Raw genomic sequence first — 55,463 nt, 5'->3', positions numbered from 1 at the left:
CCCGCCCCCCGGGTGACCGACACGCCCTCGACCGTGGGCCGGGCCGGAGAGCCGCGGGGAGCGTCAGCGGGGGACCGAGGAGGGGCCGCGGACCTCGGCGCCCAGGGCGGTGACCCGGGCACGGAGTCCACGGTCGGCGGTCACGACGACGGTGCGCCTGGTGGCGGCGCTCACCCGTACCAGATCAACGATCTTGTCGTCGCCGGAGCCGGCGGCGCGCTCGACGCGCACGCCGCCCGGGGCCCGCGCGATGTCCCTGGCCCGGCCCTCGACCACCAGGACCACCTCGACGGGGGCCGGGACGTCCGGAAGGCCGGCGGCGGGCACCGCGGCCAGGCGGTCACGGAGCCGCTCGGCCGCGCCCGCCCGGTCGCGCCACCAGCCGTCCGGAACCGAGCCGACGACGTTCGCGCCGTCGACGACCACCAGAGGAACATCGGGGTCGCGAGAATCGGGCGCCAAGAACTCCGGGGTCAGGGAGGGTGGATCGGAGGGGGCAGCCATGAAGTTGAGCCTACTGGAGTCAAGTTTTCGCGTGATCCGGGAATCGCCGGGGCGGTTCACGCGGTTCCAACCCCCCGGACGGTGCGAGTTTGCCGCCCGGGCGGCCGGGTAGCCCCTGCGGGGGACCAGGGCCCGAGGTACCAGGAGAAGAGAGACAGATGAGCATCGGATCGTTCGGGCCGGCTGGGCCCGGCCAGTGGGACGACCTGTTCGCGCGCTTCTTCGGTGCGGCGGAGCCGCGCCGGGCGGCGCAGCGTTTCGACATCGCGCGTTACATGAGCAACGACGCCCGGCAGGTGCTCGCCGATGCGGCACGCCGGGCCGCCGAGCTGGCCGGTGGCGGCCGCCCGGCCGACCTGGACACCGATCACCTGCTCTGGGCGGTGCTCCAGCAGGAGCCGATGAGGCAGACCGTACGGCGGGCCGGCGCCGACCCGGACCGGCTCCTCGCCGAGATGGGCCGCCCGGCTGAGACGGCCGGCGACCCGCCGGAGAGCATCGCGCTGACCCCGGCCGCCAAACGGGCGCTGCAGGACAGCCTGCAGATCTCCCGGGCGGTCGGCGCCTCCTACATCGGCCCGGAGCACATCCTGATGGCGCTCGGGCTGAACACCGACTCCGCGGCCGGCCGGCTGCTGGCCGGGCGCATCGTCGACCCGCGCACCATCCCGCACCACAGCGAGCTGCCGAAGCCGTCCGGCGTCAGCCACACCCCGGCCGCCCCCACGCCCACGCTGGAGCAGTTCGGCGTGGACCTGACCGAGTCGGCGCGGCGCGGCGAGATCGACCCGGTGGTCGGGCGGGCCGATGAGATCGAGCAGGCCGTCGAGATCCTGTCCCGGCGTACCAAGAACAACCCGGTGCTGATCGGGGAGGCCGGCGTCGGCAAGACCGCGATCGTCGAGGGCCTGGCCCAGCGGATCGTCGACGGCGAGGTGCCGCTCACCCTCCAGGACAAGCGGGTCGTCCAGCTCGACCTGGCCGGGCTGGTGGCGGGCACCAAGTACCGCGGTGACTTCGAGGAGCGCCTGAAGAAGGTCATCGACGAGATCCAGGCCTCCGGCGACAACCTGATCGTCTTCCTGGACGAGATCCACACCCTGGTCGGGGTGGGTGGTGGCGGCGAGGGCGGCGGCATGGACGCCAGCAACATGCTCAAGCCGGCGCTGGCCCGCGGTCGGCTGCACGTGATCGGCGCGACCACGCTCGACGAGTACCGCAAGAACATCGAGAAGGACGCGGCCCTGGCCCGCCGCTTTCAGCCGGTCCTGGTGGGTGAGCCCAGCGTCGGGGACACCGTGGCGATCCTGCGCGGCCTGCGGGACAACTACGAGGCCCACCACCAGGTCCGGATCACCGACGAGGCGCTGGACGCCGCGGCCGTGCTCTCCGACCGGTACATCACCGACCGGTTCCTGCCGGACAAGGCGATCGACCTGATCGACCAGGCCGGCGCGCGGGTCCGGCTGCGCACCAAGACGCCGGACGCCGACCGCCGTGAGCTGGAGCGCCGGCTGGAACAGCTGTCCCGGGACCGGGACCAGGCGGTCGCCGCCGAGCACTACGAGCAGGCCTCCGGGCTGCGCGACCAGATCAACTCGCTGAAGGCGAAGCTGGCCGGCGGTGGCGCGGGCGCCGCCGCGGTGCCGCAGGTGACGCCGGACGAGATCGCCGAGGTGGTGTCGCGGTCCACCGGCATCCCGGTGGCCCAGCTCACCGAGGCCGAGCGGGACCGGCTGCTCCGCCTCGAACAGCACCTGCACGGGCACGTCATCGGCCAGGAGGAGGCGGTCGGCGCGGTCGCCGAGGCGGTCCGCCGGTCGCGGGCCGGGCTGGGCGACCCGAACCGTCCGGTCGGCAGCTTCCTGTTCCTCGGCCCGACCGGCGTCGGCAAGACCGAGCTGGCCCGGTCGCTGGCCGAGGCGCTGTTCGGCGAGCCGGACCGGATGATCCGGCTGGACATGAGCGAGTTCCAGGAGCGGCACACGGTGTCGCGGCTGGTCGGGGCGCCGCCCGGGTACGTCGGCTACGGCGAGGCGGGACAGCTCACCGAGGCGGTCCGGCGGCGGCCGTACAGCGTGGTGCTGCTGGACGAGATCGAGAAGGCGCACCCGGACGTCTTCAACATCCTGCTCCAGGTGCTCGACGACGGGCGGCTCACCGACAGCCAGGGGCGGACGGTCAGCTTCAAGAACACCGTCCTGATCATGACCAGCAACCTGGGCGCCGACCTGATCAACGGCAGCACCCGCAGCGTCGGCTTCGGCGGCGCGGAGACCGGCCGTTCCGTCGCCGAGGAACTGCGCGACCGGCTCGACCGGCGGCTCAAGGAGCAGCTGCGGCCCGAGTTCATCAACCGGATCGACGAGATCATCATCTTCCGGCAGCTGGACAACGACCAGCTGCGCCGGATCACCGAGATGCTGCTCGAGGAGACCCGGCGGCGCCTGCACACCCAGGACGTCGCCATGGACATCACGCCGGCGGCGGTGGACTGGCTGGCCGAGCGGGGCTTCCAGCCCGAGTTCGGAGCCCGGCCGCTGCGCCGGACCATCCAGCGCGAGCTGGACAACCGGCTGTCGAAGATGCTGCTCGCGGCGGATCTCGCCCCCGGCCGGACGGTCCGGGTGGACGCCCGCGACGGTTCGCTCACCTTCGATGTCGCGCTGACGGCCGCGCTCTGATCCCGGTGGCGACGGGCGCCCTCACACCAGGGCGCCCGTCCGCGTCACGCCGCGGCCAGCTGACTGCTGCCGCCGCCCAGATGGGTCTGGGTGCGGATCCATTCCATGTAGTTCTCGTTGCGGGCCAGGATCTCCTGGTACGCCTCCTGCGCGTGGCCCATCAGGTTGGGCGCGCTGCGGGCGGCCTGCGAGTCCGGGTGCCAGCCGAGGATCATCCGCCAGCGCAGCGGCGCCCCCATCAACGGCCGGCTGACCAGCCCGGCCGGCGCGCGGAAGGTGGGCTGGCAGAGCCCGATCGCGGAGCCCAGCTCCACCATGTCGACACAGTTGCGGACGTCCGACTCCAGCACCCGGCGCGGGGCGAAGCCGGCCCGGGCGCAGGCCGCGGCGAAACAGTCGGCGAAGCAGCCGTCCCCGGCGCTGGCCACCCAGTGCTCATCGGCCAGGTCGGCCAGGTCGACCTCCATGTTCTTGGCCTGTGGGTGGTCCTCCGGCATCAGCACGCAGACCGCGTCGATGCCGATCGTCTCCCAGACCAGCCCGTACTCCGCCGAGGGGATGGCGTCGCCGCAGACACCCACCTGCGCGTAGTCCAGCTTGCCGGCGAGCACCATGCTCGACAGGTCGGAGATGTAGTAGGACGCGTGGGTGGAGATCTGCGACTCCGGCTGGGTCGCCGACAGGCGGTGCACCAGGTGTGCCACGACCGGGCCGCTGATGGCGCCGATGCGGTACCTGCTCATCGTGTCGTGCCCTCCGCCGGCGGCCAGCCGGGCCGCCTCGTCCTGCAGGCCCTTCATCGCTGGCAGCAACACCCTGGCGCGGGACAGCACCAGCTCTCCCAGTGCCGTGGGGCGTGCGCCCCGGCGGTCACGATCGAACAGCGGGCCACCCAGAGTGCGCTCGATCCGCTGGAGTTGGGCGGTGAGTGCAGGCTGGGCAAGGCCGAGTTGTGACGCGGCCTTGGTCACGCTGCCGGTCTCCGCGATGGCGCAGACCACCTTCAGATGCCGCAGCTCGAGGTTCATAGCGTGACGTTAGGACTAGAACGGGAGGGAATGCTAGTCCGGGAAGCGTGGAATGATCGGCGACCTGTGACAAACGTATGAACGAACAGGACAGACCGTCCTTACCGCCTGTAATCCATTTATCGTCACAGATCGCTCATGTACGTGGCACGTGCGGTGACCGCGTCCCGCAATTTGTCCACCACGCCCACGATCGGGTCGACCACCTTGTTCCACGGCGGTGACGACGGCGTGGCCGGATGCGGGCGGGTCGGCGCCGCCTCCACGGCCGTCTCGAACCGGTTGCCGAGCCGGATCAGATCCTCGGCCGAGACCATCTGCTCCAGCAGCGGCAGCAGCTCCCCGGCGTCGGCCGCCACGTGCCGCTCGATCGCGGGGCCGAACTCGCCCACGTCGCCCTCGCTCAGCAACCGCAGCAGCTGTTCGTCCTCGGCCAGTTCCCGGTCGGCGATCTGGTCACCGCCGGGCACCGCGGTCCGGACCGCCGGGTAGAGGTACTGCTCCTCGGCGCTCAGGTGCCGGGACACGGTGGCGATCAGCACGTCGGCGACCCGCCGGTCGGCGGGCGCCGTCCTCAGCCGCTCGGTCAGGGCGAGGATCCGCCGGTGCTGCTCGCCGACCACGTCGACGATGCTGCGGCCGGTCGTCTCGCCGCCGGTCGGCGGCAGCGGGGGAAGATTCACGTCAGACACGGCCGTCCGATACCCTTCCCGGCTCTCCGCCCAAACCCCTGTTACAACCGGCTGGTAAGAAGGGCGGATGGACACCACCGCCGAGAGCGAGGTCACCGGGCTCTGCCGTGACCTGCTGCGCATCGACACGACCAACACCGGCGACCAGCGGACCACCGTGGGCGAGCGGGCCGCCGCCGAGTACGTCGCGGAGAGGCTGGGCGAGGTCGGGATCGGGTCGCGGCTGCTGGAGTCCGCGCCGAAACGGGCCAACCTGATCGCCCGGATACCCGGCGCCGACCCGTCCCGGGGCGCGCTGCTCGTCCACGGGCACCTCGACGTCGTCCCGGCCGACGCGAGCGAGTGGTCGGTCCCGCCGTTCTCCGGCGAGGAGAAGGACGGCTACCTGTGGGGCCGCGGGGCGGTCGACATGAAGGACTTCGACGCCATGGTGCTGTCCGTCGTCCGCGAGTGGAAGCGCACCGGCTACGTCCCGCCGCGCGACATCGTCCTGGCGTACACCGCCGACGAGGAGGCCGGCATGGAGTACGGCTCCCAGTGGCTGGTCCGCAACCACCCGGACGAGTTCGAAGGCTGCACCGAGGCGATCGGTGAGGTCGGCGGGTACTCGTACACCGTCAACGACGACCTCCGTCTCTATCTCGTGCAGACCGCCGAGAAAGGACTCGACTGGCTGCGGCTGCACGCCACCGGGCGGCCCGGCCACGGCTCCTTCATCCACGATGACAACGCGGTCACCGCGCTGGCCGAGGCCGTCGCGCGGGTCGGCCGGCACCGGTTCCCGACCATCGTCACCCCGACCGTACGGGCCTTCCTGGAGCAGGTCAGCGACGCCTTGGAGATCGAGCTGGACCCGGACGAGCCGGAGCTCGCGGTCGCCAAGCTCGGCCCGATCGCCAACCTGATCGGCGCCACCCTGCGCAACACCGCCAACCCGACCCGCCTGGAAGCCGGCTACAAGGACAACGTCATCCCGGGCCGGGCGTCGGCCACCATCGACTGCCGGACCCTGCCGGGCCACGCCGACGCGTTCCTGCGCGAACTGCGTGACGTGATCGGGCCGGACCTGGAGATCGAGCACGTGCACCAGCAGCCGGCCGTGGAGACCTCCTTCGACGGCGCCCTGGTCGACGCCATGGGGGCCGCGCTGCGCGCCGAGGACCCGGGAGCGCGTACCGTGCCGTACCTGATGTCCGGCGGCACCGACGCCAAGGCCTTCGCCACGCTCGGCATCCGCTGCTTCGGCTTCGCGCCGCTCCGGCTGCCTCCGGATCTCAACTTCAGTGCCCTCTTCCACGGCATCGACGAGCGAGTCCCGGTGGAGGGACTAAAGTTCGGCGTGCGTGTGCTCGACCGTTTGCTCCGAAACAGCTGAAATCGGAAGGACCCCCAATTCCATGACTGACCAGAACGCCGGGCTCGACGAGGCTCTCGAGCGGGTGGTCGAGGCGGCGCGGGCGCATCTCGCGGCCGTCAAGACGGCCGCCGGCCGCATCGACGACGACGACGTCTGGCAGGCGTATGTCGATCTCAACAACGCCTCCTTCGCGTACGACGAGAAGCTGCTGGACGCCTTCGGTGAGGTCACGCCGTGGGACGTCGAGTCCATCGACCCGGACGAGGCGGACCGCCGGTTCGGTCAGCTGGCCGACTCCGCGGGCGGGCCGGGCGCCGACCCGTACCCGCAGGTCGTCTCGGTCCGGCAGCGCCGCGACTACCGGGTGCCCAGCGTCACCGCCCTGCTGCGGGTCGCCGAGGCGGCCCGGCGCAGCTCCGTCCCCGAGGACGAGGACGCGGGCCCGGTCGAGTCGGTCGGCGAGGCGGTGCTCGAGCTGCTGCAGGCCGGCGACGGGTCGCTCGCCTCGCTGGACGTGCCCGAGCTGGAGCCGCTCGACGGCCTGCTCACCGTCACCGAGGTGACCGAGCCGCTCGACCTGGAGGCCTTCGACGACGCGGACGGCAGCGGCCCGTTCGCCCCGGTCGAGGGCGACCTGCTGGTCGGCCGTCTCGACGAGCACCCGTTCCTGCCCGACGAGGACGACCACGATCACGACCACGCCGGTCACAAGCACTGAGTCTGATTGCTTCGCCTCCGGCTCGCTGCGTCACGCCCTTCAAGTCGGTGTCGAGTGCACCGAGAACGACCACGCTTCGCCAGTCGTTTTCGGCACCCTCGACACCGACGGGCGCGCCGCGATTCTGGTCGCGGTTCCCGCCGGTCCGGCATCGTCATGAAGAAACCCGTTCGGCGTCTGCCGAACGGGTTTCAGTAACTGAGGCCGGGCTGCGGGGTGGGCTGGAGGCGACGGCGGAGCATCACCTTGCGGCTGCCGTCGGCGAAGAGCTGAACCCTGGCCAGCTCCCAGCCGGAGAACTCGGCCTGGATGGCGAGCTGCGCCGCCGCGGTCAGACGATCGACATTCGAAGGCAACCGTAGCGGCGCGTATTCGTAGTCCATGGCGTCTAATATGCTCCGCACCCTGACGGACGACAAGCGCTGACCAGCGCTTATCCTCCAGAACAGCGACCGCCCTGACCGGGCCGCGCCGGCTGGATCAGGGTGCGGGCCCAGGCGACGCCCACCGTCCCAGCCTCGCCCAGGGAATGTCATCGAGCTCACGGTCCAGAGCGGCTGGTTGTACAACCCGTTGAAGCTGGGCGGGTCGGCGTACAGGTCAGCCCTGATCTCCCCGTCCTGGCTTCGGCTATGGGTGGACGTCGCTGTCGAGTGCAGCGCGCCGGGCCTCCCGGTTCAGCCGTAGTAGCTGTGGGGGTGGCTGGCGCCGTCGCGTTCGGGGTAGCCGACCTCGATCGCGGAGACGTCGTCGAGGGCGAAGGCGATCTCGGCCGGGAGGGTGAGGTGCTCGCTGCGCAGGGCGCCCTCCAACTGACCCGCGGTACGGGCGCCGAGGACCGGGGCGGCCACGCCCGGGCGGTCGCGGATCCAGGCCAGGGCCACCTCCAGCGGGGACACTCCCAGGCCGCTCGCCGCGGTGACCACCGCCTCGACGATGCTGGAGCTGCGGGGCTCCAGGTAGGTCCGTACGAACGGGGCCATGTGCTCGGAGGCGGCCCGCGAGTCGAGCGGGCGGCCGTTGCGGTACTTGCCGGTGAGCACCCCGCGGCCCAGCGGCGACCAGGCCAGCACGCCGAATCCGAGGGCGGCGGCGGACGGCAGGATCTCGCGTTCGATGCCGCGTTCCAACAGCGAGTACTCCATCTGGGCGGCCACGATCGGGGCCCGGCCGGGGTGGGCGGTCTGCCAGGTGGCGGCGCGGGCGGTCTGCCAGGCGGCGAAGTTGGACACGCCGACGTAGCGGACCCGGCCGCTGGCCACCGCGTGGTCCAGCGCGGCCAGGGTCTCCTCGAACGGGGTCTGGGCGTCGTACCCGTGCACCTGCCACAGGTCGACGTAGTCGGTGCCGAGCCGGCGCAGCGACGCGTCCAGCGAGCGCAGCAGGTTGCCGCGGGAGCCGTCGCGCGGGCGGTAGCGGTGCGGGGTGAGGCCCGCCTTGGTGGCGATCACCACCTCGTCGCGGGGGACCAGGTGGTCGAGCAGCGAGCCGATCACCGACTCGGCGTCGCCGTCGCCGTACACGTCGGCGGTGTCCAGAAGCGTGCCGCCCGCCTCCAGGAAGATCTTCAGCTGATCCGCCGCGTCGTCGGGGTCGGTGTCCCGGCCCCAGGTCATGGTGCCGAGCGCGAGCCGCGAAACCGCTAGCCCGCTTCGGCCGAGCGGTCGCTGATGCATGAGTGAACCTTATTCAGACCAGCCCTTTCGCGAAATGCTCGAGCCTCAGCCGGGTGGGTCGGTTACCGGACCGAAACGGGTCGGTCTTCGGTCAGTACGCTTGCCCGAGACCCATCAAGATCTCGGGAGGGCAGCTCGGTGCGGCTCGGACTCAGCCTCGGCTATCAGACGGCGTGGAGCACTCCCGCCGATCATCTCGCCATGGCGCGGGAGGCGGACCGGCTCGGCTACTCGGTGGTCTGGGCCGCCGAGGCGTACGGTTCGGACACGGTGAGCATGCTCGCCTGGATCGCCGGCCAGACCGAGCGGATCGACCTGGGCGCGGCTGTCATGCAGATCCCGGCGCGGACCCCGGCGATGACCGCGATGACCGCCGCCACCCTGGACACCCTGTCCGGCAAGCGGTTCCGGCTGGGCCTGGGCGTCTCCGGCCCGCAGGTGTCCGAGGGCTGGCACGGTGTGCGGTTCGCCAAGCCGCTGGCCCGCACCCGGGAGTACGTGGCCATCGTCAGGCAGGCGCTGTCCCGTCAGGCGGTGTCCTACCAGGGCGAGCACTACACGCTGCCGCTGCCCGGCGGCGCCGGCAAGCCGCTGAGGCTGGGTTTCCACCCGGCGCGTACCGATATCCCGGTCTATCTGGCCGCGGTCGGCCCGAAGAACCTGGAGCTGGCCGGTGAGATCGCCGACGGCTGGCTGGGGATCTTCCTGGCCCCGGACGCGTCCGGCGACCAGATGCGGCACATCGCGGCCGGGCGGGCCAGGCGGGGCCTCGGGCTGTCCGGTTTCGACGTGGTGGCCAGCGTGCCGGTGGCGATCGGCGACGACCTGGACGCCTGCGCCGACGTGATCCGGCCGTACGCGGCGCTCTACGTCGGGGGGATGGGCAGCCGTGAGCAGAACTTCTACAACGCGCTCGCGGTCCGGCTCGGCTACGCCGACGAGGCGAAGACGGTGCAGGACCTCTACCTGAGCCGGAAGCCGGTCGAGGCGGCGGCCGCGGTGCCCCGCGAGTTCATCGAGCGCACCTCGATCATCGGCACCCGCGAGCAGGTCCGGAAACGGATCGAGGAGTACGCGGCGGCCGGTGTCGGCACGCTGTCGATCAGCCCCTACGTGGGCGATCTGGAGAGCGGGCTGCGGACGCTGCGGATCGTGGCCGAGGCCTTCGACGAATCCGGCGTGGGCCGCTAGTGGCCACCGTGCTCCTGCTCCGGCACGGCCGGACCACCGCGAACGCCTCCGGGGAACTGGCCGGGCGCCGGCCGGTCGAGCTGGACGACACCGGCCGTGCCCAGGCGTCCCGGGTGGCCGCCCGCCTGGACGGGCTGCCGCTGGCCGCGGTCGTCTCCAGCCCGCTCGTCCGGTGCCGGCAGACGGTCGGGCTGGCGGTGCCGGGCGCCGAGCCGGCGCTGGACGAACGCCTGACCGAGTGCGGGTACGGCGACTGGGAGGGCCGGCCGCTGAAGGAGCTGGCCCAGGAGCCGCTCTGGCAGGTCGTCCAGCACCACCCCAGCGCGGTCGTCTTCCCGAACGGCGAGTCGATGGCCGCGATGTCGGCACGGGCGGTCGAGGCGATCCGCTCCTGGGACGCGAAGATCACCGCCGAGCACGGCGCGGACTCGGTCTGGCTGGCGTGCGGCCACGGTGATGTGATCAAGGCGATCGTGGCCGATGCGCTGGGCCTGCACCTCGACCAGTTCCAGCGGATCGTGGCCGACCCGGCGTCGATCACCGCGATCCGGTACACCGCCGGGCGGCCGTTCGTGGTTCGCCTCAACGAGACCGGTGAACTGGGCTCGCTCGTACCCCCGAAGATCGATGGGCGGGAGCGGGCCGCGGAGAGTGACGCGGCCGTGGGTGGTGGCGCCGGTGGCGGTGTCTGACGACGCTGCGTGATCGCTGTATCGTCGCAGCGTGGGCCGGTTTGCGCCCTCGGCGAACCGGGGACCTTGGCCCGCGCGGTTACCGGCGCGGATGGCTAGGGTTGTCCGCATGACCCACCAAGTGCATGCCTTCGAGCCGCCGGAGCGGTTCGTCGCCGGGACGGTGGGCGAGCCGGGGGACCGCACTTTCTATCTCCAGGCCCGCGGTGGCGGCCGGGTGATCAGCGTCGCGCTGGAGAAGGTCCAGGTGTCGCTGCTCGCCGAGAAGCTGGAGGAGCTGCTCCTCGAGGCGAACAAGCGGTTCGGCGTCACGCTGCCGGAGGTCGCGCTGACGGCCGGGCACGACAACGAGCCGCTCGACACCCCGGTCGACGAGGAGTTCCGCGTCGGCACGCTGGGCCTGGCCTTCGACGTCGACACCAGCACCGTCGTGATCGAGGCGATAGAGGCCGGTGAGCCGGATGCCGATCTCTCCGGCAGCCCGCTCGACGACGAGGACGACGAGGAAGCCGACGACGACGAGCCGGACGACGATCTGGACCGGCTCCGGGTGCGGCTCACCCCCGAGGCGACCCGCGCGTTCATCGACCGGGCCCGCCGTGTCGTGGCCGCCGGCCGGCCGCCGTGCCCGCTCTGCGGCCAGCCGCTCGACCCGGCCGGTCACCTCTGTCCCCGGCACAACGGCTACCACCGGTGACGGCGGAGCCGACGTCGGTGCTGGCCGAGGCCGACGCGCTCGAGTTGCTCGGGCGCGGGCGGATCGAGATCGAGGGGCGTCTCGTGGACGCCTCCAACACCACCCTGCGCGCCGAGATCAGCCTGGACGGGCTGACCCGGCGCTGCGTCTACAAGCCGGTGCGCGGCGAGCGCCCGCTGTGGGACTTCCCGGACGGCACGCTGGCCGGCCGTGAGGTGTCGGCCTACCTGGTCTCCCGGGCCACCGGGTGGGATCTGGTGCCGCCCACCGTCCTGCGGGACGGGCCGCTCGGCCCCGGGGCGCTGCAACTCTGGATCGACGAGCCGGAGGAGGTGCCCGCGCTGATCGGGTTCGTCCCGGCGTACGACGTGCCGCCCGGCTGGATCCCGGTGGCCGCGGCGCGCGACGACGACGGCGACGCGTTCGCGCTGGCCCACGCCGACGACCCGCGCCTGGCCCGGCTGGCCCTCTTCGACGCGGTGATCAACAATGCCGACCGCAAGGGTGGGCACGTGCTCTACCCGGCGACCGGCGGCCTGCACGGGGTGGACCACGGGGTCAGCTTCCACGTGGAGAACAAGTTGCGCACGGTGCTCTGGGGCTGGACCGGCCGGCCGCTGCCGGGCGAGGGCACGGCGGTGCTCACCCGGCTCGGCGAGCAGCTGACCGGCCCGCTCGGCGCGGCGCTGGAGGAGCATCTGACGGTGACCGAGGTGCAGCATGCCGCGCTGCGGGTGAAGCGGCTGCTGAGGGCGGAGCGGTTCCCCCAGCCGCCGACCGACTGGCCGGCTATTCCCTGGCCGCCGATCTAGAGGTTTAGCTCACGCCCTAGGGCCCCTTCCGGGGCCGCTGGTTAGGCTCCTTTCATGGATGCATGGACCGGCCACGACGTTCCCACCCTGCCGGACTCGCCCGCGCGGTCCCCGCTGCGGCTGTACGACACGGCGCGGGCGTCGGCGCAGCCCAGCACGCCGGCCGGCAGCGCCACGATGTACGTCTGCGGGATCACGCCGTACGACGCCACCCACCTCGGGCACGCCGCCACGATGATCACCTTCGATCTGGTGAATCGTATGTGGCGGGACCTCGGAAACGATGTCCGATATGTGCAGAATGTGACTGACATCGACGACCCGTTGCTGGAACGCGCCGAGCGCGACGGCGAGGACTGGATCGTTCTGGCGATGCGGGAGACGGCCCTCTTCCGGGAGGACATGGAGGCGCTGCGGATCATTCCACCCGCCCACTACGTCGGCGCCGTCGAGTCCATTCCGGGAATCGTCGAGCACGTCGTCGAACTGGTCGGGAAAGGGGCCGCGTACCAGCTCGGCGACGGCACCGGCGACGTCTACTTCGACATCTCCGCCGCGCCCCGGTTCGGCTACGAGTCGCACCTGTCGCGCGACGAGATGACGGTGCTCTCCGCTGAGCGCGGCGGCGACCCGGACCGGGCCGGCAAGCGGGACCCGCTCGACCCGCTGCTGTGGCGCGGCGCCCGCGACGGTGAGCCGGTGTGGGACGGCGGCGAGCTCGGCCCCGGCCGCCCGGGCTGGCACATCGAGTGCGCCACCATCGCGCTCCGCCTGCTCGGCGACACCATCGACGTGCAGGGCGGCGGCAGCGACCTGCTCTACCCCCACCACGAGTGCTCGGCGGCGCACGCCGAGGTGCTGACCGGGGCGGAGCCGTTCGCCGCGCACTACGTGCACGCCGGGATGATCGGCCTGGACGGCGAGAAGATGTCGAAGTCGCGCGGCAATCTGGTCTTCGTGTCCCGGCTGCGCGGTGACGGGGTGGACCCGATGGCGGTCCGGCTCGGCCTGCTCTCCGGGCACTACCGCGCCGACCGGGACTGGACCGACGACGTGCTCAAGCAGGGCCAGTCGCGGCTGGCCCGGTGGCGGGAGGCGGCCGCCGCGCCGTCCGGGCCGTCCGGGGCCGGCCTCCTGGCGGCGGTCCGTGAGGCGCTCGCCGACGATCTGGACGCGCCCGCCGCGCTGTCTCTCGTGGACGCCTGGGCGGAGGCGGCGCTGGCCGGCGTGGGCGACGACTCCGGCGCGCCGGAGCTGATGACACGAACGGTGGACGCTCTTCTCGGTGTGCGCCTGTAAGGCCATTCAGAAAAGGCCCCCGTCCACGCTTGGGCGGGGGCCTTTCACGTATCCGGGGGCCGTTCGGGAAGAGGGACGCCCCGCGTGACCCTAGCCAGATTCCGGCCGGGTTTCGGGAGTTTCCTCTATTAGGTGAAACGGCGGAAGTTGTTCGGCCAAATCCCAGCGATCGCGGGTCGTTCCGTCCAAGATTCTCCTTGGCACAACAAGCCAAACCCCAAATCCGAAAGGAAACACCATGCGCAAGACGGCTCTGTACCTGGGTGGGCTCTTCCTCGCGACCGGCGCCGCCCTGGCAGTGTCCGCCCCCGCCCAGGCTGCCCCGAGCACCCCGACGTGCGGCGGCTACAACTACACCTACAACTGCTACAAGCCGTACGGCTACCAGAAGCCGAACAACTACATCGTCTCCCAGAACGCCGATGTTCGGCAGGTTGGCAAGTACAACATCAGCGAGGTCAACCAGAACCAGAACGCGTTCGGCACGCAGATTCAGGCCGGCGACGACATCTGGGGTTGGTGACAATACCGTTTCCACTCGCGTAGTGGATTCGTTGTTCGACTGACGCCCGAAGCGCCGATGGCGCTTCGGGCGTCAGCTCGGCCGGTCTCCGGCAACTTGTCCAAACACTTGTACTGGAAAGGTAAGACATGCGTAAGACGGCTCTGACTCTCGGCGGTTTCCTCATTGCGACCGGCGCCGCCCTGGCAGTGTCCGCCCCGGCTCAGGCGGCGGCTCTCTCCTGCGGTTGTGGCCCGGTTTCGCCCGCCTACGGCTCGGCCTACGGTCCGGCCTACGGCTCGGCCTACGGTCCCTCCGGTTACGCTCGGCCGCAGCAGGGCGGGAACACGTACGCGGCTGTCCAGCGCGCCTACGTCGAGCAGCACGGCCTGATCAACATCAGCCTGATCGACCAGAACCAGAACGCCTTCGGCGGCCAGCGCCGGGCGGCCGGCTCGATCTTCAACTGACCGCCGTAACAGACCCCCGGCAACACCGTCAGGGACGAACGCCCGAGGCCCGCACCGGCGCCTCGGGCGTCGAAAACTTCTGGGGCATCAACCGCCGCCGGCCCGGACCAGCCCCGACTCGTACGCGTAGACGACCGCCTGCACCCGGTCCCGCAGCCCGATTTTCATCAGCACCCGCGCCACATGCGTCTTCACCGTCGCCTCGCCCACGGTGAGCGCCGCCGCTATCTCCCCGTTCGACATCCCCCGCGCCATCAGCCGCAGCACGTCCAGCTCCCGTGGCGTCAGCTCACCCACCTCGGGCGGCGGCTCCGGCCCCGGCCGCCCGGCGAACGCCGAGATCACCCGGGTCGTCACCGCCGGGTCGAGCAGCGCCTCCCCGCCCGCCACCACCCGGATCGCGGTGATCAGGTGCTCCGGTGAGGACACCTTCAGCAGGAAGCCGCTGGCCCCGGCCTGCAACGCCCGGAACAGGTTCTCGTCGGTGTCGAAGGTGGTCAGCACGATCACCCGCGGCGGATCCGGGGTGGCCAGCAGCGCCCGGGTCGCGGACAACCCGTCCTGGCGGGGCATGGCGATGTCCATGAGCACCACGTCCGGCCGCAGCCGCCGCGCCACCGCGACCGCCTCCACACCGTCGCTGGCCTCGCCGACCACGTTCATGTCCGGCTCGGTCTCGATCACCATGCGCAACCCGGCCCGCAGCATCCGCTGGTCGTCGGCGATCACCACACTGATCGTCACGGGCGGGCCTCCCGGGCGGTGACCGGCAGGCGGGCGGTGACCGCGAACCCGCCACCGGCACGGGGCCCGGCGGTGAGATCGCCGCCGAACAGCGTCACCCGCTCCCGCATCCCGATCAGCCCCTGCCCGCCGCCGGCCGCCGGGGCGGCCGGCGGCCCGTCGTTGACCACCCCCAGATGCAGGCCGTCGGCACGGTAGTCGACGGTCAGCTCGGCGTGGCTCGCGTGGGCGTGTTTCAGCACGTTGGTCAGTGCCTCCTGGACGATGCGATAGGCCGACAGGTCCACGGCCGGCAGCAGCGGCACCGGGTCGCCGTCGCGCTGGACGGTCACCCGCAGCCCCGTCTCGCGAACCTGCCCGACCAGATCCTCCAGCCGCTCCAGACCGGCCGGCGCCTGGGCCGTGCCGTCCCCGCCCTCGCCGCGCAGCAGCCCCAGGGTACGGCGTAACTCGACCACCGCGTCCCGCCCCGCCTCCTCGATGCCGCGGAGCAACTGCGGGTCGACCGGCAGCTCCGCGTCCATCCGCCGCCGCACCACCCCGGCCTGGATCACCATGACCGTGACACTGTGCGCCACCATGTCGTGCAGCTCGCGGGCGATCCGCACCCGCTCCTCCATGATCGCCTCACGGGCCTGCCGCTCCCGGAACTCGGCCCGCACCGCCGCCGCCTCGGCCAGCTTCCGCGCCTGGTTCGCCACCACGATCCCCAGGACGTACGGGGTGCCCGGGAAGAAGATGTCGGCCATCGGGTCGCCCGGATTGTTGAGGTAGTAGGCCACCACCGTGTAGAGGATCAGCAGTGCGCCGATCAGACCGCGCCGGGTGACCCGCCGGTCGGGGCCGAACGGTGGCGCCCAGCGGCCCACCGCGTACGAGCAGATGATCATCGCGACCACCTGCCAGAGCCGGAAGTTGATCGTCTTCTCGCCGTCGATGGTGAACTCGACGTAGAACACGTTCATCACGACGATGCCGTGCGGGACCATCGCCGTCAGCGGGAACTGCCGGCGCAGCAGGATCAGCACCGCGCAGAGGGCCAGCAGGGACGGCCACCAGTCACCCGGCATCCGGATGAGCAACTCCTCGAGCAGCGCGTACACCACGAACCCGGCCGCCAGGGCCACGTCACTCCTGCTGATCCGCCGCACCACATCCCGCAACACGCGTAGAAGGTACGGTGCCGCGCCACTGCGCCGAACCCGCCCCCGGGAGGACGGCCCGTCCCCCTCGAGGGGGACACCGGATCACTCCGCGTACTGGCGACGCCCGCGCCCGCCGTCCCTAACGTTCCGCCCCGTACCACCGACGAGGGGGAGGAATTCGATCATGTGGCGGAAAGCCGCGGCGGTGTGCCTGGTGGCCGCGCCGATCGCCCTGACCGTGGCGACCGGGGTGGACCCGGCGCTCGGCGACGACCAGGGATACGGGATCTACCGGCAGCATCCGGGCGCCGTGCAGGCGCACTCGATCCTGCTGCACTGGGCGTGGGTGCTCTTCGTACCCGGCCTGTTGGGCCTGCTCACCCCGATCCGCGAACGCGGCGCCGTACTGGCCCGCATCGCCTGGATCAGCGTGATCGTCGGCCTGACCACGTTCTCGGCGCTGATGGCCAACGACTTCTTCCTGCTCGCCCTGGAACAGACCCTTCCGGACGCGCAGGTGCAGGCGGTCGACGAGAAGTTCCTCGCGATGAGCGTCACCGTCGCCGGCTGGCAGTGGCCCGGCCTGATCGGCTGGGGGCTGTCGCTGATTCTCACCCCGATCGCCGCCGCCCGCGGCCGGGTCATCGACTGGTGGACGGCCGGCGCCGCCCTGCTCGGCATGGCCCTCTACCTGGTGTTCGCCATCTCGCCAGTGCCGCTCTGCCTGCTCGGCCCGGTCGTCCTGATCGGCGCCTACGGCGCGGCGGCCTGGCGTCTGGTCCGGCCCATCGCCGCCCCGTCCGCCGAGCGGGACAGCTTCGGGACCTTCCGGCGCCGGTTCGGCCTCTTCTCCCTGTACGCCGCGCCGGCGCTGTTCGCACTGGGGATGGCGACGGTGCCGGACTGGGGCGCCGACGTCGCCGACAGTGTGGCCAAGCCGGTGCAGACCCAGGTCAGCGCCCTGTTCCTGCACCTCGGGTGGGTGTTCTTCGTGCCCGCCGTGCTCGCCGTGGCCTCCCGCGCCAACCGGTTCACGCGGGTGGCGGCCGGGATCACCGTTCTGGCCCTGATCAACTTCAGTGGCCTGATGGTGGGCGACAGCGCCGATCTGGCCGCCCGTCAGGTGCTGGACGCCGCCACCGCCGACCGGGTGGCCGAGACCCTCGGCGGGTACGCCGCCTTCACCTTCGGCTGGGCCCTGCCCTCCATGCTGTTCAGCCTGCTGGGCCTGATCGCGGTGGCGGTCGGCGCCGCGGTGAGCCGAACCACCCGCTGGTGGACGGCCGCCCTGGTGGTGGCCGGCATCGTGGCCTTCCTCGGCCTGGGCCTCGGGCCGATCGGCGTCACCGGCCCCCTCCTGCTCCTGGCCGGCTTCGGCCTGATGGCCCGCGACCTGGCCCGCTCCCCGGCCCCGGCGCCCGCTCCCGTCCCCGCCGGGGCCTGACCGGCCACCGTCCTCGGGCGGGCCGGGGGGCGGCGCGCCCGAGGACGGGTCAGAGCAGTTCGGCGTCGTGGACCAGCAGGGCGATCTGGACACGGTTGTTCAGGGTCAGCTTGCTCAGCAGACGGGACACGTGCCCCTTCACCGTGGGGACGCTCATGCGCAGTCCGGCGGCGATCTCGGCGTTGGACCGGCCGTCGCCCACCAGGACGGCCACCTCGCGTTCACGGTCGGTGAGGGCGGCCAGCCGGGTCCGGGCGCGGGCGCGGCGGGTTCCGGCCTCCGGGTCGGCGACGTGGTCGATCAACCGGCGGATCACCGTGGGGGACAGGGAGGCGCTGCCGGCCGCGACCGACCGGACCGCGGCCAGGATCTCCCGGGGCGGGGTGTCCTTCAGCAGGAATCCGGCGGCCCCGCCGCGCAGCGCCTCCAGCACGTACTCGTCGGCGTCGAAGGTGGTCAGCACGATCACCTGCGGCGCGTTCGGCCGGCCGCGGATGCGGCGGGTCGCGACCAGACCGTCGACCCGGGGCATCCGGATGTCCATCAGGACGACGTCCGGCCAGTGCGCCTCGGACGCGGTCACCGCCTCCGCGCCGTCGCCGGCCTCGGCCACCACCTCGATGTCCGGCGACCCGCCGACCAGGATCCGCAGTCCGGCCCGGACCAGCGCGTCGTCGTCGACGATCACCAGCCGGATCGGCCGGCCGGGGGTCACGCCGGCCACGGCAGGGAGGCGTCCAGGTGGAACGTGCCGTCCACCGGGCCGTGGGTGACGCGGCCGCCGGCCAGGGCCACCCGTTCCGAGATGCCGACCAGGCCGAGCCCGGTGCCCGGCGGCCGCGCGGACGGCGTACCGGTGAAGGGGTTGGTGATCGTGACGCGGAGAGCGTGACCGGCGGCACCCGCCAGGCGCACCGTGGCGGCCGGCCCCGTGCCGTGCTTGCGGGCGTTCGTCAGTCCCTCCTGGACGATGCGGTAGACGGTGCGGCCGAGGACCTCCGGCGGGGTGTCCGCGGGCAGCTCGTTGCGGTAGTCGACGGCCATCCCGGCGGCCCGCACGCCGCCGACCAGCTCGTCCATGTCGCCGAGGCCGGGCTGCGGCGGCTCGGGACGCCCGCTCGGCACGCCGACCACGGCCCGCAGCTCCTCGAGGGCCTCGTGCGCGCTGCCGCGGATCGCGCCGGCCGCCAGCGTCAGCTCCTCCGGCGACACCGTGCCGCGCACCTCGAGAGCACCGGCGTGCAGGCTGATCAGCGACATCCGGTGGGCCAGGACGTCGTGCATCTCGCGGGCGATCCGGGCGCGTTCGGTCAGTCTGGCCCGGTCCTCGCGCAGCCGCTGCTCGGCCTCCAGACGCGCGGCGTGGTCGCGCAGCGAGGTGGTGAGACGCCGGTACGCCTGCACGAACAGCCCCCACCCCAGCGCCGCCACGGTGACCACGCCACGGACCAGGAAGTCGAGCCAGATGCCGGACGCCGGGTCGTCGTGGAGCACGAAGTACAGCCCGGCGGTGCCGACGTCGACCGCGCCGAGCACGACCAGGACCGGAAGCCTCGACCGGATCGCCGCGGTGAACAGCGCCACGATGATCGGCCCGGTGGCGGTCACCGACACCGCACCGAACGGCAGCAGCGCCGCCGTAACCGCGAGCGGATGCCGTCGCCGCAGCGTGAGCGCGGCCGCGCAGGCCAGCCCCACCGCCACGTCGGCCGGCCAGGGCAGCGCCGCGCCGGGCCGGGTGGCGTCGCCGAGCAGCATCATCCCCAGGCCGTAGGCCAGCGCCGACACGATCGCGACGGCGTCGGCGATGCGGTCGCGGGAGGCCGCGCGAGGCGCTGCCGGGTCCGGCACCAGCAGAGCGAGCAGCATGGGTCAAACCCTAGGGGGTACGGCGTTCGCGCCGGCACCTACCAAAGTAGGGCCCGGACCCCGTCCGCCGTCCGGTGTGTGTGGACGGGGCGGGATTCCATGCTGCCGGGCATGAAGAGATCTCTCGCCGTCCTCGTTCCCGTGGCCTGGGGAGTGGCCGCCGCACTGTGGACGCCACGCGGCCCGCTCACCGGAGGACAGGCCCTCGCCTCGATCGCGATCAGCCTGGCGGTGGGCGTCCTGGCCGGGCGCGCGGCCGGCACCCGCTGGATGATCCTGGGAGCGCCTCTCGCGTACGCCATCGCCTTCGAACTGGCGCGGATGAGCGCGACCGGCCCCTCGGTGGACGCGCCGCATCCGAGCGTGCTGGGTCTTCTGGTGCTGATCACCGGGCGTGGCGTGCACGGGCTGCTGGCGCTGTTCCCGATGGCGGCCGGCGCGGCGTGGGGGAGCGGTGCCCGGCGCCGGATCCCGCTCGGCCTGGCCGCGGCCGGGCTGGTGCTGGTCGCCGTGGCGGCCGCCGTGCCGGCCCGGACGGAACGGATCCCCGGTGGCGTCGCCGAACTGGCCCAGGTCGGCGGTCTGCGGGTGGTGATCCGCGGCCGGGACGCGGCGGCGCCGGTGCTGCTGTTCGTGCCCGGCCCGCCGGGCGGCTCGATGACCGGCATGCTGCGGCTGCGCCTGCCCGCACTGGAGGAGCGTTTCGTGGTGGCCACCCTGGACCGTCGTAGCGGCGCCGGGCTCACCCTGGACAGCGAGGTGGCCGACATCGTCGCCGTCACCGGGCACCTGCGGAAACGGTTCGGGCGGGACCGGATCGTGCTGGCCGCCCATTCGGGTGGCTCGATCCCGGCGGTCACGGCCGCCCACCGCCGTCCCGGGCTGTTCCACGCCTATCTGGGCATCGGTCAGGCCGTCGACCTGCGCGACAGCGACCGGATCCTGTACGGCGACATGCTCGCGTGGGCCCGTTCGGGCGGCCGCGACGACCTGGTGGACCGGCTGACCGCCCAGGGCCCGCCGCCGTGGCCGGACGTCTACGACTACGAGCCGTTCCAGCTGCACGCGCCCGCGGTGTACGGGATCGCCGGCCCGCCGTTCGACCTGGGCGTCCCCGAGTACACCCCGCTGGCGAGGGCGCACGTGATGACCACGATGCTGGACGCCTGGGACGCCCTCTACCCGAACCTCCAGGACGTCGACCTGCGCCGGGACGTGCCGGAGCTGGCGATCCCGGCCTGCTTCGTGCAGGGTGGCCGGGAGATGCGCTCCCTGGCCGGGCCGTTCGCCACCTGGTACGCCGCCCTGCGCGCACCGGGCAAACGTCTCGTGGTCCTGCCGGAGTCCGGCCACCATCCGATGTCGGAGGAGCCGGACCGGTTCGCCGCGGCGGTGACGGAGCTGCTGTCAGGCCTTCCGTAGGCTTTCGTCAGGCCAGAGCCAGTCCCGGGTCGGGGTCGGGTTCGGCGGCCGGCACGGGGATGCGGTACTCCTCGGTCAGCGTGGTCATCGGCCCCGGCCAGGTCGCCTGCGCCACCTCGATCGGCTTACGGGTCTCGTCGAAAGCGACATGTAGCAGATGGAGCACCGGGGTGTCCGGCCGGATCTGGAGGATCTCCGCCTCCTCCCGGCTCGGCTGGCGGGCGCTGATGGTGTCGGTGGCCGTCGTGTACCTGCGATCCAGCACCTCTTCGGCCTCCTGGTAGAGGGGCCGGCCGAACGCCTCGGGCCGCTCCAGGGTGGTGCCGCTCGCGTCGGTCACCCGGAACCAGGAGGCGCCCACCTCCACGGTCGCGTCGTCGGTGCGCACGACATGCCGCCGGACCAGCATCTCGGTGCCGTCGCGGACCCCGAAGGCGTCGGCCACCTCGGGCGGGGCGGGTTCCCGGCCGACGGCGGTGAGCTGCTGGCGGTAGCGGGCGGCCAGGTCGGCGTGGTAGCCGCGGTGGGCGCCGTACCGGCCGCGGGAGAGCCGGTTCAGGCGGCGGCGGGTGCCCCGGACGTACGTGCCGGAGCCGGGCTTGGTGATCAGGATGCCCTCGACCCGTAGCTGGTCGACGGTACGCTGCACGGTCTGCTTCGCGACGCCGAACATCTCCGCCATGGCCGGGATGGAGGGCAGGCGCTCGCCCGGCCGCCAGTCACCGCGGCGGATGCGTTCGCGCAGCTGAGCCGCGATCTGTCGATGCGGGAACTCGGCGGCGCCCGGATTGACGGTCATGATCGTCCCCTTCCAGCTAGGTTCCTAGGATGCGCCGGCGGTGGTGGTGGCGTCACGCGACGCGCCGACCTTCGCCGAATGAAACCATGAGTGAATTCGGCTATCAGCTATATGGCTCTCAGGAGTCTGGCGGACACGGGCGGTTGGACCCCATACTGAGGGCACGTTAAGGACGGGTCGGTGGATGGGCGGCACTCAGCGGCAACTGGGTGCCGCCCCGGCCTTCTCTCTCCGGGGGAGGGTCCTTCTCCGGGGAGGGAACCCGAGAGGAGGGTGGGAGGTGCCGGTCTTCTACAAGGGTCCGCGAGCCGTCATCACGGAGCAGGTCGTCGAGGTCTCCAGGGAGAGCCACCGGCGGTTCCTGGTGGCCGAGATGACGGAGCTCCACATCGTGCGTTTCGATCCCGGCCCGGAGGGTGCCGGCCGGCAGTTCCTCGGTGCGTCCGCGCTGGTCGCGGCGGTTGTCGCGGTGCCCCTGGTGGGGCCGGCGTCCGGGCTGTTGGCGGTTCTGGTGTCGGGTGTCCTGGCCGTCAACGCGCTGTACTGGCTGCGCCCCCGGGCCGGCCGGTGGTGGCAGCTGCGGGCCACCTACCACGGCCGGGTGGTCGAGGTGTTCTCCTCCCGTGACGAGCGCGAGTTCACCGGCTTCTGCCGTGGCCTGGTCCGCTGCCTGGAGTTCCATCGAGCCTGAGCGATTCCTCCGCCGGGCGGGAGCTGGGGTATCCTCCGCGATGGGCCGTGAGCGACACGGCAGAATGCCAGGTCGCAGTCACGGTCGATTCGCGACGATTTAAGCGTTTGGTGAGGCTGGATGTCGGCTGCGCGCGACGACCTGCCCGCTGTCTCTAGGCGGCGGGTGCGTCTGGCATTGCGCGCGGCCCGTGAGCGCACCGGGCTCAGTCAGACCGAGGTCGCCAAGAAGCTGGGCTGGTCGCTGTCCAAACTGCAGCGGATCGAGCTGGGCGAGGTGACCGTCTCGCCCACCGATCTGCGCGCCGCACTCACCATGTACCAGGTGACCGACGAGGCCCGGATCGCCGGCCTGGTCGGCGAAGCACGGACCGCCCGCCGCGAGCGGTACTTGACGCCGCCCGAGCACCGTGACCATCTCCCGCCCGGTCTGCTCCAGCTGATGCAGTTCGAGATGGCGGCGACCTCCATCCGGGAGTACCAGCCGACCATGGTGCCCGGGCATCTCCAGACGCCGGCCACCGCCGAGGCGACCCTGGCGTGGTACGGCGCCAATCTCAGCGACGATCAGCGCCGGGTCCGCCGGGAGGTGCGGCTGGACCGCCGCCGACGCTTGATCGAGCAGGACGGGGCGCCGGAGTACCGCCTCCTCTTCGATGAATCCGCTCTGTGGCGAATGGTGGGCGGGATGTCGACGACCGCCGATCAACTCGATGATCTCGCCGCCTCCGCCTCCCGGCCGAACGTCCATGTCCGCGTGCTCCCGATGGACGACGGGGCGGTGATGGGCATGTTCGGCGCATTCGCGGTGATCCATCTCGGGGACGACCCGCCCGACGACGCGGTTCTCTATAGAGAGTCCTACACCCGGGACGAAATGCTAGAGGAATCGACAGAGGTCAATTTCCACTTGGATGTCTTCGAGCGCTTCTGGAAGCAGTCGCTCGACGAGAACGCGAGCCGGGCACTCATCCTAGCGCGGGCCTATGACCTGCGTGCACGTATAGCCCGAGCGCCCGGCGGGGATCAGGACAAAGGGTCCTGACATGTCCAGAAAGGTGCGAGATGAAAGACACCACAATGGCGTGGCAGCGCAGTTCGTTCTGTGCGACTTCCGGGTGCATCGAGGTTGCTCAGATTGATGGCACCATCAGATTGCGGGACAGCAAGAATCCCGGTCAGCCGCCGCTGGTCTTCACCCAGGCGGAGTGGAGTGGTTTCCAGGATCTCGTTCTCTCCTACGAGAAGTCGTCCTGATATTCGTCTTCCGTGACGGCGGGTGACCCCGATCGGGGCCACCCGCCGTCGGCGTCTCACCAGGAGCCGGCGGTGGGCCCGGCCGAACCGCCGCGCCGGCGCAGGTACTTCTCGAACTCGCTGGCGATCTCGTCGCCGGTGAGCGGCTGGATCCCCGCGTCGCCGACCCGCTCCTCCAGCTCCCGCACGTACTCCCCGAGTTCGGAGTCCTGCTCGGCGGCGGCGCGGACCTTCTTCTCCCAGTCGTCGGCCTGCTCGGCCAGATCGGCCATCGGCACCGGCAGGTCGAGGACGTCCTCGATCCGGCTGAGCAGCGACAGCGTGGCCTTCGGGCAGGGTGGGTTGTTCGCGTAGTGCGGAACGTGCACCCAGAACGACAGGGCGTCCAGCTCGGCGCGGCTGGCCGCCTCCTGGAGCACGCCGACGATGCCGGTCGGGCCGTCGTAGCGGGTGGGGACGACCTTGTACTTCTCGGCGGTCTCGCGGTCGCTGGCGGTGCCGCTGATCGGCAGGGGCCGGGTGTACGGCACGTCGGCCAGCAGCGCTCCGAGCAGGACGATCCGGTTCACCTCGAGGCTGTGGCAGATCTCCAGGACCGACTCGCAGAACGTCCGCCACCGCATGCTCGGCTCGATGCCCCGGATGAGCACCACGTCCCGGTCGGCGCCGGGCGGGCTGGCCACCGTGAACCGGGTGGTCGGCCACTCGATCTTGCGGGTCTCACCCTCCGCCATGGTGATCGTCGGACGGCTCACCTGGAAGTCGTAGAAGTCCTCCGGGTCGATGCTGGTGACCTCTCGCGCCTCCCACACCTGCTCGAGGTGTTCGACGGCCGCGGTCGAAGCGTCCGCGGCGTCGTTCCAGCCCTCGAAGGCGGCGATGGCCACGGGAGAACGGAGGATGGGGAGGCCGTCGAACTCACTCATGGGGAACAGCCTACGTGCGCGCGGCGGTGCGTACCCGATGGCCGCGCCGGGCACCTCAGGAGTGACGATCTGTATCGACCTTGCTCACTAGCGGTAATCTCGCCCGCATGACCCCCCGATTGACGGTCGACGAGATCCGGGAGCGCACCTACAAGCGGCGGGACTCCTGGTGGACGGTGTGGCTCGTCGATCCGGTGGCGGTGCACCTGGTGCGGTTGATCGCGCCGTGGCGGTGGGTGACACCGAACCGGCTCAGCCTCCTGGCATTCGGTGTCGGGCTGGGCGCCGCCGCGTGTTTCTGGGCCGGGTGGCTGATCGCCGGGGCGCTGCTGTTCCACGTGGCGTTCCTGATCGACTGCCTGGACGGCAAGATCGCCCGGCTGAACGGGACCGGTTCGGTGTTCGGCGTCTGGCTGGACTACATCTTCGACCGGCTGCGCGTGGTGATCTGCGCGCTCGGGCTGTTCGGCGGGCAGTGGCAGCGTACCGGCGACCCGCTCTGGATCGGGCTGGCCGGGCTGGTGATCTTCCTCGATCTGTTCCGCTACCTGAACGCGCTCCAGATGGGGAAGATCAGGGAGCTGATGCGCGGCGACGGCCCGGAGCCGGCCGACGTGCACGGCAACTTCCGGGCCCGGTTCGGGCTGTTCGGCCGGGCGCGCGGGTTCCTGCTGGCACACCGGATCCGGGCGCACGTGTTCAGCGGCATCGAGTTCATGATGTTCGTCTTCGTGCTCGGCCCGCTGACCGGCCTCGTCGTGCCGTTCACCGTGGTCGCGGCGGTTCTGCTGACCGCGTTCGAGCTGCTGCTCATCTACAAGCTGTGGCTGACCACCCGTACCTATTCCGCCGAAAAGGAAGCACTTATCCGAACATAATCGTCATATGACAGATCACCTGGATCAGGTGCTCGGGCCCACCGACGACACCATCAGGTTCCTCCAGGCGCGCGGGATGTTCTACGTGACCGCCCTGTGGGTGCTGGCCGCCGCCTGGCTGCCGTTGCTACTGATCACGCTCGGCGTGCGGATGGCCGCCGGATATCGTCCGGACGCGTCGCACATCGTCATCTTCGTCGAGGCCAGCCTGATCGTCCCGGCGGCGGTGGCCGCCGTGCTCATGCTTGTCGTCTGGCGGCGGCTGGGCTGGCTGCACTCCTCGGTGCACGGGATCGACTTCGCCGCCACCAGCCGGCAGCCGGTCCATCTGCCCTGGTCCGGGATCGCCGCGGTGGCCCTGCACGGCCGTGGCCCGTTCACGGAGCTGGTGATCACGCCGATCAGCGAGAACTACGCCACCCGGCTACCCGGCAAGGGCGGCCCTCCGCGGGTCCGGCGCCGGGGCGGCGAGTTCGCCTACGTCATCGACGTGGGCCTGATGTCCCCCGGCCCGGACGTCATGCTCGCCGAACTGCACCGCCGCCTGCCCAGCAAGGTCTGACGGGCCGTCGTTCCTTTCCAAACCCTTCTCCGGTACGGGGTGAAGCGTCCCCAACCGCATCCCGAACGTCCCGTAGCGCACCGCGAGGCCCGTGCGTGGTCCCGCCCGCGAGGCGCCGCCGGGCGAAGATCGGTGGTCCGGCTGGTCCTCAGGGCGGTCTCGAGGCCGCCGAGACAGCACCCACGGCCAGCCGGGAACGGGTCGGCCCCGGCACGGGGCCGGGGCCGACTGGTGCGCCCCAGGTGGGCGCGGGATGTTCGCCGATGGTCAGTCGTGGGCGATGGCGCCCAGGACGTTGAGGCGGGCGGCCCGGATCGCCGGGAGGACGGCGGCGAAGACGCCGACCAGGGCGGCCAGGACCAGGTAGGTGCCCATGCGGGCCCAGGGGAGGACGATCTCGGTGATGCCGTCGTTCTCCAGGGCACGGGCCACCGCGCTGCCCATGCCGGCGCCGACCGCCACGCCGAGGAGGGCGCCGAAGACGGCGATCACCACGGCCTCGACGGTGATCATGCGCATGGTCTGGGCGCGGCCCAGGCCGACGGCGCGGAGCAGCCCCAGCTCGCGGGTGCGTTCCAGGACGGACAGGGCCAGGGTGTTGACCACGCCCAGGACCGCGATCAGGATGGCCAGGCCCAGCAGGATCTGGATCATCGTGATGATCTGGTCGAAGACCGCGGCCTGATCGTCGACGAAGGTCTGCTGGTCGGTGGCGGTCACCTCGGGGCTGTCCGCGACCAGGGCCTTCACCTGCGGCAGCACCGACGACACCGCGACACCGTCGTCCAGGCGGACGAACCCGAGGACCGGCTGGCTGATGCCGAACCCTTTGATCGCCTCGGCCGGCATGATGATGCTGCCGGGCAGCGCGTTCTCTCCGAAGACGTGCGCCACCGTGTACGTCCGGGGTTCACCCTTCGACGTCTGGATCGTCGCGGTCGAGCCGGTCCGCCAGCCCCGCTCGGTGGCCTCCGGCTCGCTCACCGCGATCTCGGCGGGGCCCAGCTTCGCGGCGGTGGTGCCGTAGGCCTCCGCCATCCGGGAGAGGTCCTCGGTGGCGGCCACGTACGTCCGGTCGTCGCCGATCGCCACCAGGTCGTTGTAGAGGCCGGCGGCCGCCCGCACCCCGGGGATCTGCTCCGCCTTGTCCAGGACGGCCGGATCGTACGTCGGCGGCCGCGGCCCGCCCTGATCACCACTGATCATGATCTGGGCCTTGAGGATCCGTGCCGCCTCGGCCTTGAGACTGCTCTTCGCCGAGTCCATCACCACGGTCACACCGGTGACCAGGGCGATGCCGACCATCAGGGCGGCCGCCGTGATCGCGGTGCGGCGCGGGTTGCGGCCCGAGTTCAGCCGGCCCAGCCGCCCCGGCACCGACCAGGAGAACAGCCGGCCCAGCAGGGACACCACCGGGCGGGCGATCAGCGGGGTGAGCAGGGCGACACCGATGAAGGTGACCAGCACACCGCCGAGGATCAGGTACAGCGTGGCGTCGCCGGAGTCGGCGAACAGCCCGGTGCCCAGAGCCGCCGCCCCGGCCGCGGTCACCACCGTGCCGGCCACGGTCAGCTTGGTGAGCGGCCGGTCCGGGGTGGCGACGTCCTGCATCGCGGCGACCGGCGAGATCCGCGAGGCGCGCAGCGCGGGCAGCACCGCGGCGACCACGGTGACCAGGATGCCGACCGTGAACGAGCTGATCACCGCGGACAGCGGCACCCCGATCGGGGCCAGGTCCATGCCGCCGCTCATGCCACTGAACAGCGCGCCCAGCCCGGCGCCCGCCCCGACCCCGGCGGCCAGGCCGAGGACCGAGGCGATCACGCCGACCACCACGGCCTCCACCAGCACCGAGTTGATCACCTGGCGGCGGCTGGCGCCGATCGCCCGGAGCAGGGCCAGCTCCCGGGTGCGCTGGGCCACCACGATCGAGAACGTGTTGAGGATCAGGAAGATGCCGACGAACAGCGCGATCCCGGCGAAGCCCAGCAGGATCTGGTTGAAGAAACCCATGCCCTCCTTGAGGCTCGAGGAGTTGTCCTCGGCGAGTTGCTCACCGGTCTTCACCTCGTAGCCGGCGCCGAGCACCGGGGCGATCCGGTCGCGCAGCTGCTCCGGGGTGACGCCGTCGGCGGTGCGGACGGTCACCGAGGTGAACACGTCCTTCTCGCCGAGCATCAGCTCCTGTGCCACCGGCGTGGTGAAGGCGACCTCCTGGACACCGCTGATGCTGTCCCGTCCGCCGGTGTAGCCCCAGACGCCGACCAGGGTGAACTCCCGTTTCGGCTGCTGGGTGAGCACCGAGACACGGTCACCGACGGTGAAGCCGGCGAGCTCGGCGGTGGTCGCGTTCATGGCGATCTCGCCGGGGGCCTCCGGGCCGCGGCCGGCGCGCATCTCCATGATCTCGTCGGTGCCGGTCCAGTTCGAGCCGATCCGCGGCGGCCCGAACGAGGTGAGCACCTTGCCGTCCGAGGCGATCACCCGGGCCCCGTCCGCGTCGACGCGGCCGGTCGCCGACCGTACCCCCTCCTGGGTCTTGATGGTCTCCACCACCGAGGCCGGAAGCGGCGCGGCGACCTCCTCGCCCTCCATCTCGGAGACCTCGACCCTGGGTTTCGCGGTGACCGAGACGTCCGTCGAGGCGAAGGCCTCCGAGAAGATCGAGTCGAAGGTGCGGTTGAGGGTGTCGGTGAGCACCAGGGCGCCCGACACGAACATCACGCCGAGCAGCACGGCCAGACCGGACAGGATCAGCCGCAGCTTGCGGGCGAGCAGGCTCTTCAGCGTGGCGCGCAGCATCAGAGCATCACCGGGTCGCTCTTGCCGTCCAGCTTCTTCATGGTGTCCAGCACCGTCTCGGCGGTCGGTCCGGCCAGCTCGTCGACGATCGCGCCGTCGGCGAGGAACACCACCCGGTCGGCATAGCTCGCCGCCACCGGGTCGTGGGTGACCATCACGATGGTCTGGCCGTGCTCGCGTACGCTGGACCGCAGGAACGACAGCACCTCGGCGCCGGAACGGGAGTCCAGGTTGCCGGTCGGCTCGTCCGCGAAGATCACGTCGGGGCGGCCCACCAGGGCCCGCGCGCATGCCACCCGCTGCTGCTGGCCGCCGGAGAGCTGGCTGGGCCGGTGCCCGAGCCGGTCGCTCAGCCCGACCGTGTTGATCACCGTGTCCCACCACTGCGGATCGGCCTTGCGCCCGGCGATGTCCAGCGGCAGCCGGATGTTCTCCGCGGCGCTCAGCGTCGGCAGCAGGTTGAACTGCTGGAAGATGAAGCCGATCCGGTCCCGCCGCAGACGGGTCAGCGCCTTGTCGTTCAGCCGGCTGATCTCGGTGCCGCCGACGTGCACGGTGCCCTCGTCCACCGTGTCGAGTCCGGCGAGGCAGTGCATGAGCGTGGACTTGCCGCTGCCGGACGGGCCCATGATCGCGGTGAAGCGGCCCTTTCCGAACTCCACGCTGACCCCCCGCAGCGCCGCCACCCGGGCCTCGCCCGAGCCGTACACCTTCCAGATCGCGTCCGCTCGCGCCGCCACCGGCCCGCCGGCATTCGTCGGTGCCACCACCGTGTCTCCCCCTGTGGATTTCGTTCGTGTCCGGCCCAGTGTTGCTGCGGAAACCTCCCCGGGCGTCCCCCTGCGGGGGTAGGGGAGGGGGAGATTTACCTCGGGGAGGCACCCAGGGAACTCTCAGGGAAGCCCCTGAGGCGGACCGGGTCTAACGTGGAAGCACCGCCCCGCCCTGGAGGACCACATGCGCGTTCGGCCGGTACCGCTCGTGTCTCTTCTCGCCGTGATCTCGGCGGTCGTGCTGCTGGCGGCCTGCCTGCCGGCGACGCCCACCCCCGGACCCGAGCCGACCGGCCCGGAGCCCACCGCCGACGTCACCGGCTCGGTGGACCCGGACGGCACCGACACCCCCGAGGAGTTCGCCAAGGACATGCGGGCCTCCCAGGTCGTCGCCGAGCGGTACTGGGCGCAGCGGCTCGGCGGCTCCTTCCAGCCGGTCAGCCAGGTGGTGCCCTACCAGCAGGAGGGCGAGGTGGCGTGCGCCGGGCAGCCGCTGCCGCTCAACAACGCCGTCTACTGCCCGGCCGGCGACTTCATCGCGTACGACGTGAACTGGGCCTTCGACGCGTTCCAGCAGATCGGCGACGCGTTCGTGTTCTACCTGCTCGGCCACGAGTACGCACACGGCATCCAGGACCGCCTCGGCATCCGGAAGCAGTTCACCATCGAGCAGGAGCTGCAGGCCGACTGCATGTCCGGCGCGTTCATCGGCGACATGGTCCGGCAGAAGGCGCTGAGCATGCAGGACAACGACGCCAAGGAGCTGTCCGACGGTCTCGCGGCGGTCGGCGACGACCCTGATCAGCCGTGGTTCGCGCCCGGGTCGCACGGGTCGCCGGCCCAGCGGTTCCAATCGTTCGCGAACGGCTACAACAAATCCCTGCAGGCGTGCGGGCTGTGACGGTCGGCTCCGTCACATCCGGTCGGCAGGGGGCGGAGGGCCCGGCCAGAATGGTCCGGTGAAACCTGCCGCGGTGCTCTTCGACATGGACGGGACGCTGGTCGACAGCGAGCGGATCTGGGGCATCGCCCTGACCGAGCTCGCCGCGCGCGCCGGAGGGACGCTCTCCGAGTCCGCCCGGCTCGCCATGGTCGGCACCAGCTCGGCGGACAGCATGCGGATCTTCCGGGCCGACATCGGCCAGCCGGACCGGCCCGAGGCGCCGGACCTGGCGTGGCTCACCGCCCGGGTGCGGGACATGTTCGCGGACGGCCTGGTGTGGCGGCCCGGCGCGATGGAGCTGCTGCTCGCGGTGCGGGCCGCGGGCATCCCGACGGCGCTCGTCACGTCCACCGGGCGGGAGCTGGTCGAGGTGGCCCTCAAGACACTCGGTGTGGAGAATTTCGACGTCGTCGTCTGCGGGGACGAGGTGAAACGGCCCAAACCCGACCCGGAGCCGTACCGGACCGCCGCCGAACTGCTCGGCGTGCCGATCGGGTCGTGCGTCGCGATCGAGGATTCCCACAGCGGGGTGGCCAGTGCCAGAGCGGCCGGGGCGGCGGTGCTGGCGGTCCCGGCTGAGCTGGAGCTCGAGCCGGTCGACGGGGTGCATCTGCGCACGACGCTGACCGGCGTGGACCCGCTCTTCCTGGCCGCTCTTCTCGTCTGAGCCGGCCCGGCCTCCGCGCTCCGCACGCTCCGCGCTCCGCACGCTCCGCGCTCCGCACGCTCCGCGCTCCCAGCGATCTTGGACGTTTTGCCACCTCTCGCGGTGGAAAGGCGTCCAGGAACGGCCCGAGGGCCACGATCACCGGCGAGCTGGGGTGACGCCGTAGCCATCCGAACGCGCGACTGGACATCGCGGCCGCCCACCACCGAGAAACAGGTTCGCCGACCCGTTCGGGCCGGTCAGGTGCCGGGGCGGACCAGGCCCGTCTCGTAGGCGAGGACCACGGCCTGGGTGCGGTCCCGCAGCCGCAGCTTGGTGAGCACGTGGCCGACGTGGGTCTTCACGGTCGTCTCGCTCACCCCGAGGATCGTCGCGATCTCGGCGTTCGACCGGCCGCGGGCCACATGCACCAGCACCTCGCGTTCCCGGCCGGTCAGCGGGTCGAGCCGGGCGGCGGCCGAACCGTCCGCCGCCGTCGGCAGGGCCCCGGCCAGCCGGGTCAGGACCCGGGCCAGGATCGGCGGGGCGATCACCGCGCCACCGGCGGCCACCGCCCGGACGGCGGCGATCAGCTCGCCGTGCGGGGTGTCCTTGCAGAGATAGCCGCTCGCCCCGGCCGCGACGGCCGCCACCACCTCGTCGTCGGTGTCGCGCTCGGTCAGGACCAGAACCCGGACCGCCAGCCGGGCCTCGGTGACCGCCCTGGTCACGGCCAGCCCGTCGAGACGGGGAAGAGCCACATCGACAATCAGTACGTCGGGGAGCAGCCGCCGGGCCAGGTCGACCGCCTCGGCCCCGTCACCCGTCTCCCCGGCCACGACGATCTCCGCCGGCCCGGGGACGTCCCCGCGTTCGCTGTGTGTTGCCGGCCGGGGGATGTCCCCGCGTTCGCTGTGTGTTGCCGGCCGGGGGATGTCCCCGCGTTCGCTGTGTGTTGCCGGCCGGGGGATGTCCCCGCGTTCGCTGTGTGTTGCCGGCCGGGGGATGTCCCCGCGTTCGCCGTGTGATGCCGGTGCCGCCACGCCGTCGGGCGGCCCGGTGAGAACGGCCCGCAGACCCGCCCGCTGAAGCGGGGCGGCATCGGCGAGAAGCACCCGGAGCGGCCTCATCGGCCGGTGGCGTTCGGGTGGTGGCGGTGTGCGGAGTCAGTCAAGGGGGTCGTCCCGGAGCAGGGTGCCGACCCGGTCGGGCTCGGCGTCGGGCGTGAGGTCGCTGATCGGAACGGTCTCCGGATAGGGCGGCGGGGTGCCGCCGAACTCCGGGCACAGGCTCTGGTGACTGCACCAGCCGCAGAGGCGGCTCGGCTTGGGGCGGAAGTCGCGGTCGCGCTTGGCGCGCTCGATCGCCTGGGAGAGGGCGAGCAGGGTGCGCTCGAAACGCTCCAGCTCACCGGCCTCGGGGCTGTAGTCGAGGGCCTCGGCGTCCTTCAGATAGAGCAGCCGCAGCGCCCGGGGGACCACGCCCCGGGTGCGCCACAGGACCAGGGCGTAGAACTTCAGCTGGAACAGGGCCCGGCCCTCGAACGCCTGGCGGGGCGCGCCGCCGGTCTTGTAGTCGACGACCCGGAGGTCCCCGGCCGGGGAGACGTCGAGGCGGTCGATGTAGCCGCGCAGCAGCAGCTCGTCGCCGATCATCGTGGAGATCAGGCTCTCCCGCTCGGCGGGCTCCAGGCGGCGTGGGTCCTCCACGGCGAAGTAGCCAGCCAGCAGGTCGCGGGCGCCGGAGAGGAAGGCCGCGATCCGGGCCGCCTCGGCCGCGCCGGACGGAACGTCGACGAGAGCGGCCTGGCCGGTCGCGTCGGCCTCCGCGGCCACCGCCGCCGGGTCACGCATCAGCCCACCGCCCGCCGCAGGGCTGGGCTGTGCGTCGCCCGTCCGGGCGGTGGGGGAGTCCGGGACCGCCGGGCCGCCCGGTCCGGCGGGTGCGGAACTCGGCGTCGGAGCGCCGGACGGCCCGGCGGTCACGGATGGCCCGGCGGTCACGGATGGCCCGGCGGTCACGGATGGCCCGGCGGTCACGGATGGCCCGGCGGTCACGGATGGCCCGGCGGTCACGGATGGCCCGGCGGTCACGGATGGCTCGGCGGCGAACAGGGACGCCAGTTCGGGCTCCTGGGCGACCAGCTTCTCCCACTCGGGGGCGACCAGCGCGGCCGCGGCCTCCGGGGTGCGGTCGGCGGCGGGCAGGTCGAACAGGCGCTCCAGGACGGCGTGGATCAGGGTGCCGCGGACCTGGTCGGCGGAGGGCGTCTCGGGCAGCTTGTCCACCGTGCGGAAGCGGAACAGCAGCGGGCACGTCTTGAAGTCGGCGGCCCGCGACGGCGACAACGACGGCCCGGACGGCGTCGCCATCCGGCGGCCCCGCCCGGCCGGCGCCGGAACCGGACCGTCGGCGGCGGCCGGGCGGGTGGTCTGGCCGGGAGCGGCGGCCGTGGTCTGGCCGGGAGCGGCGGCCGTGGCCTGGCCGGGAGCGGAGGCGGAGGCCGGGTCACCGGGCTGCGGGGGTGGGGAGACCGGCTGGGCAGCCATGGGAGAGAGCGCCGTCATGTCTCAAGAGGCTAGGCCAGGGGTACGACGAAAAATGCGGGGTGGGTCCCACGCGGGCGTGTCCGTAGCATCGATCGCGTGGAGCAGAGCCGGACACCGCAGGTCCCGCCGCCGGCCGGTGGGCGGCCGGTGGGGCACGTCGCCGGCATCCCGGTGCACGCGAACGCGTCGATGCTGCTGCTCGCGGTGCTGGTCACCGTGGTGTACGGGAACTACGCGCAGGCCGAGCTGGGGCTCGCGCAGCCCTGGGCGTACCTCGTGGGTCTGGGTTTCGTGGTCTGTCTGCTCGGCTCGGTGCTGTTGCACGAGCTGGGCCACGCGCTGACCGCCCGCCGGCTCGGGATCGGCGTGCGCCGGATCACGCTGGAGCTGCTCAGCGGCTGGACCGAGATGGACCGGGACGCGCCCGCGCCCCGGGAGGACGCGCTGGTCTCGCTGGCCGGGCCGGCCGTGTCGCTGCTGCTGGGCGGCGCGGCGACGGCGGCCGCGCTGGCGCTGCCGGAGCGGACCGTGCCCGGCCAGATCGCCTTCCAGTTGGCGGTGAGCAATGTGCTGGTGGCGGTCTTCAACGTGCTGCCGGGCCTGCCGCTGGACGGTGGCCGGGCGTTGCGGGCGGCGCTGTGGGCGGTCCTCAAGGACCGGAACCGGGCGACGGTGGTGGCCGGCTGGGCGGGCCGGGTGCTGGCCCTGATCACCGCGGCGGTCGTGGTGACGCTGCATCTGACCGGCCTGCTGACCCTGCTCGGGCTGATCTTCGTGCTGCTGGTGGTGCTCACCCTGTGGCAGGGCGCGGGGCAGTCGATCCGGCTGGGCCGGATGACCGGCCGGTTCCCGCTGGTGGACCTGGGCACGCTGGTCCGGCCGGTGCTGGCGGTCCCGGCCGGCACCCCGCTGGGCGAGGCGCAGCGGCGCCGGGCCGAGGATCCGCGGCCGGACGTGGTGCTGGCGGTGGCGGACTCGGCGGGCAGCCTGACCGCGGTGGTGGACCCGGTGCAGGCCGAGCGGGTGCCGGTGGACCGGCGGCCGTGGGTGAGCGTGGAGAGTGTCTCCCGTTCCCGGGACGCGCTCACCGCCCTGCCGCTCGGATTGACCGGCGAGCAGGTGGTCCGCGCGCTCCAGGCCCACCCGGGTGCGCAGTACCTGGTGACCGCAGGCGAGGATGTCGTGGGCGTCCTGCGGGTCGCCGACGTGGCCGCCGTGCTGGAACCGAGGCGCGCGAGCCGTACCTGACGGACCTTTGGGAAAGAAGAGCAGTGACCACAACCCCGACCACCGCCGTCGACGACTCGGTGCCCGCGCACCGCGGACCGTTCCGGGCGGGTGACCGCGTTCAGCTGACCGACCCGAAGGGCCGGATGCACACCATCGTGCTGGAGCCCGGGAAGGCGTTCCACACCCACCGCGGCGCCCTGGAGCACGACGACCTGATCGGCCTGCCCGACGGCAGCGTGATCACCGCGTCCAGCGGCACCGCCTACCTGGCGCTGCGGCCGCTGCTGTCCGACTACGTGCTGTCGATGCCGCGCGGTGCGCAGGTGATCTACCCGAAGGACGCGGCGCAGATCGTCGCGATGGGTGACGTCTTCCCGGGCGCCAAGGTGCTCGAGGCGGGCGCCGGCTCGGGCGCGCTGACCTGCTCGCTGCTGCGGGCCGTGGGCAGTTCCGGCGAGGTGCACAGCTACGAGCTGCGCGACGACTTCGCGGCGGTCGCCCGGAAGAACGTGGAGGCGTTCTTCGGTGGCCCGCACCCGGCGTGGCACCTGCACAACGGTGACGTGGCCGGCAACGACATCACCGGTTTCGACCGGATCATCCTGGACATGCTGACCCCGTGGGAGGCGCTCGACATGGTCGAGAAGTCGCTCGTCCCGGGTGGCGTGTTCATCGGCTACGTGGCCACCACCCCGCAGTTGTCCGAACTGGTCGAGGCGCTGCGCGAGCGGGGTGGCTGGACCGAGCCGCGGGCCTGGGAGTCGCTGGTCCGGGACTGGCACGCCGACGGGCTCGCGGTGCGGCCGGACCACCGGATGATCGCGCACACCGCCTTCCTGGTGTCGGCGCGCAAGCTCGCGCCCGGCGTCACCGCGCCGCCGCGGCGCCGCAAACCCAGCAAGGGCGCCGAGGCGTACGCGATGCGCAAGGCCACCCTGGCCGCTCTCGCCGCGCAGCGGGAGGAGTCGACGGGGGAGTGACCGTCTCCATTGCGGTCCGGTAGGTTCCTAGCGATCGGGACGACACGGAGGAGCGCCAGTCATGAGTTCTCCGCCCTTCGGCGGCAGCAACGAGATGCCCGCGGTCTTCCCGGACTGGTCGCCCTACCCGGATCTGGACTCGGCGGCCCGCGCCTACCTGCGTGATCCCGAGGTGGCGCTGGAGGCGCTCTTCGGGGTGCTGCGCGGCGCCCAGGTGCTGTGCTTCACCCTGGAGCGCTTCGTCAACGAGGTGAACGGGGTGTGGCAGGAGGTCGTCGTCTGCGACGGCAGCCGGCTGGTGCTGTGGCACGGGGAGGACGTTGCCCCCGGCGACGGCCCGGCCGGCGCGATGACCTCGTCGCTGCGGGTGGTGCCGCTGTCCACGGTCACCGAGGTGGGCTGCCGGCGGCGGCTGACCCGCACCCCGAACGGCCAGGCCCGGGTCGACAGCATCGACGTCTACCTGCTTCTCAGCTCGGTCGACGACGCGGTGGCGCCGCCCGGGGTGGGCGAGGAGGAGGGCCGTGCCCCGCTGCGGCACGACGCGCTGCGCTTCGGCAAGACGCTGGACGACGGCGGGCCCGGTCAGATCGCCCGGCTCGAGGATTTTTCCCGGGTGGTGGCGTCCCTGGTCGGGCGTCCCACCCTCTGAACGTCACTCACCTTCACTCGCGCCGGGGACGGTCAGCCGGCGCCGGGGCCGGCGACCGCCGTGCCGTCGGACGCCCGGACCACGTGGATGCAGTCGCCGGGGCATTCCTTGGCCGAGTCGACGACCTCGAGAAACAGACCCCTGGGCACCCCTACCCGGGCCCCCGGTTCCTGCCGCAACTCGCCGGAGTGGTCTTTCACATAGGCGAGTCCGTCGATGTCCAGTTCGAACACCTCCGGGGCGTACTGCACGCAGAGTCCGTCACCGGTGCACAGGTCCTGATCGATCCAGACGCGCAGCTCATCAGTGTCAGCGGACACTCCTACCTCCCACAACCGGTGAGGCCTGACGGTACCGGAAGTCTGTCCGACCGGCTCAGGTGCGGTCGGACCAATCGATCAAGAGTCGGTGACGAGGGTGTTGCATGGGTCAAAATCGGTTTCCGAACGGCTAGTGTTGACCCAAGACGTTCGAGCCCCCCGGGGAGGTGGGACGTGGCACGTAGCGACGAAGCGGACTCCCGCGCCGCGCGAGCGGAGAAGGAAGTCAACGATCTCTCGAGTCAGGTCGCGTTTCTGCAAGAGGAACTCGCTCTGGTCCGGCGGAAGTTGACGGAGAGCCCCCGACACCTCCGGCAGCTCGAGGAACGGCTCGCGGCAACGCAGGCGCAGCTGGCCCGAGTGACCGAGAACAACGAGCGGCTCGTGGCGACCCTCAAGGAAGCCCGGGCCCAGATCGTCACTCTCAAGGAAGAGATTGACCGGCTGGCCCAGCCGCCCAGCGGCTACGGCGTGTTCCTGTCGGCCCACGAGGACGGCACGGTGGACGTGTTCACCGGTGGCCGCAAACTGCGGGTGGCGGTCTCGCCGTCGCTCGCCACCGACGAGCTCCAGCGGGGCCAGGAGGTCCTGCTGAACGACGCTCTCAACGTCGTCGACGCGTTCGGCTTCGAGCGCACCGGCGAGGTGGTGCTGCTCAAGGAGGTCCTGGACAACCCGTCGGGTGGTCCGGCCGACCGGGCGCTGGTGGTGTCGCACGCCGACGAGGAACGCATCGTGTTCCTCGCCGACTCGCTCGAGATCACCAAGCTGCGCGCGGGCGACTCGCTGATGATCGAGCCGCGCTCGGCGTACGCCTATGAGCGGATCCCGAAGAGCGAGGTCGAGGAGCTCGTCCTGGAGGAGGTCCCCGACGTCGACTACGGCGACATCGGTGGCCTGCACTCGCAGATCGAGCAGATCCGCGACGCGGTGGAGCTGCCGTTCCTGCACGCCGACCTGTTCCGGGAGCACCAGCTGCGCCCGCCCAAGGGGATCCTGCTCTACGGCCCGCCCGGCTGTGGCAAGACCCTGATCGCCAAGGCGGTGGCCAACTCGCTGGCCAAGAAGATCGCCGAGCGGCGGGGCGAGGAGAAGCACACCAGCTACTTCCTCAACATCAAGGGCCCGGAGCTGCTGAACAAGTACGTGGGTGAGACCGAGCGGCACATCCGCCTGGTCTTCCAGCGTGCCCGGGAGAAGGCCGGCGAGGGCACCCCGGTGATCGTGTTCTTCGACGAGATGGACTCGATCTTCCGGACCCGTGGCTCGGGTGTCTCCAGCGACGTGGAGAACACGATCGTTCCCCAGCTGCTCAGCGAGATCGACGGTGTCGAGGGCCTGGAGAACGTGATCGTCATCGGCGCCTCCAACCGGGAAGACATGATCGACCCGGCGATCCTGCGGCCCGGCCGTCTCGACGTGAAGATCAAGATCGAGCGCCCGGACGCGGAGGCGGCGAAGGACATCTTCGCCAAGTACATCCTGGCCGACCTGCCGCTCAGCTCGGACGACCTGACCGAGCACGGCGGCAACCGGGACGCCACGGTGGCCGCGATGATCGAGGCCGTCGTCCTGCGGATGTACACGGAGACGGAGGAGAACCGCTTCCTGGAGGTCACCTACGCCAACGGTGACAAGGAGGTCCTGTACTTCAAGGACTTCAACTCCGGCGCGATGATCCAGAACATCGTCGACCGTGGCAAGAAGATGGCGATCAAGGAGTTCCTCACCTCCGGCAAGAAGGGGCTCCGGCTGCAGCACCTGCTCGACAGCTGCGTCGACGAGTTCCGGGAGAACGAGGACCTGCCGAACACCACCAACCCCGACGACTGGGCCCGGATCTCCGGCAAGAAGGGCGAGCGGATCGTCTACATCCGTACCCTCGTCTCCGGCGGCAAGGGCGCCGAGGCCGGCCGGTCCATCGAGACCGCCACCAACACCGGTCAGTACCTGTAACCAGCACGTGCGGTTGACGGGGCCGGAGGGTTTCCCTCCGGCCCCGTCCTCGTTCAACCCCGTATGACCCGCCTAGCCTGGCTCGACGCGCTTCGCGGCTGGGCCGCGGTCACCGTGGCCGTCTTCCATCTCAGCCCGGCGGTGCTCGGCGGCGACCGCCACCTGAGCCTCTACCACGCCTTCGATCTGGGCCGGTACGGCGTCCTGCTGTTCTTCCTGGTCAGCGGCTACGTCATCCCGATGTCCCTGGAACGGCACGGCTCGCTGCGGCGCTTCTGGACCGGCCGTCTCCTGCGGATCTATCCCGCCTACCTGGTCGCCGCGGTGGTGGCGCTCGCCCTGGGCGCGGCCGGGCTGCTGCGGATGCCCGCCCAGTTGACCACCGAGACCGTCGCCAGCGTCGCCGGGCACGTCACCATGCTCCAGGACCTGCTGGGCGTCCAGGGTGTGCTGCGGCCGTTCTGGACGCTCTCCTACGAGATGGTCTTCTACCTGCTGACCGCAGGGCTGTTCGCCTGGGGACGGCACCGCTGGAGCGCGTGGTGGGCGGCCGGGCTCACCGCGGTCGCCGCCGTGGTGGCGCTGCCGGACGACCTGCTCGGCGGGACCGTGGGGCAGCGCCGGATCACCGCCGTGGCGGTCCTGGTGCTCCTGATCGGCGTCGTCACGGCGTACCTCACCGGGTCGAAGGCCGTGTCGTTCGTGGCCGCCGCCGGAGGTCTCGGCGCGGCCGCCCTCCCGCTGGTGAACGGCTCGGCCACCGGGGAGGTGACCGGCGCGTCCTCGGCCCAGGCCACGCAGATGCTCGCGGTGATGTTCGCCGGCACCGTGCTCCACCGGGTGCGGCACCGGCAGATCGGCCGGCTGCCGGCCGCGGTGGCCCTGACCGTCGTCCTGGCCGGCGCCGCGGTCCATCTGGGACCGGCGGTCGTCCTCGCGGTCGCCGTCACCTTCGGCGTCGGCTACGCGCTCAGCGAACGGCGCCCGCCGGCCGTGCTGGTGTGGTTCGGCGAGGTCAGCTATTCGCTCTATCTGCTCCATATCCCGGTCCTCGCGGTGGCCGTCCACGTCTCCGACCGGCCGCCGATCATCGCGCTGCTGTTCACGGCGGGCGCTCTCGGCGCGGCCTGGGCAGGTCACCGGTATGTGGAGCGGCCGGCCCAGGCGCTCGCCCGCCGGCTCCCGGTGATCAACATCGCCACGCAAGGTACCGACGCGCGCACTGGCAGCTTCGGAAAGCGCCGTGAGAGCGTCTAGGCTCGATGCATGAGCAGGCTTGGCTTCGTGGCGGACAGGGTGGTCGCATGAGCGTTCGACGGATTATGGGCACCGAGGTGGAGTACGGAATCTCGGTGCCCGGTCAGCCCGGCGCCAATCCGATGGTCACGTCGTCCCAGGTGGTCAACGCCTACGGCGCCCGCCCAGAGCTCAACCGCAACGGCCGCGCGCGCTGGGACTACGAGGAGGAGTCCCCGCTGCGTGACGCGCGGGGCTTCACCTACTCCGGCGCCGCCTACGACCCGGCGGAGGCCCTGGCCGACGAGGATCTCGGCCTGGCCAACGTGATACTGACCAACGGCGCGCGGCTCTACGTGGATCACGCCCACCCGGAGTACAGCACCCCCGAGGTGACCAACCCGCTCGACATCGTGAAGTGGGACAAGGCGGGCGAGCGGGTGATGGCCGAGGCGTCGCGGCGGGCCGCCACCATCCCGGGCGCCCACCGGATCCAGCTCTACAAGAACAACACCGACAACAAGGGCGCGTCGTACGGCGCCCACGAGAACTACCTGATGCGCCGGCAGACCGCGTTCGCCGACATCGTCGCTCACCTCACCCCGTTCTTCGTGACCCGGCAGATCTACTGTGGCGCCGGGCGCGTCGGCATCGGGCAGGACGGCAGCGGCTCCGGCTTCCAGATCTCCTCCCGCGCCGACTTCTTCGAGGTCGAGGTGGGTCTGGAGACCACCCTGAAGCGGCCGATCATCAACACCCGGGACGAGCCGCACGCCGACGCCGACAAGTACCGCCGGCTGCACGTGATCATCGGCGACGCCAATCTCTCCGAGATCGCCACCTACCTCAAGGTCGGCACCACCGCCCTGGTGCTGAACATGATCGAGGAGAAGGTGTTCACCGGCGAGCTGGGCATCGCCGACCCGGTCTCCGAGCTCAAGGCGGTCAGCCACGACCCGGCGCTGGGGCACCTGATGCGGCTGCGCGACGGCCGCCGCCTCACCGCGCTGGACCTCCAGTGGGCCTACTACGAGCGTGCCCGCCAGTTCGTCGACGACCGCTACGGCCAGAATGCCGACGAGCAGACCCTCGACGTCCTGGACCGCTGGGAGGACGTGCTGGACAAGCTGGGCCGCGACCCGATGCAGCTGTCCGACAGCCTGGACTGGGTGGCCAAGCTGCGGCTGCTGGAGGGCTACCGGGAGCGGGAGAACCTCGGCTGGTCCTCGCCCAAGCTCCAGCTCGTCGACCTGCAGTATTCGGACGTGCGCCCGGAGAAGGGCCTCTACCACCGCCTGGTGGCCCGCGGGTCGATGAAGACCCTGCTGGACCCCGATGACACGCAGCGCGCGATGTACGAGCCGCCGGAGGACACCCGGGCCTACTTCCGGGGTCGCTGCCTGGCGCAGTACGCCTCCGAGGTGGTCGCCGCCAGCTGGGACTCGGTCATCTTCGACGTCGGCCGGGAATCGTTGGTGCGAGTGCCGATGATGGAGCCGGAGCGGGGCACCAAGAAGCACGTCGGCCAGCTCTTCGACACGTGCGAGAGCGCCAAGGATCTGCTCGAGGTGATCACGAGCCGGTAATAAAACACCCGTTTCGGCGGACCTTTTCGTCATAGGCGCGAGGTAGGTTTTTCCCAACCCGATGGTGCAGGACTTCGGGCGGCTTCAGAAGGGGGCATCCATGGCAACCCGAGACACAGGTGGTCAGTCGCAGAGCGGGAAGGGCCGCAGCGACCAGGAGATCGAGGACGTCACCGTCGAGGCCAGTCCCGAGGTCGCCGAGCGGCATGCGGAGATCACCGAGGACGTCGACGATCTGCTGGACGAGATCGACTCCGTCCTGGAGGAGAACGCCGAAGAGTTCGTGAGGGGATACGTCCAAAAAGGTGGTCAGTGACCGTCTTGTCCGTTTGTAAGTGACCGGACGCCGCCGTTTCGGCGGCGTCCGGCATTTCCTCAAGACATGTCGATGGCGTTGATCGCAACCACTCGCTTCGGCGGGATATTGTGCGTCAACTGCACGTACCTGAAAGGAACCTCGTGGCGACGGGCTTTGATCCATCCGGGCGTCTACCGGATTTCTTCACCAGCACTTCGACGTCCTCCTTCACGCAGTTCCTGAGCCAGGCCGCCCCGGAGCTGCTACCGGGCCGGCGGCCGCTTCCCCCGGGCCTGTCCGCGGACATCGCGCCGCACGGCACCACGATCGTCGCGATCGCGACGGCCGACGGTGTGGTGATGGCCGGCGACCGCCGGGCGACCATGGGCAATCTCATCGCCAGCCGGGACATCAAGAAGGTCCACCCGGCCGACGCCTACTCGCTGATCGGCATCGCCGGGACGGCCGGCATCGGCATCGAGCTGATCCGCCTGTTCCAGGTGGAGCTCGAGCACTACGAGAAGATCGAGGGCACCATGCTCTCGCTCGACGGTAAGGCGAACCGTCTGGCGGCCATGGTGCGCGGCAACCTCGGCGCGGCGATGCAGGGCCTGGCCGTGGTGCCGCTCTTCGCGGGCTTCGACCTGTCCCCGTCCGACCCGGCGCGGGCCGGGCGGATCTTCAGCTTCGACGTGGCCGGCGGCCTCTACGAGGAGACCGGCTACGAGGCGATCGGCTCCGGCTCGCTGTTCGCGAAATCGGCGCTGAAGAAGCGCTACCGGGCCGGGCTGAGCACCGCCGACGCGATCAACCTGGCGGTCGAGGCGCTGTACGACGCGGCCGACGACGACACCGCGACCGGCGGGCCGGACGTGACCCGCAAGATCTACCCGGTGGTGATGACCGCGACGGCGTCCGGCACCCACCGCCTCAGCGACGAAGAGATCACCACGGTGGCCGAGCGGGTCGTCGCGGGCCGTGTGGAGAACCCGGGCGGCTGACCCGCGCTTTCGAGAAAGAGGAGGTAGCCACCCGTGGCAATGCAGTTCTACGCGTCGCCCGAGCAGGTTCAGCGGGACCGCTCGGAGTACGCCCGCAAGGGCATCGCCCGCGGCCGGTCGGCCGTGGTGCTCACCTACGAGGGCGGCATCCTGCTGGTCGCCGAGAACATCACCACCCTGCGCAAGATCAGCGAGATCTACGACAAGATCGCGTTCGCCGCGGTGGGGCGGTACAACGAGTTCGAGGCGCTGCGGCGGGGTGGCGTCCGGATGGCCGACATGGTCGGTCTGAGCTACGACCGGCGTGACGTGACGGCGCGGGCGCTTGCCAACACGTACACGCAGACCCTCGGCGCCATCTTCTCCGAGACGCAGAAGCCGTACGAGGTGGAGATCTGCGTGGCGCAGGTCGGCGCCTCGCCGGAAGCCGACGAGCTGTACCGGATCACCTACGACGGCTCGGTCATGGACGAGCCCGGCTTCATGGCGATGGGCGGCCAGGCCGAGGCGATCGGCAACGTGCTGCGCGAGCGGCACGACGCGACGGCCGAGCTGACCGTGGCCCTGGCCCTGGCCGCCGAGGCGCTCGGCAGCGTCGGTGGGGAGAACGGCCAGGCCCGCACACTGACGCCGAAGCAGCTCGAGGTGGCGGTCCTGGACCGGCGGCGGCCGGGCCGGGCGTTCCGGCGGATCACCGGGGCGGCGCTGACCACCCTGCTCGGGCACGAGTCGGTGCCGGAGGCGGAGCTGGGCGACGTCGACGCGGCCCCGCCCGCGCCGGCCGAGGGCAAGCCGACCGAGTCGGCCGCGTCGGAGGACACCGAGAAGTAGCCGTTCCGTCGCACGATCGCGGGGCGTGGTCACCTGGACCACGCCCCGCTGTCACGGAAAGGGTCGGTTGTGGGTGCCGCAGAACCGGTCCTCACCGGTAGTGTTTCGTCATGGAACGGCGAATTTTCGGCCTCGAGACCGAGTACGGAGTCACGTGCACCTATCGGGGGCAGCGGCGGCTGTCTCCGGACGAGGTGGCCCGCTACCTGTTCCGCCGAGTGGTGTCCTGGGGACGCAGCAGCAACGTGTTCCTCCGTAACGGCGCACGCCTCTACCTCGATGTCGGTTCCCACCCTGAGTACGCGACCCCCGAATGCGACTCCGTCACCGACCTGGTCGCCCACGACCGGGCCGGCGAGCGGATCCTCGAAGGCCTGCTCGTCGACGCGGAGAAGCGTCTGCACGACGAGGGCATCGCGGGCGAGATCTACCTCTTCAAGAACAACACCGACTCCGCCGGCAACTCGTACGGCTGCCATGAGAACTATCTGGTCAGCCGACACGGCGAGTTCGGCCGGCTGGCCGACGTGCTCATCCCGTTCCTGGTGACCCGCCAGCTCATCTGCGGCGCCGGCAAGGTGCTCCAGACCCCGCGTGGCGCGGTGTTCTGCCTCTCCCAGCGCGCCGAGCACATCTGGGAGGGCGTCTCCAGCGCCACCACCCGGTCCCGGCCGATCATCAACACCCGCGACGAGCCGCACGCGGACGCCGAACGCTACCGCCGCCTCCACGTCATCGTCGGCGACTCGAACATGAACGAGGTCACCACGCTGCTCAAGGTGGGCAGCGCCGACATCGTGCTGCGCATGATCGAGGCCGGCGTGGTGATGCGCGACCTGACCCTGGAGAACCCGATCCGGGCCATCCGCGAGGTCAGCCACGACATCACCGGCCGCCGCAAGATCCGCCTGGCGAACAACAAGGAGGTCTCCGCGCTGGAGATCCAGCAGGAGTACCTCGCGAAGGCCACCGAATTCGTCGAGCGCCGCGGCGGCGACCCGGTCGCCAAGCGGGTCGTCGAGCTGTGGGGCCGCGTCCTCAGCGCGATCGAGAGCGGCGACCTCGACCCGGTCTCCCGCGAGATCGACTGGGTCTCCAAGTACAAGCTGATCGAGCGCTACCAGGCCAAACACGAGATCCCGATGTCGCACCCGCGGATCGCACAGCTCGACCTCGCCTACCACGACGTGCGCCGGGGCCGCGGCCTCTACGCGCTCATGGAGAAACGCAAGCAGGTCGACCGGATCGCCAACGACCTGCAGATCTTCGAGGCCAAGGAGACGCCCCCGCAGACCACGCGGGCGCGCCTGCGCGGCGAGTTCATCAAGCACGCCCAGGAGAAGCGGCGCGACTTCACCGTCGACTGGGTGCACCTCAAGCTCAACGACCAGGCGCAGCGCACGGTCCTCTGCAAGGACCCGTTCCGCGCCTACGACGAGCGGGTGGAGCGACTGATCGCCAGCATGTGACGCGGTGGAATAGGCTGGCCGGGCCATGACGACGCCCGGCCGGCCCGAACCACCCGAGCGCTCGGAGCGCGAAGTCCGCTTCCAGCGCGCCGAACGCCGCCGCGAGAAGATCTACCGCGACATCCAGCGCGATCGCGCCGGCAACCACCGCATCCCCACGTGGGTGCTGGCCACCCTGCTGGCCCTGATTCTGGCCGGCTGGGCCTGTCTGATCATCACTTCCTGACGCCCTCCGCCGCGATGCCGAGATCAAGGCTGTCGCTCCCGGGAAACCCCCTTCAAGAACTTCGGGTCGTAGCGGGGTGGTGGGTGCGGACCGTCGCTCCCGCCGAGGGCCCGGCGCGTCTCGCTGGCCGCTGGCGCGTCCAAACCGCGATCCCCACCGTGCGACGTGCGTGAGCGGTTGCGCCCAACCCCAACCCCTCACCCGTCACCCCGGATGGCTGCTGGTCCTTTGCGGCTGGTCACCAGTGCTGACCCTGCTGGTCGATCGGTCCGCTGTCCGTTCCCCCCGGCTCGTTTGCGCCGCCCAGCGCACACGTAACGGTTCCCGTGGTCGCCCGCCCGCGTCATAGCGGCAGGCCGGGCACACGGACGGCGCGACGTGAGCGCCCGCCGGACCGGACAGCGCGAGCGGCGGATGGCAGTGGGGCAATCGACCAGCAGGGTCAGTGCTGTCTCAGCCCGGTCGAGACCGCACCGGCAGCCAGCTGTGCGATTGCGGCTGGTTGTGGGTGCTGTCTCGGCGCGCTCGAGACAACGCTGGCGACCAGCTGGACAAGATCGACTGCGGCTTGGGGCGAGGCCGGGTCGGACATGGGGCCGGGTGGTGTCAGTAGTCGTCTTCGTCGTCGGTGGGTAGGGGGTAGCGGGCGGCCAAGGCTTGGGCCTCGTCGCTGCGGTCGGTTCGGGCCAGATGCAGGACCAGGACGGTGCGGACCTTGCGAAGGTGCTCCTCGTCGAGGGTGGCGGCCACCTCGTCGATGATCTCGGCGGCCAGGTCGACCGACTCCGGCAGGTCGTGATGGGCCCAGGCGAACGCCGCTTTGGCCTGCAGCGTGCGTGGGCCGGTCGGGCCGAGGATGCGTTCGTGGTCGGCGACGATCTCGCGGTCGAGGCGCAACTCGTCGTCGGGGCGGCCGGTCCAGCGGTGGGCCCAGGCGTGGTGTTGCCGGGCGTCGAGGGTGCCGGGGTGAATCTCGCCCAGTCTCGCGGCACGGTCGGCGGCGACCCGGCCCCAGGCGGCACGGACCTCCTCCCGCAGGGCGAGAGCCTCGTCGCGACGGTCGCGCGAATCGCACTCGTGGGCCAGCCTCAGGCGCCGGAACTGGGTCTCCGGATCGTCCGGGCCCAGGGTCCGCTCGGCCTCCGCGACCGCCCGCTGCCAGCCGGGGAGGAGCCGCGCCTCGGTGGCCGCCGACTCGGTGAACCGGCCGGCGGTCCCGTAGACGTAGCCGAGATTCAGTAGGACGGCCAGGGTGTCCGGATGGTCCGGGCCGAGCACACGCTCACGGTCGGCCGCCACGTCCTCCAGCAGGCGGACGGCCTCGGGCAGCGCCTCCGGGCCGGGCTCGACGGCGCAGATGTGCGTGTGCAGACGGGACAGGGCGGCCTCGTGGCGGGCGGTGAACGTGTCCGGGTGCTCCGGGCCGAGAACCCGTGCCCGGTCCCGCGCGACGGCGGCCAGCTCGGCGTAGGCGTCGTCGTCCCGGCCACGCTCCCGGAAGCCCAGCCCCAGCGCGAGACGGGCGTCCAGTGTGCGTGGGTCGTCGGGCCCGAACGAGCGCACGGCGTCGCTGACCGCGGCGTGCAGCCGATCGAGAAGCGCGGGGGGCATGGGGCCTCCTGTCCGTCAGGCCCTCGGACGGTGGTGGACCAGAACGGGACGTCTGATTGGCATGTGCGGAGGCTAGCGGCCGCGTATGACACTTCGCGCCGCCGTACCGGAAGAGGTGGTGAGCGGAGGCAGACGGCTGGGACGGGCCGGGACGCGCGGGGTGACCGACCGCCCGCGCTGCCGGCGGCGAAGCCGCGACGACGGGAATGGTGAGGCGCGGCCTGGCACACGGCGCCGCGGGGCGTCGACGTGATCGCCGCCGGCGCCGACGAGGGACGCCGGGCGACCGGTCAGGCCAGCAACGACGCGGCGTGACGGCCCGCGGCAGCGGCGGCCAGGAAGTAGCCGTGGTCCTGGTCCAGCTTGCGGCCCATCGTGGAGAGCGGGACCGGGGCGGCCCGCAGCGCCGCGTCCAGACCGCCGGTGGCGACGCGGACCAGGCGGTGCCGCCCGCTCAGCGGGGCGAGCGCGGCGTCGACCAGCGCGGCCAGTCCGGGCTCCAGGCCGTCCGGCACCGGCAGGTCGGCGGGGACGAGCGCGACCTTCCCGTACGCCGTGAGGGTGTGATGCGACACGCCACGGTGCCGCTCGCGACCGTCGCCGTCGGAGATCCGCAGTGAGCCGACCGGCCGTCCGCCCAGCACCGCGACCGCGTTGATCGCCTCGCCCAGGGCCACCCCGGAGAACCCCCAGGTGGTGCCGGTGCCCAGGTTGCCCGGCCCCTGGGCGACGATGGTCACGTCGGCGTGCAGCACGTGCCGGGCGGCGAGCAGCCCGGTGTGCACGGTGCTCGCCTCCAGGTCGCCGCCGAACGCCTGCCCCGTGGTGACCGTCCCGGCCAGATGGCCGCGCAGCCCGTCGAGGGTGCGGGAGAACCAGGCCGGCAGCGCCCCGCCGTCGGTCATCAGGTAGGCCACCCGGGCGTTCGGCCGGTCGGCGTGGACCCCGGCCAGGATCGCCGGCAGCGCCGAGTGCAGGTCGGCGGTGACCACCGGCATCCCGTCGATCGACTCGGCGGCGGCCAGCGCCTCCCGGTACGGTGACGCCTCCTCGTCCACGCCGAGCCGGATCGCCTGCAACGGGGTGTACCGGGCCTTCACGAGGTGCCCGTCGTCGCGGGTGCCGCCGTTGCCGGCCGGATCCGCGGGCAGCCGGTCGGGAAGGGCGACGACCAGCGCGTACCCCCCGGTGCCGAGGCCCATCACCAGCGCGCCGACGTTGAGCAGCACCCGGTCGCCGGGCTCCGGGCTGCCGACCAGATCGGGGTAGGCGAGGGCGCGCACCGGGCCGTCCCCGGTGCTGACCTCCAGCTCGACGGCCCCGTGCCAGCTGCGCCGCACCGCCTGGACCGTCCCGGACCGCCATCGCACCATGCGGCGAACCCTACAAGGTTCCGGGGGCAGTGACGCCTGACAGTCCCGCGACCGGGTGCTGCTAGCGTTGCCACTCGTGTCGCGCACTCGTACCGAGCGCCTGGTGAATCTGGTCATCTGCCTCCTGTCGACGCGGCGGTTCCTGACCGCCGCGCAGATCGCCCTGACCGTGCCCGGTTACGAGCACGACCCGTCGGACCCACGTGACCACGAGGCGTTCCAGCGCAAGTTCGAACGGGACAAGGCCGAGCTGCGTGAGCTGGGCGTCCCCCTGGAGACCGGTACGGCGAGCATCTTCGACCAGGAGCCCGGCTACCGGATCGCCCAGCGTGAGTACGCGCTGCCCGACATCCTTCTGGAACCGGACGAGGCGGCCGCCGTCGGCATCGCGGCCCGCCTGTGGCAGCACGCCGGTCTGGCCGCCGCGGCGTCGTCCGGGCTGGCCAAGCTGCGGGCCGCCGGCGTCGAGGTGGATCCGCAGGCCACCCTCGGCGTGGAGCCGGTGGTGACCGTCGACCCGTCGTTCGGGCCGCTCACCTCGGCCGCCCGGGAGCGCCGCGCGGTCACCTTCAAGTACCGGGTGCCCGAGGTCGACGAGCCCAGCTCACGCCGCCTGGAGCCGTGGGGCGTGGTCTGCTGGCGCGGCCGGTGGTACGTGGTGGGCCACGACCGCGACCGGGCCGCCACCCGCTGCTTCCGCCTGTCCCGCATCGTCGGCGAGGTCAAGGCCACCGGCCGCCCGGGCGCCTTCGAGCCGCCCGTCGGCGCGGACCTGATCAGCCACGTGGCCCGCTCGACCGGGCCGATCGCGCGCAACGGCCGGGCCACCGTGACCGTCCGCCCCGGCCGGGCCGCCGGGCTGCGCCGGATGGCCACCGAGGTGACCCCGGGACCGGACGGCGACCGGCTGACCATCAGTTACGGGGACGTGGACTGGCTGGCCTCGCGAATCGCCGGGTACGGCCCGGACGCCCGCGCCGACGGCCCGCCCGAGCTGCGCGACGCCGTCATCCAGCACCTGAAGGAAATGATCACCCGGCACGAGACCCCGGCGGTGCCGGCATGAGCGCGCGGACCCCTTCCGCGGACCGGCTCGGGCGGCTGCTGAACCTGGTGCCGTACCTGCTGGCCCGGCCCGGAATCCTGATCTCCGAGGCGGCCGCCGACCTGGACGTCACCGACAAGCAGCTCCGCGAGGACCTGGAGCTGCTCTGGGTGTGCGGACTGCCCGGCTACGGCCCCGGTGACCTGATCGACATGGCGATCGACGGCGACCACGTGACGATCAGCCACGACGCCGGCATGGACAAGCCGCTGCGGCTCAACCCGGACGAGGCCCTCGCCCTGGTGGTGGCGCTGCGGATGCTCGCCGAGACGCCCGGCATCGGCACCCGGGACGCGATCGAGCGGGCCCTCGCCAAGATCGAGAACGCGGCCGGTGACCTGGCGGACGCCCCGGTGGCCGTCAAACTGCCGGCGAACCAGGAGCGGCTCGCCAAGGTCCGGGCCGCGGTCGCCTCCGGCAACGCGCTGCGGCTCACCTACTACACCCCGTCGCGGGACGAGACCACCGACCGGGTGGTCGACCCGATGCGGATGCTGATGGTCGGCGGCTTCAACTACCTGGAGGCATGGTGCCGCCGGGCCGAGGCGACCCGGCTGTTCCGGATCGACCGGATCGACGCGTTCACCGAACTGGACGAGCCGTCCGCGCCGCCGGTCGGCGCGGTGCCGCACGACGTCACCGGCGGCGTCTTCCACCCCGGCCCGGAGCTGCCGCTGGTCACCCTGCGGGTGGGCCGCGGCGGGCGCTGGATCACCGAGTACTACCCGGTCGAGCAGGTCGTCCGGGAGGGCCCGGAGTGGCTGGTCACGATGCGGGTCACCGACCTCGGCTGGGCTCAGCGGTTCCTGGCCGGCCAGGGCCGCGACGTCACCGTGGTGGGCCCGCCCGAGCTGCTGGAACGGATCCGCGCCCAGGCCGCGACCGCCCTCGACCAGTACGCCGCGCCGCACGGCCTCGCGGCGGACCGTCCGGCGGCCGGATAGGGTGGCCGCGTGCTGATGTGGGTCTGGATCGCCGTGGTGGCGGTCGCGCTGGTGGTCCTGGTCGTCGCCGGGACGAGACTGCTCGGGCGGCTGAGGGTCCTGGAGCGCGCGGCCCGGCGGCTGCGGCATCGCCAGGAGCAGGCGCTCGCCCTCCAGGCCAAGGCCGAGGTGATGCAGGAGACGATGCTCGCCGTGCAGGAGCGGGCCGAGCGGGCGCAGGAGACGGTGGAGCAGATCAAAGCCGGTCTCGGCCGCCGGTAGACCGTTCCCGGCCTGTTGTCCGGACCTTCCGAAGATCATAAGAAACCGGAAGGATCCGGAGGGCAACATCCCGGGGATCCACACGTACGATGGACCCCGCAACCTGATCCGACCGACTGGAGTCTCCCATGGGCGCCCTCAAGCCATGGCACATCATTGTTCTCGTTGTTGTGCTTGTCCTGCTCTTCGGCGCGAAGCGACTGCCGGACGCGGCGCGGTCCCTCGGCCGTTCGCTGCGGATCATCAAGGCGGAGACCAAGGGCCTCGTCGACGACGACAACAGCGTCGCGGAGAAGGCGGAGCCGCAGCACAGCCGCACCCCGCTCCAGGGCGAGGTGCAGCAGCCGTACCAGCAGCAGGGCTACCAGCAGCCGCAGCAGCCGCCCGCCCAGCCGTACGTGGACCCGGTGCAGCGCACCAACGACCGCTGACCCGGGCCGATGGCACTGAGCCTTCGGAAGAACACGGGACCCAGTAAGTTCCAGCAGGCCGCCGACGGCTCCATGACGCTCATCGAGCACGTCCGCGAGCTGCGAAACCGGCTGTTCTACGCGTCCGTCGGCATCGTGGTCGGCCTGATCGTCGGTTTCATCCTCTCCGATTGGGCCTTCGACCTGCTGGCAGCTCCCTACTGCGGGCTCGACTCGTCGTGGACGCTGGGGGAAGTCGGCCAGGGCAAATGCAACTTCCTCACGCTGGGTGCGACCGACCAGCTGGTCCTGAAGTTGAAGATCGCGCTCTGGCTCGGCCTGATCATCGGCGCGCCCGTCTGGCTCTATCAGCTGTGGGCGTTCATCGCGCCCGGCCTGCACCGGCACGAGCGCAAATGGGCGTACGTGTTCGTCGCGATCGCCGCGCCCCTGTTCATCGGCGGCGCGACGCTGGCCTACTTCGTGGTGCAGCACAGCCTCGAATTCATCATGACGGCCGGCGTCATCGGTGAGACGACGCAGCTGGAGATCACGGCGTACACCGGCTTCATCACCAGCATGATCATGATCTTCGGCGCGGCGTTCGAGTTCCCGCTGGTCCTGCTGATGCTGAACTTCACCGGCGTGGTCAGTGCCCGGCGGCTGCTCAGCTGGTGGCGGACCGTGGTCTTCCTGTCGTTCGCGTTCGCCGCGATCGCCACCCCCGACCCCGGTCCGTTCGGCATGACGCTGCTGGCCGCCTGCCTGTCGCTGCTGTACTTCATCGCCGTCGGCGTGGCGTTCCTCAACGACAAGCGCAAGGGCCGCGGCAAGGAGATCTACGCCGGGCTCGACGACGACGCGATCTCCGTGCTGGAGGAGGAGCGGGTGCCGATCGGTGCCTCCGACCCGGTCGAGACGCCGGCCCCGGTGGAGAAGCCGATGCCGATCGAGCGCCGGTTCGACGACATGACCTAGTCTCGCCCGGTCGCCGCCGCGGGTATAACGTTCGCGACTGTGACGAGCGACTTCATCGCGGTGCTGGCCAACCCCTCGGCGGGGCGTGGCCGGCACCGCGGTCTGCTTCCGGGAGTGTTGGAGGCCCTCGGGACTGCCGGGCACACGGTGCGGCTCCTGGACGCCGCCAGCAGTGCCGAGGCCGAGCTGGCCTGCCACCGGGCGGTCGCCGACGGGGCCGCCGCGGTGGTCGCGGTCGGTGGCGACGGCACGGTCCACCGGGCGCTCCAGGCGGTCGCCGGGCGGGAGGCCGGCTTCGGGGTGGTGCCGGCCGGGACGGGCAACGACTTCGCGAGCGCGGTGGGCGTACCCCATGATCCGCTGAAGGCCGCGGAGGCGATCGCCGAGGCCCTCCGTGAGCAGCGGGACCACCGGTTCGATCTGGCCCGGACCTCCGACGCCCGGGGTGAGCGGCGATGGTTCTGCGCGGTTCTGGCCGGCGGATTCGACGCGCTGGTCAACGAGCGCGCCAACCGGATGCGCAGGCCCTCCGGACCGCGCCGTTACGACCTGGCGATCCTGCTGGAGCTGGCCCGGCTGCGGGCCCGCGACTACACGGTGCGCACCGACGGCGCCGTGCACCATCTGCGGGGCGAGATCGTGGCGGTGGGCAACTGTCCCAGCTACGGCGGCGGCCTGCGGATCGTGCCGGACGCCGACCCGGCGGACGGCCTGCTCGACGTCATCTTCGCGACCACGCTGGGGCGCGCGGCCATCACGCGGCTGAAGCCGCGCCTGCGCAACGGCACCCACGTCACCGATCCGCGGATCACCGTGCTGCGGGCGCGCGAGGTGCGGATCGAGGCGGAGGGCATCATCGGGTACGCCGACGGCGAGCGTCTCGGCCCCCTGCCGGTCGAGGTGAGCTGTGTGCCGGGTGCGGTCCGGTTGCTCCGCTGACCACGGGGTCAGATCTCGGTGGGCGCGCCGAACCGTAAGGCATGACGAACTCGATCGGCAGCAGTGTCCCCTCGGTGACCACCCGCGCGGCCTCCCTGTTCGGGGGCGCCAAGGAGGCGCTCAGGGCGATCGCCGACGCGGCGGTCAGCCCGCAGGACGAGGCGCCGGCCGCGGAGGCGGCGAAGAAGGGCCGCCAGGGGACCGTCCTGGACCGTTACGCCTGACCGGCCAGCGCCAGCGCCAGCACCGCTGACAGCCCGTTGGGCCGGCCCGGGTCGGCGGCGGGCAGCACCAGCGTGGCCAGCCCCGCATCGACGGCGCCCGCGTCGGCCGGGGTGTCGCCGACCATGAGCGCGCGCTCCGGGTCGACGCCGAGCAGGCCGCACGCCCGGTAGAAGATCATCGGGTCGGGTTTGATCCGCCCGATCTCGTAACTCAGCGCGTAACCGTCGACGAACCCGTCCAGCCCCCAGGCGGCGAACAGCGGCCGGATGTCGAAGGCGATGTTGCTGACCACCGCCACCTTCACCCCGGCCTCGTGGAGTTTGCGCAGCGTCGGCTCGGTTTCCGGGTACGGCAGCCAGCCCTCCGGCAGCAGCAGCCGCTCGTAGAGGGCGTCCGCCAGCCCCGCCACGTCAGTGTGGACGGTCGCGGCCAGACCGGTGTAGGCGGCGCGGTGACTGTGCGGGTACAGGTCGCGGTCGGCCCAGTGCTCGGCCAGGTGCGGCGGCACGCGGTGCGGCAGCGGCCCGCCGGCCCGCCCGGCGGTCGTCAGACGGTCGGCCAGAACCGTCGCCCTGCCCCGGTCCAGTGCGGTCCCGCAGGCGGCGGCCGCGGCGATCACCCAGGTCAGCGGATCCTCCACCTGGGCGAGTGTGCCGTGGAAGTCGAAGAGCACGGCCTCGACGGGCCGCACCGGACGGTTTGGAGGATTCGAGGCAAGCGGCACGCCGTGCACCTTACCGAGCGGTCCCGGCGGACCTTGCGGCCCTATACCGTGCTGCGAATTGTCGTACGCACGAACTAGCCTTGGGTCATGACTAGTCCCGCCGAGAAATACGCGGCATCCAGACGGCGGGCGGCGCGGGTCGCCACCTATCCGGCCCTCGAGGATTTCATGCTCGACGTCGGCTTCGACCTGGACGACTTCCAGCGCGAGGCCTGCCAGGTGCTGGAGCGTGGCAGCGGGGTCCTGGTCTGCGCTCCGACCGGCGCGGGCAAGACCGTGGTCGGCGAGTTCGCGGTGCACCTGGCCCTGCGCTCGGGGGAGCGCAAGTGCTTCTACACCACGCCGATCAAGGCGCTGTCCAATCAGAAATACCACGATCTCGTGGCCCGCTACGGCGCCGACAAGGTCGGCCTGCTGACCGGCGACAACGCGATCAACGGCGACGCCCCGGTGGTGGTGATGACCACCGAGGTGCTGCGCAACATGCTCTACTCCGGCTCCGACCAGCTGCGCAATCTGGCCTATGTGGTGATGGACGAGGTGCACTACCTCGCCGACCGGTTCCGGGGCGCTGTCTGGGAAGAGGTGATCATCCACCTCCCGGTGTCGGTCACCCTGGTCTCGCTGTCCGCGACGGTCAGCAACTACGAGGAGTTCGCCGACTGGCTGGTCACCGTCCGGGGGCAGACCGAGGTGGTGGTCAGCGAGCACCGGCCCGTGCCGCTCTGGCAGCACATGCTGGTCGGCCGGCGGATGTTCGACCTGTTCCACGACGCCGACGCGGCCCGCAAGCACGACGTGCATCCCGAGCTGCTGCGCTACACCCGGGAGATGGACCGCCGGCTCGAGTTCACCGACCGGGCGAGCAGCGGCTGGCGGGGCGGGCGCGGCAAGCGCTGGCAGCCACCGCCCCGGGCCGAGGTGGTCGAGCGCCTGGATCGGGGCGGCCTGCTGCCGGCGATCCTGTTCATCTTCAGCCGGGCCGGCTGTGACGCGGCGGTCAAGCAGTGCCTCGACGCCGGGCTGCGGCTCACCGAGCCGGAGGAGCGGGCCGAGATCCGCCGGATCGTGTCGGCCAAGGTGGCCGCCATCCCGTCCGAGGACCTGTCGGTCCTGGGCTACTGGGAGTGGCTCGACGGCCTGGAGCGCGGCGTCGCCGCCCACCACGCCGGCATGCTTCCCGCCTTCAAGGAGGCGGTCGAGGAATGCTTCGTCAAGGGCCTGGTCAAGGCGGTGTTCGCCACCGAGACGCTGGCGCTGGGCATCAACATGCCGGCCCGCTGCGTGGTGCTGGAGCGCCTGGTCAAGTTCAACGGCGAGGCGCACGTCGACCTCAC

55 protein-coding genes and 3 pseudogenes (1 of these 58 cut by a window edge) are annotated in these 55,463 nt (G+C 71.5%); 38 read left to right on the top strand and 20 right to left on the bottom strand.

Annotated elements, in window-relative coordinates; all coding sequences use genetic code 11:
- Positions 1-63: 63 nt before the first annotated feature.
- Positions 64-504, bottom strand: coding sequence for a hypothetical protein (locus KZ829_RS17505; RefSeq protein ID WP_246635756.1), 441 nt, complete (start codon positions 502-504; stop codon positions 64-66).
- A 158-nt stretch (positions 505-662) separates the two neighbouring features.
- On the opposite strand from KZ829_RS17505, the gene KZ829_RS17500 reads away from it, so the two are divergent.
- A complete protein-coding gene (locus tag KZ829_RS17500) occupies positions 663-3,188 on the top strand; it encodes an ATP-dependent Clp protease ATP-binding subunit (RefSeq protein ID WP_220144954.1) in 2,526 nt (841 codons plus the stop codon).
- 44 nt (positions 3,189-3,232) lie between these two features.
- Here the strand turns inward: KZ829_RS17500 and KZ829_RS17495 are convergent, their stop codons facing one another.
- Together KZ829_RS17495 and KZ829_RS17490 are read right to left on the bottom strand one after the other, a co-directional pair.
- Positions 3,233-4,216, bottom strand: a complete 984-nt coding sequence (locus KZ829_RS17495; RefSeq protein ID WP_220144953.1) for a LysR family transcriptional regulator — start codon at positions 4,214-4,216, stop codon at positions 3,233-3,235.
- 125 nt (positions 4,217-4,341) lie between these two features.
- On the bottom strand, positions 4,342-4,899 hold the full coding sequence (locus tag KZ829_RS17490; protein WP_372453878.1) for a hemerythrin domain-containing protein: 558 nt from the start codon (positions 4,897-4,899) through the stop codon (positions 4,342-4,344).
- 76 nt (positions 4,900-4,975) lie between these two features.
- On the opposite strand from KZ829_RS17490, the gene KZ829_RS17485 reads away from it, so the two are divergent.
- Positions 4,976-6,283: a M20/M25/M40 family metallo-hydrolase gene (locus KZ829_RS17485; protein ID WP_220144951.1), complete on the top strand. Its 1,308-nt coding sequence runs from the start codon at positions 4,976-4,978 to the stop codon at positions 6,281-6,283.
- Between the two features lie 22 nt (positions 6,284-6,305).
- Positions 6,306-6,983 carry a hypothetical protein gene (locus tag KZ829_RS17480; protein ID WP_220144950.1) on the top strand — a complete coding sequence of 226 codons (678 nt, stop codon included), beginning with the start codon at positions 6,306-6,308 and terminating at the stop codon, positions 6,981-6,983.
- A 191-nt stretch (positions 6,984-7,174) separates the two neighbouring features.
- Here KZ829_RS17480 and KZ829_RS17475 read toward each other — a convergent pair whose 3' ends face one another.
- Together KZ829_RS17475 and KZ829_RS17470 are read right to left on the bottom strand one after the other, a co-directional pair.
- Positions 7,175-7,366, bottom strand: coding sequence for a DUF5703 family protein (locus tag KZ829_RS17475; RefSeq protein WP_208472072.1), 192 nt, complete (start codon positions 7,364-7,366; stop codon positions 7,175-7,177).
- Between the two features lie 294 nt (positions 7,367-7,660).
- Positions 7,661-8,659 (bottom strand): aldo/keto reductase, encoded by a 999-nt coding sequence (locus KZ829_RS17470; RefSeq protein WP_220144949.1) that lies wholly within the window; start codon positions 8,657-8,659, stop codon positions 7,661-7,663.
- Between the two features lie 138 nt (positions 8,660-8,797).
- Here KZ829_RS17470 and KZ829_RS17465 point away from each other — a divergent pair, with 138 nt between their 5' ends.
- The 7 genes from KZ829_RS17465 (at position 8,798) to KZ829_RS17435 (ending at position 14,322) form a co-directional block, all read left to right on the top strand.
- Positions 8,798-9,850, top strand: coding sequence for an LLM class F420-dependent oxidoreductase (locus KZ829_RS17465; protein WP_220144948.1), 1,053 nt, complete (start codon positions 8,798-8,800; stop codon positions 9,848-9,850).
- On the top strand, positions 9,850-10,542 hold the full coding sequence (locus KZ829_RS17460) for a histidine phosphatase family protein (protein WP_220144947.1): 693 nt from the start codon (positions 9,850-9,852) through the stop codon (positions 10,540-10,542). The genes KZ829_RS17465 and KZ829_RS17460 overlap by 1 nt, the downstream gene beginning before the upstream one ends.
- Before the next feature lie 109 nt (positions 10,543-10,651).
- Complete coding sequence (locus KZ829_RS17455) at positions 10,652-11,239, top strand: DUF3090 domain-containing protein (protein WP_220144946.1); 588 nt, start codon at positions 10,652-10,654, stop codon at positions 11,237-11,239.
- Complete coding sequence (locus KZ829_RS17450) at positions 11,236-12,051, top strand: SCO1664 family protein (protein WP_220144945.1); 816 nt, start codon at positions 11,236-11,238, stop codon at positions 12,049-12,051. Before KZ829_RS17455 ends, KZ829_RS17450 begins: the two co-directional genes overlap by 4 nt.
- A gap of 54 nt (positions 12,052-12,105) precedes the next feature.
- On the top strand, positions 12,106-13,350 hold the full coding sequence (mshC, locus tag KZ829_RS17445) for a cysteine--1-D-myo-inosityl 2-amino-2-deoxy-alpha-D-glucopyranoside ligase (RefSeq protein WP_220144944.1): 1,245 nt from the start codon (positions 12,106-12,108) through the stop codon (positions 13,348-13,350).
- A 238-nt stretch (positions 13,351-13,588) separates the two neighbouring features.
- Positions 13,589-13,873, top strand: a complete 285-nt coding sequence (locus tag KZ829_RS17440) for a hypothetical protein (RefSeq protein ID WP_220144943.1) — start codon at positions 13,589-13,591, stop codon at positions 13,871-13,873.
- Positions 13,874-14,001: 128 nt separating this feature from the next.
- The gene (locus KZ829_RS17435) at positions 14,002-14,322 is read left to right on the top strand and encodes a hypothetical protein (protein WP_220144942.1); all 321 of its coding nucleotides are present in this window, start codon (positions 14,002-14,004) and stop codon (positions 14,320-14,322) included.
- 87 nt (positions 14,323-14,409) lie between these two features.
- On the opposite strand, the gene KZ829_RS17430 is transcribed toward KZ829_RS17435, so the two are convergent.
- Both KZ829_RS17430 and KZ829_RS17425 read right to left on the bottom strand, forming a co-directional pair.
- Complete coding sequence (locus tag KZ829_RS17430) at positions 14,410-15,066, bottom strand: response regulator (protein WP_220144941.1); 657 nt, start codon at positions 15,064-15,066, stop codon at positions 14,410-14,412.
- Positions 15,063-16,232: a sensor histidine kinase gene (locus tag KZ829_RS17425; protein WP_220144940.1), complete on the bottom strand. Its 1,170-nt coding sequence runs from the start codon at positions 16,230-16,232 to the stop codon at positions 15,063-15,065. Before KZ829_RS17425 ends, KZ829_RS17430 begins: the two co-directional genes overlap by 4 nt.
- Before the next feature lie 163 nt (positions 16,233-16,395).
- Between KZ829_RS17425 and KZ829_RS17420 the strand changes: the two genes are divergently transcribed.
- On the top strand, positions 16,396-17,655 hold the full coding sequence (locus tag KZ829_RS17420; RefSeq protein WP_220144939.1) for a hypothetical protein: 1,260 nt from the start codon (positions 16,396-16,398) through the stop codon (positions 17,653-17,655).
- A 49-nt stretch (positions 17,656-17,704) separates the two neighbouring features.
- On the opposite strand, the gene KZ829_RS17415 is transcribed toward KZ829_RS17420, so the two are convergent.
- Both KZ829_RS17415 and KZ829_RS17410 read right to left on the bottom strand, forming a co-directional pair.
- Entirely contained in the window at positions 17,705-18,379 is a 675-nt protein-coding gene (locus KZ829_RS17415; RefSeq protein WP_220144938.1) for a response regulator transcription factor, read from the bottom strand.
- On the bottom strand, positions 18,367-19,524 hold the full coding sequence (locus KZ829_RS17410; RefSeq protein WP_220144937.1) for a sensor histidine kinase: 1,158 nt from the start codon (positions 19,522-19,524) through the stop codon (positions 18,367-18,369). Before KZ829_RS17410 ends, KZ829_RS17415 begins: the two co-directional genes overlap by 13 nt.
- Before the next feature lie 111 nt (positions 19,525-19,635).
- Between KZ829_RS17410 and KZ829_RS17405 the strand changes: the two genes are divergently transcribed.
- The gene (locus tag KZ829_RS17405) at positions 19,636-20,946 is read left to right on the top strand and encodes an alpha/beta fold hydrolase (protein ID WP_220144936.1); all 1,311 of its coding nucleotides are present in this window, start codon (positions 19,636-19,638) and stop codon (positions 20,944-20,946) included.
- 7 nt (positions 20,947-20,953) lie between these two features.
- On the opposite strand, the gene KZ829_RS17400 is transcribed toward KZ829_RS17405, so the two are convergent.
- Positions 20,954-21,745, bottom strand: a complete 792-nt coding sequence (locus tag KZ829_RS17400) for a GntR family transcriptional regulator (RefSeq protein ID WP_220144935.1) — start codon at positions 21,743-21,745, stop codon at positions 20,954-20,956.
- Positions 21,746-22,025: 280 nt separating this feature from the next.
- Here KZ829_RS17400 and KZ829_RS17395 point away from each other — a divergent pair, with 280 nt between their 5' ends.
- The 3 genes from KZ829_RS17395 to KZ829_RS17385 all read left to right on the top strand — a co-directional run bounded on the left by KZ829_RS17395 (position 22,026) and on the right by KZ829_RS17385 (position 23,692).
- A complete protein-coding gene (locus KZ829_RS17395; RefSeq protein ID WP_220144934.1) occupies positions 22,026-22,436 on the top strand; it encodes a DUF6232 family protein in 411 nt (136 codons plus the stop codon).
- 120 nt (positions 22,437-22,556) lie between these two features.
- Positions 22,557-23,480: a helix-turn-helix domain-containing protein gene (locus tag KZ829_RS17390; RefSeq protein ID WP_220144933.1), complete on the top strand. Its 924-nt coding sequence runs from the start codon at positions 22,557-22,559 to the stop codon at positions 23,478-23,480.
- A 20-nt stretch (positions 23,481-23,500) separates the two neighbouring features.
- On the top strand, positions 23,501-23,692 hold the full coding sequence (locus KZ829_RS17385) for a DUF397 domain-containing protein (RefSeq protein ID WP_183219225.1): 192 nt from the start codon (positions 23,501-23,503) through the stop codon (positions 23,690-23,692).
- Positions 23,693-23,748: 56 nt separating this feature from the next.
- Here the strand turns inward: KZ829_RS17385 and KZ829_RS17380 are convergent, their stop codons facing one another.
- Entirely contained in the window at positions 23,749-24,618 is an 870-nt protein-coding gene (locus KZ829_RS17380; RefSeq protein ID WP_183219223.1) for a PAC2 family protein, read from the bottom strand.
- Positions 24,619-24,725: 107 nt separating this feature from the next.
- On the opposite strand from KZ829_RS17380, the gene KZ829_RS17375 reads away from it, so the two are divergent.
- Both KZ829_RS17375 and KZ829_RS17370 read left to right on the top strand, forming a co-directional pair.
- The gene (locus KZ829_RS17375) at positions 24,726-25,496 is read left to right on the top strand and encodes a CDP-alcohol phosphatidyltransferase family protein (protein WP_220144932.1); all 771 of its coding nucleotides are present in this window, start codon (positions 24,726-24,728) and stop codon (positions 25,494-25,496) included.
- A 7-nt stretch (positions 25,497-25,503) separates the two neighbouring features.
- Positions 25,504-26,058, top strand: coding sequence for a hypothetical protein (locus tag KZ829_RS17370; protein WP_220144931.1), 555 nt, complete (start codon positions 25,504-25,506; stop codon positions 26,056-26,058).
- A 267-nt stretch (positions 26,059-26,325) separates the two neighbouring features.
- Here KZ829_RS17370 and KZ829_RS17365 read toward each other — a convergent pair whose 3' ends face one another.
- Both KZ829_RS17365 and KZ829_RS17360 read right to left on the bottom strand, forming a co-directional pair.
- Positions 26,326-28,860, bottom strand: a complete 2,535-nt coding sequence (locus tag KZ829_RS17365; protein ID WP_220144930.1) for an ABC transporter permease — start codon at positions 28,858-28,860, stop codon at positions 26,326-26,328.
- Positions 28,860-29,627 (bottom strand): ABC transporter ATP-binding protein, encoded by a 768-nt coding sequence (locus KZ829_RS17360; RefSeq protein WP_220144929.1) that lies wholly within the window; start codon positions 29,625-29,627, stop codon positions 28,860-28,862. Before KZ829_RS17360 ends, KZ829_RS17365 begins: the two co-directional genes overlap by 1 nt.
- Positions 29,628-29,841: 214 nt before the next feature.
- On the opposite strand from KZ829_RS17360, the gene KZ829_RS17355 reads away from it, so the two are divergent.
- Both KZ829_RS17355 and KZ829_RS17350 read left to right on the top strand, forming a co-directional pair.
- Complete coding sequence (locus KZ829_RS17355) at positions 29,842-30,534, top strand: neutral zinc metallopeptidase (protein ID WP_308285533.1); 693 nt, start codon at positions 29,842-29,844, stop codon at positions 30,532-30,534.
- Positions 30,535-30,592: 58 nt separating this feature from the next.
- Positions 30,593-31,243, top strand: a complete 651-nt coding sequence (locus KZ829_RS17350; protein ID WP_308285532.1) for an HAD family hydrolase — start codon at positions 30,593-30,595, stop codon at positions 31,241-31,243.
- Between the two features lie 239 nt (positions 31,244-31,482).
- Here KZ829_RS17350 and KZ829_RS17345 read toward each other — a convergent pair.
- The 3 pseudogenes from KZ829_RS17345 to KZ829_RS45015 form a co-directional block, all read right to left on the bottom strand.
- Positions 31,483-32,073 (bottom strand): annotated as a pseudogene (locus tag KZ829_RS17345) (LuxR C-terminal-related transcriptional regulator); the annotation flags it as partial.
- A 315-nt stretch (positions 32,074-32,388) separates the two neighbouring features.
- Positions 32,389-33,099, bottom strand: a pseudogene (locus KZ829_RS45020) (RecB family exonuclease); the annotation flags it as partial.
- A gap of 225 nt (positions 33,100-33,324) precedes the next feature.
- Positions 33,325-33,594: pseudogene (locus tag KZ829_RS45015) on the bottom strand (RecB family exonuclease); the annotation flags it as partial.
- Positions 33,595-33,867: 273 nt separating this feature from the next.
- Between KZ829_RS45015 and KZ829_RS17335 the strand changes: the two are divergent.
- The 3 genes from KZ829_RS17335 (at position 33,868) to KZ829_RS17325 (ending at position 36,633) form a co-directional block, all read left to right on the top strand.
- Complete coding sequence (locus KZ829_RS17335; RefSeq protein ID WP_372453877.1) at positions 33,868-35,019, top strand: M50 family metallopeptidase; 1,152 nt, start codon at positions 33,868-33,870, stop codon at positions 35,017-35,019.
- 23 nt (positions 35,020-35,042) lie between these two features.
- On the top strand, positions 35,043-35,981 hold the full coding sequence (locus tag KZ829_RS17330; protein WP_308285531.1) for a tRNA (adenine-N1)-methyltransferase: 939 nt from the start codon (positions 35,043-35,045) through the stop codon (positions 35,979-35,981).
- Positions 35,982-36,042: 61 nt separating this feature from the next.
- Positions 36,043-36,633, top strand: a complete 591-nt coding sequence (locus KZ829_RS17325; protein ID WP_220144927.1) for a hypothetical protein — start codon at positions 36,043-36,045, stop codon at positions 36,631-36,633.
- A gap of 32 nt (positions 36,634-36,665) precedes the next feature.
- Here KZ829_RS17325 and KZ829_RS17320 read toward each other — a convergent pair whose 3' ends face one another.
- Positions 36,666-36,953: a ferredoxin gene (locus KZ829_RS17320; RefSeq protein WP_220144926.1), complete on the bottom strand. Its 288-nt coding sequence runs from the start codon at positions 36,951-36,953 to the stop codon at positions 36,666-36,668.
- Between the two features lie 174 nt (positions 36,954-37,127).
- Between KZ829_RS17320 and arc the strand changes: the two genes are divergently transcribed.
- The 8 genes from arc to KZ829_RS17280 all read left to right on the top strand — a co-directional run bounded on the left by arc (position 37,128) and on the right by KZ829_RS17280 (position 45,556).
- Positions 37,128-38,909, top strand: coding sequence for a proteasome ATPase (gene arc, locus KZ829_RS17315; protein WP_183219206.1), 1,782 nt, complete (start codon positions 37,128-37,130; stop codon positions 38,907-38,909).
- Positions 38,910-38,972: 63 nt separating this feature from the next.
- Positions 38,973-40,166, top strand: a complete 1,194-nt coding sequence (locus KZ829_RS17310) for an acyltransferase family protein (protein ID WP_220144925.1) — start codon at positions 38,973-38,975, stop codon at positions 40,164-40,166.
- A 47-nt stretch (positions 40,167-40,213) separates the two neighbouring features.
- The gene (gene dop, locus KZ829_RS17305; protein WP_372453876.1) at positions 40,214-41,731 is read left to right on the top strand and encodes a depupylase/deamidase Dop; all 1,518 of its coding nucleotides are present in this window, start codon (positions 40,214-40,216) and stop codon (positions 41,729-41,731) included.
- 100 nt (positions 41,732-41,831) lie between these two features.
- Complete coding sequence (locus KZ829_RS17300) at positions 41,832-42,047, top strand: ubiquitin-like protein Pup (protein WP_109588753.1); 216 nt, start codon at positions 41,832-41,834, stop codon at positions 42,045-42,047.
- A gap of 143 nt (positions 42,048-42,190) precedes the next feature.
- Entirely contained in the window at positions 42,191-43,030 is an 840-nt protein-coding gene (prcB, locus tag KZ829_RS17295) for a proteasome subunit beta (protein WP_220144924.1), read from the top strand.
- 33 nt (positions 43,031-43,063) lie between these two features.
- Positions 43,064-43,861, top strand: a complete 798-nt coding sequence (gene prcA, locus KZ829_RS17290; RefSeq protein ID WP_220144923.1) for a proteasome subunit alpha — start codon at positions 43,064-43,066, stop codon at positions 43,859-43,861.
- Between the two features lie 110 nt (positions 43,862-43,971).
- Positions 43,972-45,330: a Pup--protein ligase gene (gene pafA, locus KZ829_RS17285; protein WP_183219198.1), complete on the top strand. Its 1,359-nt coding sequence runs from the start codon at positions 43,972-43,974 to the stop codon at positions 45,328-45,330.
- A 25-nt stretch (positions 45,331-45,355) separates the two neighbouring features.
- Entirely contained in the window at positions 45,356-45,556 is a 201-nt protein-coding gene (locus tag KZ829_RS17280) for a hypothetical protein (protein WP_220144922.1), read from the top strand.
- Positions 45,557-46,162: 606 nt separating this feature from the next.
- Here the strand turns inward: KZ829_RS17280 and KZ829_RS17275 are convergent.
- Together KZ829_RS17275 and KZ829_RS17270 are read right to left on the bottom strand one after the other, a co-directional pair.
- The gene (locus tag KZ829_RS17275) at positions 46,163-47,167 is read right to left on the bottom strand and encodes a tetratricopeptide repeat protein (protein WP_220144921.1); all 1,005 of its coding nucleotides are present in this window, start codon (positions 47,165-47,167) and stop codon (positions 46,163-46,165) included.
- Between the two features lie 290 nt (positions 47,168-47,457).
- Positions 47,458-48,540 carry a DUF3866 family protein gene (locus KZ829_RS17270; RefSeq protein ID WP_220144920.1) on the bottom strand — a complete coding sequence of 361 codons (1,083 nt, stop codon included), beginning with the start codon at positions 48,538-48,540 and terminating at the stop codon, positions 47,458-47,460.
- A 76-nt stretch (positions 48,541-48,616) separates the two neighbouring features.
- On the opposite strand from KZ829_RS17270, the gene KZ829_RS17265 reads away from it, so the two are divergent.
- From KZ829_RS17265 to KZ829_RS17235, 7 genes are all read left to right on the top strand, one after another.
- Positions 48,617-49,606, top strand: a complete 990-nt coding sequence (locus KZ829_RS17265) for a helix-turn-helix transcriptional regulator (RefSeq protein ID WP_220144919.1) — start codon at positions 48,617-48,619, stop codon at positions 49,604-49,606.
- Positions 49,603-50,589, top strand: coding sequence for a helix-turn-helix transcriptional regulator (locus KZ829_RS17260; protein WP_220144918.1), 987 nt, complete (start codon positions 49,603-49,605; stop codon positions 50,587-50,589). Before KZ829_RS17265 ends, KZ829_RS17260 begins: the two co-directional genes overlap by 4 nt.
- A 15-nt stretch (positions 50,590-50,604) precedes the next feature.
- On the top strand, positions 50,605-50,850 hold the full coding sequence (locus tag KZ829_RS17255) for a hypothetical protein (RefSeq protein WP_220145011.1): 246 nt from the start codon (positions 50,605-50,607) through the stop codon (positions 50,848-50,850).
- A 128-nt stretch (positions 50,851-50,978) separates the two neighbouring features.
- Entirely contained in the window at positions 50,979-51,281 is a 303-nt protein-coding gene (tatA, locus tag KZ829_RS17250) for a Sec-independent protein translocase subunit TatA (protein WP_220144917.1), read from the top strand.
- A gap of 9 nt (positions 51,282-51,290) precedes the next feature.
- Positions 51,291-52,238 (top strand): twin-arginine translocase subunit TatC, encoded by a 948-nt coding sequence (tatC, locus tag KZ829_RS17245; protein ID WP_183219185.1) that lies wholly within the window; start codon positions 51,291-51,293, stop codon positions 52,236-52,238.
- A 39-nt stretch (positions 52,239-52,277) separates the two neighbouring features.
- Entirely contained in the window at positions 52,278-53,177 is a 900-nt protein-coding gene (locus KZ829_RS17240; RefSeq protein WP_220144916.1) for a diacylglycerol kinase family protein, read from the top strand.
- Between the two features lie 41 nt (positions 53,178-53,218).
- Positions 53,219-53,401: a hypothetical protein gene (locus tag KZ829_RS17235; protein ID WP_183219179.1), complete on the top strand. Its 183-nt coding sequence runs from the start codon at positions 53,219-53,221 to the stop codon at positions 53,399-53,401.
- On the opposite strand, the gene KZ829_RS17230 is transcribed toward KZ829_RS17235, so the two are convergent.
- Entirely contained in the window at positions 53,392-54,135 is a 744-nt protein-coding gene (locus KZ829_RS17230; protein ID WP_308285530.1) for an HAD family hydrolase, read from the bottom strand. The two genes, KZ829_RS17235 and KZ829_RS17230, sit on opposite strands and share 10 nt — an antisense overlap.
- A 78-nt stretch (positions 54,136-54,213) precedes the next feature.
- Here KZ829_RS17230 and KZ829_RS17225 point away from each other — a divergent pair, with 78 nt between their 5' ends.
- Positions 54,214-55,463: the 5' end (the start) of a DEAD/DEAH box helicase gene (locus tag KZ829_RS17225; protein ID WP_220144915.1), read on the top strand. It continues 1,504 nt past the right edge of the window; only the first 1,250 of its 2,754 coding nucleotides appear in the window; it begins with the start codon at positions 54,214-54,216; its stop codon lies off the right edge, out of view.

Origin of the sequence: Actinoplanes hulinensis, assembly GCF_019429605.1 — a bacterium.
GTDB lineage: Bacteria > Actinomycetota > Actinomycetes > Mycobacteriales > Micromonosporaceae > Actinoplanes > Actinoplanes campanulatus.
This window is presented reverse-complemented; position numbering and strand designations above follow the sequence as displayed.

Excerpts from the sequence above, each read along its gene's own strand:
- KZ829_RS17505 (WP_246635756.1), bottom strand. The coding sequence starts at position 504 with ATGGCTGCCCCCTCCGATCCACCCTCCCTGACCCCGGAGTTCTTGGCG.
- KZ829_RS17500 (WP_220144954.1), top strand. The coding sequence starts at position 663 with ATGAGCATCGGATCGTTCGGGCCGGCTGGGCCCGGCCAGTGGGACGAC.
- KZ829_RS17495 (WP_220144953.1), bottom strand. The coding sequence starts at position 4,216 with ATGAACCTCGAGCTGCGGCATCTGAAGGTGGTCTGCGCCATCGCGGAG.
- KZ829_RS17485 (WP_220144951.1), top strand. The coding sequence starts at position 4,976 with ATGGACACCACCGCCGAGAGCGAGGTCACCGGGCTCTGCCGTGACCTG.
- KZ829_RS17480 (WP_220144950.1), top strand. The coding sequence starts at position 6,306 with ATGACTGACCAGAACGCCGGGCTCGACGAGGCTCTCGAGCGGGTGGTC.
- KZ829_RS17475 (WP_208472072.1), bottom strand. The coding sequence starts at position 7,366 with ATGGACTACGAATACGCGCCGCTACGGTTGCCTTCGAATGTCGATCGT.
- KZ829_RS17470 (WP_220144949.1), bottom strand. The coding sequence starts at position 8,659 with ATGCATCAGCGACCGCTCGGCCGAAGCGGGCTAGCGGTTTCGCGGCTC.
- KZ829_RS17455 (WP_220144946.1), top strand. The coding sequence starts at position 10,652 with ATGACCCACCAAGTGCATGCCTTCGAGCCGCCGGAGCGGTTCGTCGCC.
- mshC (WP_220144944.1), top strand. The coding sequence starts at position 12,106 with ATGGATGCATGGACCGGCCACGACGTTCCCACCCTGCCGGACTCGCCC.
- KZ829_RS17440 (WP_220144943.1), top strand. The coding sequence starts at position 13,589 with ATGCGCAAGACGGCTCTGTACCTGGGTGGGCTCTTCCTCGCGACCGGC.
- KZ829_RS17435 (WP_220144942.1), top strand. The coding sequence starts at position 14,002 with ATGCGTAAGACGGCTCTGACTCTCGGCGGTTTCCTCATTGCGACCGGC.
- KZ829_RS17420 (WP_220144939.1), top strand. The coding sequence starts at position 16,396 with ATGTGGCGGAAAGCCGCGGCGGTGTGCCTGGTGGCCGCGCCGATCGCC.
- KZ829_RS17410 (WP_220144937.1), bottom strand. The coding sequence starts at position 19,524 with ATGCTGCTCGCTCTGCTGGTGCCGGACCCGGCAGCGCCTCGCGCGGCC.
- KZ829_RS17405 (WP_220144936.1), top strand. The coding sequence starts at position 19,636 with ATGAAGAGATCTCTCGCCGTCCTCGTTCCCGTGGCCTGGGGAGTGGCC.
- KZ829_RS17400 (WP_220144935.1), bottom strand. The coding sequence starts at position 21,745 with ATGACCGTCAATCCGGGCGCCGCCGAGTTCCCGCATCGACAGATCGCG.
- KZ829_RS17390 (WP_220144933.1), top strand. The coding sequence starts at position 22,557 with ATGTCGGCTGCGCGCGACGACCTGCCCGCTGTCTCTAGGCGGCGGGTG.
- KZ829_RS17385 (WP_183219225.1), top strand. The coding sequence starts at position 23,501 with ATGAAAGACACCACAATGGCGTGGCAGCGCAGTTCGTTCTGTGCGACT.
- KZ829_RS17380 (WP_183219223.1), bottom strand. The coding sequence starts at position 24,618 with ATGAGTGAGTTCGACGGCCTCCCCATCCTCCGTTCTCCCGTGGCCATC.
- KZ829_RS17375 (WP_220144932.1), top strand. The coding sequence starts at position 24,726 with ATGACCCCCCGATTGACGGTCGACGAGATCCGGGAGCGCACCTACAAG.
- KZ829_RS17370 (WP_220144931.1), top strand. The coding sequence starts at position 25,504 with ATGACAGATCACCTGGATCAGGTGCTCGGGCCCACCGACGACACCATC.
- KZ829_RS17365 (WP_220144930.1), bottom strand. The coding sequence starts at position 28,860 with ATGCTGCGCGCCACGCTGAAGAGCCTGCTCGCCCGCAAGCTGCGGCTG.
- KZ829_RS17325 (WP_220144927.1), top strand. The coding sequence starts at position 36,043 with ATGAGTTCTCCGCCCTTCGGCGGCAGCAACGAGATGCCCGCGGTCTTC.
- KZ829_RS17310 (WP_220144925.1), top strand. The coding sequence starts at position 38,973 with ATGACCCGCCTAGCCTGGCTCGACGCGCTTCGCGGCTGGGCCGCGGTC.
- dop (WP_372453876.1), top strand. The coding sequence starts at position 40,214 with ATGAGCGTTCGACGGATTATGGGCACCGAGGTGGAGTACGGAATCTCG.
- KZ829_RS17300 (WP_109588753.1), top strand. The coding sequence starts at position 41,832 with ATGGCAACCCGAGACACAGGTGGTCAGTCGCAGAGCGGGAAGGGCCGC.
- pafA (WP_183219198.1), top strand. The coding sequence starts at position 43,972 with ATGGAACGGCGAATTTTCGGCCTCGAGACCGAGTACGGAGTCACGTGC.
- KZ829_RS17280 (WP_220144922.1), top strand. The coding sequence starts at position 45,356 with ATGACGACGCCCGGCCGGCCCGAACCACCCGAGCGCTCGGAGCGCGAA.
- KZ829_RS17275 (WP_220144921.1), bottom strand. The coding sequence starts at position 47,167 with ATGCCCCCCGCGCTTCTCGATCGGCTGCACGCCGCGGTCAGCGACGCC.
- KZ829_RS17270 (WP_220144920.1), bottom strand. The coding sequence starts at position 48,540 with ATGGTGCGATGGCGGTCCGGGACGGTCCAGGCGGTGCGGCGCAGCTGG.
- KZ829_RS17260 (WP_220144918.1), top strand. The coding sequence starts at position 49,603 with ATGAGCGCGCGGACCCCTTCCGCGGACCGGCTCGGGCGGCTGCTGAAC.
- KZ829_RS17255 (WP_220145011.1), top strand. The coding sequence starts at position 50,605 with ATGTGGGTCTGGATCGCCGTGGTGGCGGTCGCGCTGGTGGTCCTGGTC.
- tatA (WP_220144917.1), top strand. The coding sequence starts at position 50,979 with ATGGGCGCCCTCAAGCCATGGCACATCATTGTTCTCGTTGTTGTGCTT.
- tatC (WP_183219185.1), top strand. The coding sequence starts at position 51,291 with ATGGCACTGAGCCTTCGGAAGAACACGGGACCCAGTAAGTTCCAGCAG.
- KZ829_RS17235 (WP_183219179.1), top strand. The coding sequence starts at position 53,219 with ATGACGAACTCGATCGGCAGCAGTGTCCCCTCGGTGACCACCCGCGCG.